The 54,850-nt window shown below is 67.4% G+C and carries 58 protein-coding genes and 3 tRNA genes (1 of these 61 running past the window's edge); 24 read left to right on the top strand and 37 right to left on the bottom strand.

All coding sequences use genetic code 11. The features are described 5' to 3' along the window. Positions 1-206 carry the final stretch of an acetyl-CoA acetyltransferase gene (locus ASF72_RS14455; RefSeq protein ID WP_056600027.1) on the top strand. Its footprint begins 988 nt before the window's first position, so the window shows 206 of its 1,194 coding nt (coding positions 989-1,194); the start codon falls outside the window, past its left edge; its stop codon occupies positions 204-206. Positions 207-331: 125 nt separating this feature from the next. Here ASF72_RS14455 and ASF72_RS14450 read toward each other — a convergent pair whose 3' ends face one another. Further along, positions 332-1,072 carry an ankyrin repeat domain-containing protein gene (locus tag ASF72_RS14450; protein ID WP_056600024.1) on the bottom strand — a complete coding sequence of 247 codons (741 nt, stop codon included), beginning with the start codon at positions 1,070-1,072 and terminating at the stop codon, positions 332-334. A 10-nt stretch (positions 1,073-1,082) separates the two neighbouring features. Then, a complete protein-coding gene (locus ASF72_RS14445) occupies positions 1,083-1,685 on the bottom strand; it encodes a GlcG/HbpS family heme-binding protein (RefSeq protein WP_056600021.1) in 603 nt (200 codons plus the stop codon). 197 nt (positions 1,686-1,882) lie between these two features. Here ASF72_RS14445 and ASF72_RS14440 point away from each other — a divergent pair, with 197 nt between their 5' ends. The 5 genes from ASF72_RS14440 (at position 1,883) to ASF72_RS14420 (ending at position 5,357) form a co-directional block, all read left to right on the top strand. After that, complete coding sequence (locus tag ASF72_RS14440; RefSeq protein WP_056600015.1) at positions 1,883-3,082, top strand: sensor histidine kinase; 1,200 nt, start codon at positions 1,883-1,885, stop codon at positions 3,080-3,082. Further along, positions 3,079-3,705 carry a response regulator gene (locus tag ASF72_RS14435; RefSeq protein ID WP_056600012.1) on the top strand — a complete coding sequence of 209 codons (627 nt, stop codon included), beginning with the start codon at positions 3,079-3,081 and terminating at the stop codon, positions 3,703-3,705. The genes ASF72_RS14440 and ASF72_RS14435 overlap by 4 nt, the downstream gene beginning before the upstream one ends. A 130-nt stretch (positions 3,706-3,835) precedes the next feature. Further along, entirely contained in the window at positions 3,836-4,039 is a 204-nt protein-coding gene (locus ASF72_RS14430) for a cold-shock protein (RefSeq protein ID WP_013599688.1), read from the top strand. 122 nt (positions 4,040-4,161) lie between these two features. Next, entirely contained in the window at positions 4,162-4,482 is a 321-nt protein-coding gene (locus ASF72_RS14425; protein ID WP_050684924.1) for a hypothetical protein, read from the top strand. 68 nt (positions 4,483-4,550) lie between these two features. Continuing rightward, the gene (locus tag ASF72_RS14420; protein ID WP_056600009.1) at positions 4,551-5,357 is read left to right on the top strand and encodes a MerR family transcriptional regulator; all 807 of its coding nucleotides are present in this window, start codon (positions 4,551-4,553) and stop codon (positions 5,355-5,357) included. 53 nt (positions 5,358-5,410) lie between these two features. Here the strand turns inward: ASF72_RS14420 and ASF72_RS14415 are convergent, their stop codons facing one another. Beyond that, a complete protein-coding gene (locus ASF72_RS14415) occupies positions 5,411-6,064 on the bottom strand; it encodes a DedA family protein (RefSeq protein WP_050684926.1) in 654 nt (217 codons plus the stop codon). Positions 6,065-6,125: 61 nt separating this feature from the next. Next, on the bottom strand, positions 6,126-6,731 hold the full coding sequence (locus tag ASF72_RS14410) for a helix-turn-helix domain-containing protein (RefSeq protein WP_050684927.1): 606 nt from the start codon (positions 6,729-6,731) through the stop codon (positions 6,126-6,128). 66 nt (positions 6,732-6,797) lie between these two features. Here ASF72_RS14410 and ASF72_RS14405 point away from each other — a divergent pair, with 66 nt between their 5' ends. After that, complete coding sequence (locus ASF72_RS14405) at positions 6,798-7,775, top strand: NAD(P)/FAD-dependent oxidoreductase (protein WP_056600006.1); 978 nt, start codon at positions 6,798-6,800, stop codon at positions 7,773-7,775. Here the strand turns inward: ASF72_RS14405 and ASF72_RS14400 are convergent. Genes ASF72_RS14400 through ASF72_RS14390 form a run of 3 tightly spaced genes read right to left on the bottom strand, consistent with a single transcriptional unit; the run spans position 7,762 to position 10,636 of the window. Further along, a complete protein-coding gene (locus ASF72_RS14400; RefSeq protein ID WP_056600002.1) occupies positions 7,762-8,538 on the bottom strand; it encodes an enoyl-CoA hydratase in 777 nt (258 codons plus the stop codon). The two genes, ASF72_RS14405 and ASF72_RS14400, sit on opposite strands and share 14 nt — an antisense overlap. Beyond that, on the bottom strand, positions 8,535-9,491 hold the full coding sequence (gene mmsB, locus ASF72_RS14395; protein ID WP_056599999.1) for a 3-hydroxyisobutyrate dehydrogenase: 957 nt from the start codon (positions 9,489-9,491) through the stop codon (positions 8,535-8,537). Before mmsB ends, ASF72_RS14400 begins: the two co-directional genes overlap by 4 nt. A gap of 2 nt (positions 9,492-9,493) precedes the next feature. After that, the gene (locus tag ASF72_RS14390) at positions 9,494-10,636 is read right to left on the bottom strand and encodes an enoyl-CoA hydratase/isomerase family protein (RefSeq protein WP_082484296.1); all 1,143 of its coding nucleotides are present in this window, start codon (positions 10,634-10,636) and stop codon (positions 9,494-9,496) included. Positions 10,637-10,861: 225 nt separating this feature from the next. On the opposite strand from ASF72_RS14390, the gene ASF72_RS14385 reads away from it, so the two are divergent. Both ASF72_RS14385 and ASF72_RS14380 read left to right on the top strand, forming a co-directional pair. Continuing rightward, the gene (locus tag ASF72_RS14385) at positions 10,862-11,668 is read left to right on the top strand and encodes an exodeoxyribonuclease III (protein WP_050684931.1); all 807 of its coding nucleotides are present in this window, start codon (positions 10,862-10,864) and stop codon (positions 11,666-11,668) included. Positions 11,669-11,702: 34 nt separating this feature from the next. Beyond that, entirely contained in the window at positions 11,703-12,605 is a 903-nt protein-coding gene (locus ASF72_RS14380; protein ID WP_050684932.1) for a hypothetical protein, read from the top strand. Between the two features lie 39 nt (positions 12,606-12,644). Here ASF72_RS14380 and ASF72_RS14375 read toward each other — a convergent pair whose 3' ends face one another. From ASF72_RS14375 to ASF72_RS14315, 13 genes are all read right to left on the bottom strand, one after another. Next, positions 12,645-13,697, bottom strand: a complete 1,053-nt coding sequence (locus ASF72_RS14375) for a LacI family DNA-binding transcriptional regulator (RefSeq protein WP_050684933.1) — start codon at positions 13,695-13,697, stop codon at positions 12,645-12,647. Positions 13,698-13,820: 123 nt separating this feature from the next. Further along, positions 13,821-14,801: a carbohydrate ABC transporter permease gene (locus ASF72_RS14370; protein ID WP_056599996.1), complete on the bottom strand. Its 981-nt coding sequence runs from the start codon at positions 14,799-14,801 to the stop codon at positions 13,821-13,823. Continuing rightward, on the bottom strand, positions 14,798-15,763 hold the full coding sequence (locus ASF72_RS14365) for a carbohydrate ABC transporter permease (protein ID WP_050684935.1): 966 nt from the start codon (positions 15,761-15,763) through the stop codon (positions 14,798-14,800). The genes ASF72_RS14370 and ASF72_RS14365 overlap by 4 nt, the downstream gene beginning before the upstream one ends. A gap of 98 nt (positions 15,764-15,861) precedes the next feature. Beyond that, entirely contained in the window at positions 15,862-17,199 is a 1,338-nt protein-coding gene (locus tag ASF72_RS14360; RefSeq protein WP_050684936.1) for an ABC transporter substrate-binding protein, read from the bottom strand. A 143-nt stretch (positions 17,200-17,342) separates the two neighbouring features. Further along, positions 17,343-17,954, bottom strand: a complete 612-nt coding sequence (locus tag ASF72_RS14355; protein ID WP_056599993.1) for a hypothetical protein — start codon at positions 17,952-17,954, stop codon at positions 17,343-17,345. Beyond that, on the bottom strand, positions 17,951-18,604 hold the full coding sequence (locus tag ASF72_RS14350) for a hypothetical protein (RefSeq protein ID WP_050684938.1): 654 nt from the start codon (positions 18,602-18,604) through the stop codon (positions 17,951-17,953). The genes ASF72_RS14355 and ASF72_RS14350 overlap by 4 nt, the downstream gene beginning before the upstream one ends. Beyond that, on the bottom strand, positions 18,601-18,981 hold the full coding sequence (locus ASF72_RS14345) for a hypothetical protein (RefSeq protein WP_050684939.1): 381 nt from the start codon (positions 18,979-18,981) through the stop codon (positions 18,601-18,603). The genes ASF72_RS14350 and ASF72_RS14345 overlap by 4 nt, the downstream gene beginning before the upstream one ends. Next, positions 18,978-19,169, bottom strand: a complete 192-nt coding sequence (locus ASF72_RS14340; RefSeq protein WP_050684940.1) for a hypothetical protein — start codon at positions 19,167-19,169, stop codon at positions 18,978-18,980. Before ASF72_RS14340 ends, ASF72_RS14345 begins: the two co-directional genes overlap by 4 nt. After that, positions 19,166-19,627 carry an Asp23/Gls24 family envelope stress response protein gene (locus ASF72_RS14335; protein ID WP_050684941.1) on the bottom strand — a complete coding sequence of 154 codons (462 nt, stop codon included), beginning with the start codon at positions 19,625-19,627 and terminating at the stop codon, positions 19,166-19,168. Before ASF72_RS14335 ends, ASF72_RS14340 begins: the two co-directional genes overlap by 4 nt. Positions 19,628-19,735: 108 nt before the next feature. Next, entirely contained in the window at positions 19,736-21,580 is a 1,845-nt protein-coding gene (locus tag ASF72_RS14330; protein WP_082178233.1) for a BCCT family transporter, read from the bottom strand. Between the two features lie 217 nt (positions 21,581-21,797). Then, positions 21,798-21,873: transfer RNA gene (locus tag ASF72_RS14325), tRNA-Phe, on the bottom strand. 48 nt (positions 21,874-21,921) lie between these two features. Then, positions 21,922-21,995, bottom strand: a tRNA-Asp gene (locus ASF72_RS14320). Between the two features lie 91 nt (positions 21,996-22,086). Next, positions 22,087-22,159 (bottom strand) — tRNA-Glu (locus ASF72_RS14315). Between the two features lie 165 nt (positions 22,160-22,324). On the opposite strand from ASF72_RS14315, the gene ASF72_RS14310 reads away from it, so the two are divergent. From ASF72_RS14310 to ASF72_RS14295, 4 genes are all read left to right on the top strand, one after another. Further along, complete coding sequence (locus tag ASF72_RS14310) at positions 22,325-23,368, top strand: PHP domain-containing protein (RefSeq protein WP_056599990.1); 1,044 nt, start codon at positions 22,325-22,327, stop codon at positions 23,366-23,368. Positions 23,369-23,429: 61 nt separating this feature from the next. Then, a complete protein-coding gene (locus tag ASF72_RS14305; protein WP_056599987.1) occupies positions 23,430-24,404 on the top strand; it encodes a DMT family transporter in 975 nt (324 codons plus the stop codon). 9 nt (positions 24,405-24,413) lie between these two features. Then, positions 24,414-24,842 (top strand): metallopeptidase family protein, encoded by a 429-nt coding sequence (locus ASF72_RS14300; RefSeq protein WP_056599984.1) that lies wholly within the window; start codon positions 24,414-24,416, stop codon positions 24,840-24,842. 10 nt (positions 24,843-24,852) lie between these two features. Continuing rightward, the gene (locus tag ASF72_RS14295) at positions 24,853-25,773 is read left to right on the top strand and encodes a cation diffusion facilitator family transporter (protein WP_050684945.1); all 921 of its coding nucleotides are present in this window, start codon (positions 24,853-24,855) and stop codon (positions 25,771-25,773) included. A gap of 17 nt (positions 25,774-25,790) precedes the next feature. On the opposite strand, the gene ASF72_RS14290 is transcribed toward ASF72_RS14295, so the two are convergent. The 4 genes from ASF72_RS14290 to ASF72_RS14275 all read right to left on the bottom strand — a co-directional run bounded on the left by ASF72_RS14290 (position 25,791) and on the right by ASF72_RS14275 (position 29,933). After that, positions 25,791-26,642 (bottom strand): ABC transporter permease, encoded by an 852-nt coding sequence (locus ASF72_RS14290; RefSeq protein WP_056599981.1) that lies wholly within the window; start codon positions 26,640-26,642, stop codon positions 25,791-25,793. Further along, entirely contained in the window at positions 26,629-27,636 is a 1,008-nt protein-coding gene (locus tag ASF72_RS14285) for an ABC transporter ATP-binding protein (protein WP_056599978.1), read from the bottom strand. The genes ASF72_RS14290 and ASF72_RS14285 overlap by 14 nt, the downstream gene beginning before the upstream one ends. Further along, positions 27,633-28,712: a LolA family protein gene (locus ASF72_RS14280; protein WP_327019594.1), complete on the bottom strand. Its 1,080-nt coding sequence runs from the start codon at positions 28,710-28,712 to the stop codon at positions 27,633-27,635. The genes ASF72_RS14285 and ASF72_RS14280 overlap by 4 nt, the downstream gene beginning before the upstream one ends. A gap of 183 nt (positions 28,713-28,895) precedes the next feature. Further along, entirely contained in the window at positions 28,896-29,933 is a 1,038-nt protein-coding gene (locus ASF72_RS14275) for a universal stress protein (RefSeq protein ID WP_056599971.1), read from the bottom strand. A 428-nt stretch (positions 29,934-30,361) separates the two neighbouring features. On the opposite strand from ASF72_RS14275, the gene ASF72_RS14270 reads away from it, so the two are divergent. Continuing rightward, positions 30,362-30,997, top strand: a complete 636-nt coding sequence (locus ASF72_RS14270) for an NAD(P)-binding protein (protein WP_082178236.1) — start codon at positions 30,362-30,364, stop codon at positions 30,995-30,997. Between the two features lie 66 nt (positions 30,998-31,063). On the opposite strand, the gene ASF72_RS14265 is transcribed toward ASF72_RS14270, so the two are convergent. Further along, complete coding sequence (locus tag ASF72_RS14265) at positions 31,064-31,702, bottom strand: copper resistance CopC family protein (RefSeq protein WP_056599968.1); 639 nt, start codon at positions 31,700-31,702, stop codon at positions 31,064-31,066. Between the two features lie 111 nt (positions 31,703-31,813). Between ASF72_RS14265 and ASF72_RS14260 the strand changes: the two genes are divergently transcribed. Continuing rightward, positions 31,814-33,253 (top strand): NCS2 family permease, encoded by a 1,440-nt coding sequence (locus ASF72_RS14260; RefSeq protein ID WP_050684952.1) that lies wholly within the window; start codon positions 31,814-31,816, stop codon positions 33,251-33,253. A 19-nt stretch (positions 33,254-33,272) separates the two neighbouring features. On the opposite strand, the gene ASF72_RS14255 is transcribed toward ASF72_RS14260, so the two are convergent. Continuing rightward, positions 33,273-34,577, bottom strand: coding sequence for a cation:proton antiporter (locus ASF72_RS14255; protein WP_056599967.1), 1,305 nt, complete (start codon positions 34,575-34,577; stop codon positions 33,273-33,275). A 175-nt stretch (positions 34,578-34,752) separates the two neighbouring features. Here ASF72_RS14255 and hutG point away from each other — a divergent pair, with 175 nt between their 5' ends. Further along, positions 34,753-35,802: a formimidoylglutamase gene (gene hutG, locus ASF72_RS14250; protein ID WP_056599964.1), complete on the top strand. Its 1,050-nt coding sequence runs from the start codon at positions 34,753-34,755 to the stop codon at positions 35,800-35,802. Between the two features lie 7 nt (positions 35,803-35,809). Here hutG and ASF72_RS14245 read toward each other — a convergent pair whose 3' ends face one another. Together ASF72_RS14245 and ASF72_RS14240 are read right to left on the bottom strand one after the other, a co-directional pair. Further along, complete coding sequence (locus ASF72_RS14245; protein ID WP_050684955.1) at positions 35,810-36,478, bottom strand: response regulator; 669 nt, start codon at positions 36,476-36,478, stop codon at positions 35,810-35,812. Next, entirely contained in the window at positions 36,475-38,049 is a 1,575-nt protein-coding gene (locus ASF72_RS14240; protein WP_056599961.1) for a sensor histidine kinase, read from the bottom strand. Before ASF72_RS14240 ends, ASF72_RS14245 begins: the two co-directional genes overlap by 4 nt. A 273-nt stretch (positions 38,050-38,322) precedes the next feature. Between ASF72_RS14240 and ASF72_RS14235 the strand changes: the two genes are divergently transcribed. The 5 genes from ASF72_RS14235 (at position 38,323) to ASF72_RS14215 (ending at position 42,406) form a co-directional block, all read left to right on the top strand. Beyond that, positions 38,323-39,333: a Bug family tripartite tricarboxylate transporter substrate binding protein gene (locus ASF72_RS14235; RefSeq protein WP_050684957.1), complete on the top strand. Its 1,011-nt coding sequence runs from the start codon at positions 38,323-38,325 to the stop codon at positions 39,331-39,333. Then, positions 39,330-39,833, top strand: coding sequence for a tripartite tricarboxylate transporter TctB family protein (locus ASF72_RS14230; protein ID WP_050684958.1), 504 nt, complete (start codon positions 39,330-39,332; stop codon positions 39,831-39,833). Before ASF72_RS14235 ends, ASF72_RS14230 begins: the two co-directional genes overlap by 4 nt. Next, positions 39,833-41,371 carry a tripartite tricarboxylate transporter permease gene (locus ASF72_RS14225; RefSeq protein ID WP_050684959.1) on the top strand — a complete coding sequence of 513 codons (1,539 nt, stop codon included), beginning with the start codon at positions 39,833-39,835 and terminating at the stop codon, positions 41,369-41,371. Before ASF72_RS14230 ends, ASF72_RS14225 begins: the two co-directional genes overlap by 1 nt. 55 nt (positions 41,372-41,426) lie before the next feature. Then, a complete protein-coding gene (locus ASF72_RS14220; RefSeq protein ID WP_050684960.1) occupies positions 41,427-41,819 on the top strand; it encodes a universal stress protein in 393 nt (130 codons plus the stop codon). A gap of 206 nt (positions 41,820-42,025) precedes the next feature. Further along, a complete protein-coding gene (locus ASF72_RS14215; protein WP_056599959.1) occupies positions 42,026-42,406 on the top strand; it encodes a hypothetical protein in 381 nt (126 codons plus the stop codon). Positions 42,407-42,466: 60 nt separating this feature from the next. Here ASF72_RS14215 and ASF72_RS14210 read toward each other — a convergent pair whose 3' ends face one another. Beyond that, positions 42,467-43,336 (bottom strand): fumarylacetoacetate hydrolase family protein, encoded by an 870-nt coding sequence (locus ASF72_RS14210; RefSeq protein WP_056599956.1) that lies wholly within the window; start codon positions 43,334-43,336, stop codon positions 42,467-42,469. A gap of 232 nt (positions 43,337-43,568) precedes the next feature. Between ASF72_RS14210 and ASF72_RS14205 the strand changes: the two genes are divergently transcribed. Continuing rightward, positions 43,569-43,829, top strand: a complete 261-nt coding sequence (locus ASF72_RS14205) for a hypothetical protein (protein ID WP_200933661.1) — start codon at positions 43,569-43,571, stop codon at positions 43,827-43,829. A 110-nt stretch (positions 43,830-43,939) separates the two neighbouring features. Here ASF72_RS14205 and ASF72_RS21050 read toward each other — a convergent pair whose 3' ends face one another. The 6 genes from ASF72_RS21050 to ASF72_RS14175 all read right to left on the bottom strand — a co-directional run bounded on the left by ASF72_RS21050 (position 43,940) and on the right by ASF72_RS14175 (position 51,021). Continuing rightward, positions 43,940-44,176, bottom strand: a complete 237-nt coding sequence (locus ASF72_RS21050; RefSeq protein ID WP_056599954.1) for a hypothetical protein — start codon at positions 44,174-44,176, stop codon at positions 43,940-43,942. Between the two features lie 162 nt (positions 44,177-44,338). After that, positions 44,339-45,931, bottom strand: coding sequence for a histidine ammonia-lyase (hutH, locus tag ASF72_RS14195; RefSeq protein ID WP_056599952.1), 1,593 nt, complete (start codon positions 45,929-45,931; stop codon positions 44,339-44,341). A 110-nt stretch (positions 45,932-46,041) separates the two neighbouring features. Then, on the bottom strand, positions 46,042-47,739 hold the full coding sequence (locus ASF72_RS14190; protein WP_056599949.1) for a urocanate hydratase: 1,698 nt from the start codon (positions 47,737-47,739) through the stop codon (positions 46,042-46,044). A gap of 229 nt (positions 47,740-47,968) precedes the next feature. After that, on the bottom strand, positions 47,969-48,793 hold the full coding sequence (locus tag ASF72_RS14185) for an IclR family transcriptional regulator (RefSeq protein ID WP_050684970.1): 825 nt from the start codon (positions 48,791-48,793) through the stop codon (positions 47,969-47,971). 158 nt (positions 48,794-48,951) lie between these two features. Next, positions 48,952-49,959: a thioredoxin-disulfide reductase gene (trxB, locus tag ASF72_RS14180; RefSeq protein WP_056599946.1), complete on the bottom strand. Its 1,008-nt coding sequence runs from the start codon at positions 49,957-49,959 to the stop codon at positions 48,952-48,954. Positions 49,960-50,157: 198 nt separating this feature from the next. Then, positions 50,158-51,021, bottom strand: a complete 864-nt coding sequence (locus ASF72_RS14175) for an SDR family oxidoreductase (protein ID WP_056599943.1) — start codon at positions 51,019-51,021, stop codon at positions 50,158-50,160. Positions 51,022-51,142: 121 nt separating this feature from the next. Here ASF72_RS14175 and ASF72_RS14170 point away from each other — a divergent pair, with 121 nt between their 5' ends. Then, the gene (locus tag ASF72_RS14170) at positions 51,143-51,565 is read left to right on the top strand and encodes a winged helix-turn-helix transcriptional regulator (RefSeq protein ID WP_056599941.1); all 423 of its coding nucleotides are present in this window, start codon (positions 51,143-51,145) and stop codon (positions 51,563-51,565) included. Positions 51,566-51,590: 25 nt separating this feature from the next. Here ASF72_RS14170 and ASF72_RS14165 read toward each other — a convergent pair whose 3' ends face one another. Beyond that, positions 51,591-52,340, bottom strand: coding sequence for a 3-hydroxybutyrate dehydrogenase (locus tag ASF72_RS14165; protein ID WP_050684997.1), 750 nt, complete (start codon positions 52,338-52,340; stop codon positions 51,591-51,593). Positions 52,341-52,398: 58 nt separating this feature from the next. Next, the gene (locus ASF72_RS14160) at positions 52,399-53,781 is read right to left on the bottom strand and encodes an MFS transporter (RefSeq protein WP_056600055.1); all 1,383 of its coding nucleotides are present in this window, start codon (positions 53,779-53,781) and stop codon (positions 52,399-52,401) included. A gap of 129 nt (positions 53,782-53,910) precedes the next feature. Between ASF72_RS14160 and ASF72_RS14155 the strand changes: the two genes are divergently transcribed. Then, positions 53,911-54,804, top strand: a complete 894-nt coding sequence (locus ASF72_RS14155) for a LysR family transcriptional regulator (RefSeq protein ID WP_056599938.1) — start codon at positions 53,911-53,913, stop codon at positions 54,802-54,804. The last annotated feature ends 46 nt before the right edge of the window (positions 54,805-54,850 follow it).

Raw genomic sequence — 54,850 nt, 5'->3', positions numbered from 1 at the left:
GCAAACTGCCCATCAACGTCTCCGGCGGGCTGAAGGCGAAGGGCCATCCGGTGGGCGCCACCGGCGTGTCCCAGCACGTCATCGCCGCCATGCAGCTCACCGGGACGGCCGGCGGCATGCAGCTGACGACCCCTCGCCGGGCTGCCGTGCAGAACATGGGCGGGGTTGGCATCGCCAACTACGTCAGCGTCCTCGAAGCCACCTGAGCGTCCGCCCCTGCCACTGGACTTCCCCACCTTGGGAGCACGACGGCGGCGCGCCGCCTTCAAAAGGCGGCGCACCGCCGTCGTGGGCCGGCAAAGATGGGTAACGTCAGCGGGGCGGGCGGCTGCTAGGAAGCCGGCCGGAGCAGGGCTGCAATCTGCCCAAAGCCCAGCCGCTCGGCGTTCTGCAGGGCGGTGCGGCCTTCCGGATCCCGGATGTTGGGGTCGGCGCCTGCCGCGAGGAGCAGCCGCACCACTTCCTGCTGGTTGGGGCCGCCGGAGTTGAGCAGGATCGCTTCCTGCATGGCGGTCCAGCCCAGGTTGTTCACATGGTTGACGGGGACCCCGGCGGCGAGCAGAAGTTGCACCGTCTCCACATGGCCGTGCTCGCTGGCCGGGATCAGGGCTGTGCCGCCGTACCTGTTGGTGCTGGCCACATCGGCCCCTGCCGCAAGGGTCAGCTGGAGCACCTCGTTGAACCCCTCGGCGCCGGCGTAGAGGAACGCCGAATCCGAGATGTCATCCTTGGCATTGACGTTTCCTCCTCGGCCGATGAGTTCCTGCACCAGGGGCGCGTTGTTGGCCTTGGCCGCTGTAATCAGGTCCCGGTCCAGCTGCGCCTGGGCGTCGGGCGAGCGCACCGGCGCAGTGGTGACGGGTGCAGCCGCAGTGCCGGAATCAGCCGCTGAGGGGGCCGGCACTGCTGGAACCGGGCGGGTGGCTGTGGGCTCAGCCGTGGCGGCACCGGGCGACGGGGTACCGGGCGAGGAGGAACCCGCCTCGCAGCCGGACAGGCACAAAACCAGCCCGGCGGCGGCCACCAGCGGGGCGAAGGCCAGGGGCCGGGTCCAGGTCAGGTAGTGCCGCATGCCGCCCAGCCTACTTGCCGGTTCCGGCCAGCACCGCTGCCCCGGCGGATGCGCAGGCCTCATCCAGCGCACCGTCCGGAGCGCCGCCCACGCCGATGCCGGCAACAGAAACCCCGTTGACCTTCAGGGGCACGCCGCCGGCCAGGAAGAGCGTGCCGGGCAGGTCCGCAATGGACGGGCCGGGGCCGTTGATGCGCCGGGCCAGTTCACTGGTGGGGGCACCGAACGCGGCGGCGGTGTAGGCCTTCTGCTTGGCGGCCTCGATGGTGTGCGCCGCGGCGTTATCGCCCCGTAGCACCGCCTGGACGGTCCCGAACCGGTCCACCAGCGCCACCGTCACAAACGGGAGCTTGTCCGCCTGGCACTTGGCCAGGGCAGCGCCCACCGCCGCAGCTGAGACACCGGCCGTGATCCGGTCCTGCTGCACCGCGTTGGCGGGGACCGGCTGGACGTCAGCCGCCGGGAGGGCCGCGGGAACAGTTGCAGCGCCGGCAACGGCCCCGGCTGCAGCGGGCCCCGCGGTGGCACCGGCGTTGGCGGCGGCCGTGGCGCCGGCGGTGGCCAGCAGCAGTGCCGTGGCTGCGACCGCAAACGTTTTTGTGGACTTTTTCATGGTGTTTCCCTTGGTCGGAGGAGGAGGAGCGGGTGCTGGCTTCAATCCTTCCGGCGCATCGGACGCCTGCCATCGGGCGTTGGTCTGTGGCAGGCTGCCACTTATGGCGCCTGGAATCAGCCAAATGGCTGAGAGACCCGGGCGGACCCGGCGCCCTAGCATGGAGGGGACGTCCCGCAACAGCATCGGAAAACCTCATGGCTCCCTTCCCCAGCACCGGCTCCGCCGGCACTCCCGGCACCCGCTGGGGCAGCATCGGCGCGGCCGTGCATCTTGGTTTCGCTGTGCTGCTGGTGGCCTCCGCGGTGCGGTATCTTATGCGGCACAGCGCCACGGACAACGTCCTGGTCCTGGGACTGGCGGCCGCTGCGTGCCTGCTCTACGCGGCCGTCGCCGTCCTGGCCGAACGCGGCCGGCCCGGTATGGCGTGGATGTTCGCACTCGTGGCCGTCTGGTCCGGCCTGGTTATCGCGGCGCCCAGCTTCGCCTGGTGCTCCTTTGCGCTCTTTTTCCTGGCCCGCCGGGCTTTGACCGGCACCGCTGCGTACGTCGCGGCCGGCGCCACGGCGTTTGCCACGGCCGCGGGGCTCTTCCGGCTCAGCGACGGCACGGATCCGGCAATGGTTTTGGGCCCGCTGGCCGTGGGCCTGATGCTCACGCTTGTCCACGACAGGATCGCGCATGATGCCAACGAACAGGTTCGCCTGCACGCGGAAATTTCTCAGGCGCAGGCGGGCCTGGCGGCCAGCGAGCGCCGTGCCGGCACCATCGCCGAACGGGAGCGCGTCTCCCGGGAGATCCACGACACCGTGACGCAGGGCCTGGCCAGCAGCCTGCTGCTGCTTGAAGCCGCGGACCGGGCCTGGCCCGCCCCTGCGGCGAAAGCGGGCCTGCACCAGGCCACCGGCCTGCTGCGAAGCAACCTCTCCGAGACCCGCAGCCTGATCCATGAACTGGCGTCCCCCGGCCTGGACACTTCGCCCCTGCCCGAGGCCCTGCTGATCGCGGCCCGCCAGTACATGCCCGCGGCCCGGCTACTGGTCACCGGAGACCCGCGGGAGGTCCCGGCAGAGGTCCGCCACGCCCTCCTGCGCGTGGTGCAGAGCGCAGCTGCCAACACCCGCCTGCACGCGGGCGCCACGGCAGCAACCGTGACCCTCGGTTACCTGCCCGGGGCCGTCACCCTGGACATTTACGACGACGGAGCGGGCTTCGATCCGCTGGCGGCAGCACCGCCGTCGGACGCGGGCGGGTACGGCCTGCGCGCCATGCGGCAACGGGTGGAGCAGCTGGGCGGCGTTTTCGCAGTGGAAAGCGGCCCCGGGGAAGGCACAATCGTCGCAGCCCAGCTGCCGGCCGCCCCGCTGACGGAGCAAAACCGGGGCGGTGCCTTGTGACGGCCATCCGGGTGCTGCTGGTGGATGACCACCTTGTGGTGCGCCGCGGACTGCGGGCGTTGCTGGGAACCCAGCCCGGCATCGAGGTGGTGGGTGAAGCGGCGTCCGGGGAGGAAGCCCTGGCCCTGGTGCCGGAACTCCAGCCTGCGGTGGTGGTGATGGACCTGGCAATGGGCGCGGGCATGGACGGCATCGAGGCCATCCGGCAGCTCCGTGCGTTCAACCCCCGGCAGGCCATCCTGGTTTTCACCACATATGACTCGGATGCGGATATTGTCCGGGCGGTGGACGCCGGCGCCATGGGCTACCTGCTCAAGGACGCGGCACCGGGTGAAATTTTTGCAGCCGTCCGCGGCGCCGTCGAGGGTAAAAGCGTGATGAGTCCCCCGGTGGCGTCGCGGCTGTTCCAGCAGCTGCGCAACCCCGGGGAGATCCTGACGCCGCGGGAGGCCGAGCTGCTCAGCCTGCTCACCGAAGGCCTGAGCAACCGGGAGCTGGGCAAGCGGCTTTTTATCTCGGAAGCCACCGTCAAAACGCACCTGGCGCACATCTACGGCAAGCTCGGAGTGGACACCCGGGCCGCTGCGATTGCCACCGCAATCCGCCGCGAAGGCATGCGTTGACGACGCCAAACACGTCAAACCCTTGCACGCAGGCCTTCCGCCCCGTACGTTGGGATGGCGGGGGACGTTCTCCGCACACTTCGGGTTGATACCCGGAGAGAGAATCAGAGTCACATGAAGGAATGCAGCCATGGCAACAGGCACAGTTAAATGGTTCAACGCCGAAAAGGGTTTTGGCTTCATTGCCCCCGATGACGGGTCCGCTGACGTTTTCGCACACTACTCGGCAATCGCCAGCAGCGGTTACCGCTCACTGGACGAAAACCAGAAGGTCGAATTCGATGTGACCCAGGGCCCCAAGGGCCCGCAGGCAGAGAACATCCGCCCGCTCTAAGACTTAGGTACTCCCGGCTCCGGCCGGGGCACGCCCGTCAGGCGGCTCCGTCAACATCACGTTGGCGGGGCCGCTTTTTTGTGCCCGGCACACCACCAGCCCCGGTTTGCAATAATCGGAGCATGACCGGACAGGACCCGGAAAGGGACCCGTGGGAGGAGTTCGACAGGCTGGGGCCTGCCGTTCCCGACCGTGTGCCCGGCCAGCCCGGCGGCGAACCCCACGGCTTCGGTTTCCGGACGGGCGTCCGCAGCGGCAGGGTGGCGCTGGGCTTCGCCATTTACACGCTGGCGCTGGGTACCGCGCTGGTGCTTACGGGCTTCATCTTCTTCGTCGCCATGGGCCAGTGGCTGCCGGCCGGGCTGATGGTCCTGATTGAGGCAGTTTTCGTTTTTTCCTTCACCCGGCTGGCCCGCCAGGCACGCCGCAGGCACCGGCGCTGAGCGCCTGCGGGAACTTCCGGAAAAAGAGTTCTTGACGTTGACGCAGCGTCAACCCGTACGCTCAGAGCATGGAAGCACTCCGGCGGGACTGGCCCATCCAGGACATCGCAAAACTGGCCGGCACCACCAGCCGCACCCTTCGCCACTACGACGATGTGGGGCTGCTGAAACCCAGCAGGGTGGGCAGCAACGGGTACCGCTATTACGACGGCGACGCTCTCCTTGCGCTGCAGCGGATCCTTCTGCTGCGCGAACTGGGGCTGGGGTTGCCTGCCATCGCGGAGGTCTTCCGGAACCAGACGGACACCGTGACGGCCTTGGGCCGGCACCTGGAGTGGCTGGGCCAGGAGCAGGAGCGGTTGGCCCGGCAGATGGCATCCGTCAGTAAAACGATCAGGACAGTATCAACAGGAGGCGACCCGGTGGCGGAAGAAATGTTCGACGGCTTTGACCATACGCAGTACAAGGACGAGGTGGAGGAGCGCTGGGGCAAGGACACCTATGCCCGCAGTGACGCCTGGTGGCGGGGCATGGGCCCGGCTGAACAGCAGGTCTGGAAAGCCAGGGTCGCCGGCCTCGGCAGGGATTGGATTGCCGCGGCAACCGGCGGAGTGGACCCGGGCAGCGCCGGTGCGCAGGACCTGGCCCGGCGGCACGTGGCCTGGCTGACGTCGATCCCGGGCACACCGGCGTCGGACGACGGCGGCGATACCCGCGGCTACGTGCTGGGACTGGCGGACATGTACGTGGCGGATCCGCGCTTTGCTGCGAACTACGGCGGCACTGCAGGCGCCGCCTTCGTCCGGGATGCGCTGCGGATCTACGCCGGGGCGCACCTGCCCGGGGCAGGGTCCGGTCAGGGAAAGGCCGAGTAGCCGGTCACGGCCCGGCCCGGCCCACCAGGAGAGAGTTGATCTCGCGGCGCCTGTCAGCTTTTCGCCCGGGCGCGCCTGACCCGCCGAATGATCAGCAGTGCCAGCGCCACGGCGATGGCGGCGTAGACAGCGTAGTTGAGGAACTTCGAGTATTGCTCAATGAGGTGGTACTGGGTTCCCAACAGGTAGCCCAGTCCGATCAGGGCCCCGTTCCACAGGCCGCTGCCGGCCAGGGTGAACAGGCTGAAGGTGCCCAGCGGCATCGCGGCGGCTCCTGCCGGCAGCGAGATGAGGCTCCGCACGCCGGGGAGGAGCCTGCCAAAAAAGATGGAGGACCGGCCGTGGCGGCGGAACCAGCCGGCGGCGTGTTCGAAGTCTTCGCGGTCCACCAGCGGCAGCCGGGACAGCCCCCGGATTGACCGTTCCAGCCCCAGCTTGGCGCCCAGCCAGTACAGCAGGAGCGCCCCGAGGTAGGCGCCCAGGGTGCTGGTGAGGAAAACCAGCAGCAGGTTCAGCGAACCCTGCTTGGCGAGGAAGCCGGCCAGGGGAAGGATCACTTCGCTGGGGATGGGTGGAACCACCGTCTCGGCGAGGGTGAACGCGCCAACACCCCATTCCCCGAGGCTCTCGATGGCCCGGGCAGCGACGCCCACAATCCCGGTGAGGCCGTCAGTGGCGCTGGATCCTACGGCTGCTGCTGCCCACATTCTAAAAGAGCTCCCCCTGGGTCTGCGGCTGGGGCGCGATGCGCGCCTGCTCCTTTCTACCTCACGTGGCTGGCTGTTTGCTGGCAGGCTTGGCCCGGATGTGGATGCGTTCCCCCTGGGTACCGAAGAGGCTCAGGAATTCCACCGCGCGGCCGTCCGCCCGGCCGAACCAGTGCGGCACCCGGGTGTCGAACTCCACGGCTTCGCCCGGCCCCAGCACCAGGTCGCGTGCACCCAGCACCATCCGGAGCCTGCCGTTGAGGACGTACAGCCACTCGTAGCCCTCGTGGACCTGCGGGGTGGGCGCCAGCATCGGGCCTGCGGGAAGAATGTGTTTGTAGGCCTGGATGCCGCCGGGCTTCCGGGTCAGCGGAATGATGGTCATGCCGTACGCCTCGATGGGCCGCAGGTGCACGCGCGGGTCGCCCGTCGCCGGGGCGCCCACCAGTTCGTCCAGTGGAACCTGGTGCGCCTTGGCCAGCGGCAGCAACAGCTCAAGGTTGGGCCGGCGCTGGCCGGATTCCAGCCGGGAAAGGGTGCTGACGGAGATCCCCGTAATGTCGGCGAGCGCGGCCAGCGTGACGTCGCGGCTGAGCCGCAGGGCCTTGAGCCGGGGGCCCACCGCGGCCAGGACATCATCGAGGCTCTCTTCCGTGTTCTCTCCCATGGGCCTATTTTGCCATACCAGCAACGAAGCTTGCCATAACGGCCCGGGCGACGGGAGCCTTGGAACATGACGAATCAAGAGAACCCAATGTATGACGTTGTGATTGTGGGCGGGGGCGCCGCCGGCCTGAGCGCCGCGCAGATGCTGGGCCGCACCCGGCGGTCCGTGGCGGTGGTGGACAGCGGGGAGCCGCGCAACGCTCCGGCTGCGGGAGTGCACGGCTTCCTGGCCCGCGACGGCGTCAGCCCCGCGGAGCTGCTGGCCGCCGGACGGGCGGAAGCCGAAAACTATGGCGCCCGGATTGTCCGCGGCGCGGTGGTGTCCGCAGCCGGTGGGCTGGAGCAGGGCTTCGACGTGGAGCTCGACGGCGGCGAGCGGCTCCGCGGCCGTCGGCTCCTGATTGCCACAGGGCTGGTGGACGAACTGCCGGAGCTCCAAGGGCTCCGCGAACGCTGGGGCAAGGATGTGCTGCACTGCCCGTTCTGCCACGGCTGGGAAGTCCGGGACCGGGTCATCGGAGTGCTGGGCGCCGGGCCCTGGTCCGTGCACCAAAGCCTGCTGTTCCGGCAGTGGAGCAGCAACGTCACACTGTTCCTCAACGACACCGTCACCCCTACGGACGCGGAGCTGGAGCAGCTGGCCGCCCGTGGCGTCAAGCTGGTGGCCGGTCCGGTGGAGTCGCTGCGGGTGGCGGACGATGCGCTCAAGGGGGTTGTCCTGGCCGGCGGGCCGGAGGTGGCGGTGGACGCCCTGGTGGTGGGCGCCAGGGTCCACGCCCGCCTTGACGGGTTTGCGGGGCTGGGCCTGGTGGCGGAGCCGCATCCGATGGGGATCGGCGATTACCTCCCGGCCGATGCTGAGGGCGCCACAGCCGTCCCCGGAGTCTGGGCGGCCGGGAACGTGACGGACATCAAGGCGCAGGTGATGGCGTCAGCCGCGGCGGCTGCGTGGACCGCCGTCGTGATCAACAACTCCCTGATGGCCGACGAAATGGACGGCGACCTCCGCGCGTACCGGGAGGCTTTGGCCCTTACCGGTGCCTGAACTCCGGCTGCCGCTTCTCCGTGAATGCCGCCATGCCCTCCTTCTGGTCCTCCGTGGCGAACAGGGAGTGGAAGAGCCGGCGCTCGAACAGGACACCCTGGGCGAGGCCTGTTTCGAAGGCGGCATTCACGGCCTCCTTGGCGGCCATGGCGACGGGTTTGGACTTGGCCGCTATCAGGTCGGCCGTCTTGAGGGCTTCAGCCAGCACGTCGCCTGCCGGGACCACGCGGGACACCAGGCCGCAGCGGTCAGCCTCCGCGGCGTCGATGAACCTTCCAGTCAGGATCAGGTCCATGGCTTTGGCCTTCCCCACGGCCCGGGTGAGCCGCTGGGACCCGCCCATGCCGGGCAGCACGCCCAGGTTGATTTCCGGCTGGCCGAACTTCGCGTTGTCGCCGGCAATGATCAGGTCGCACATCATGGCAAGCTCACAGCCGCCGCCCAGGGCGAAGCCTGACACCGCGGCGATGGTGGGAATCCGCAACCGGGTGAAGTCCTCCCAGCCCCGGAACCAGTCAGCCGCGTACATGTCCATGTAGCCCTGGGACGCCATTTCCTTGATATCGGCGCCGGCGGCGAAGGCCTTGCCGGAGCCGGTGATCACCACGGCACCGGTACCGGGGTCCGCATCCATGGCTGACACCGCCGCCACCAGTTCATCCATGGTGGCCTTGTCCAGGGCGTTCAACGCCTCCGGCCGGTTGAGGGTGACCAAGCCAACCCGGCCCCGCTGTTCCACCAGGATGTTGTTGTATTCGCTCATTCAGGGCTCCCGTCGTGGTGTGCCGGTGCGGCGCCACGCTCCTGCTCCGAGCGGGCACGGATGTCCGTGATGATCGCGGAGAAGTCCCGGGAGGCACCGCCTTCTGCGGTAAACGTATCGTAGATTTCCGCCGCCAGTGGTCCCAGCCGGCCGGCCACCCCGGTGCTGCGGAGCGCGTTGACGGCCAGGTTGAGGTCCTTGGCCATGAGGGATCCGGCGAACCCGGGCAGGTAGTCCCGGTTGGCTGGGCTGCCGGGGACAGGCCCCGGGACGGGACAGTTGGTGGTCAGGGCCCAGCACTGCCCGGAGGCTGCGGATGCCACATCGAACAAGGCCTGGTGGCTCAGGCCCAGCTCCTCCCCCAGCACAAACGCTTCACTGACGGCGATCATGGACACCCCCAGGATGAGGTTGTTGCAGATCTTGGCGGCCTGCCCGGCGCCGTGGTCCCCGCAGTGGACCACACGCTTGCCCATGACCTCCAGCAGCGGCAGGATGTCCGCGAAGCCGGCAGCCGGGGCCCCCACCATGAAGGTCAGGGTTCCGGCTCCGGCACCCACCACGCCCCCGGACACCGGCGCGTCCACAAAGGTGTGGCCCGCCGCGCCGGTCAGCGCTGCAGCTTCCCGGGCCTCCGCGACGTTGATGGTGGAGCAGTCCAGGAAGACCGTGCCCGGCGCTGCGGCGGCCAGCAGCCCCGGCTCCCCGTCGATGCCCTGGTAGGCGGCCAGCACGTGCTCTCCGCTGGGGAACATGGTCAGCACCACGTCCGCACCGGCTACGGCTTCGCGGGGGCTGCCGCTGACGGGGATCCCGGCCGCGCGGGCCGCGTCGCGGGCGGCCGGCACCACATCGAACCCGGCCACCCGGTGGCCGGCCTTAACCAGGTTGGCGGCCATGGGCGTGCCCATGTGGCCCAGGCCCAGGAAGGCGATGCTGCGGTATTCCGGCATGATCAGGCTCTCCTGCGGTCTGACGGGACCGGCTGCAGGTCCAGTTCCGCCCCCGGCAGGGGCGCGAAGAACCGGTCCACCCGGTCCGGGTGGACCTCTGCCAGGGTGGACGGCTTCCATTGCGCGTTCCGGTCCTTGTCCACCACCTGGGCCCGGATGCCCTCGCGGAAGTCAGGTGCCGTCAGGAAACGCAGGCCTACCCGGTATTCCTGGGCCAGGGTTTCCGCCAGGTCCAGGCCGCGGGCCCGCCGCAGGGCGGCCAGGGTGACGGCGACCGCGGTGGGCGACTTGGACTCGATGGCATCCGCCGCGGCAGCCGCGTCCCCGTCCCCGTCCTTGGCGTAAGTGCGCAGGCTGCGGACAATCTCCACCGCATCCGTTCCGGCATAGCAGGTATCGATCCAGCCGCGCTGCCCGGCCAGCACCGAGGGCGGCGCCTCCGTCGTGAAGCGTCCGACGGCGGCTGCCGCGGGTTCGTGTTCCAGCGCCGCCACGAGCCCGGGCAGGCTGGTTGAGGGGACAAAGTGGTCGGCCAGGCCCAGGAACAGGGCGTCGGCCGCGTCCAGGTGGGCGCCGGTCAGGCCTGCGTGGGTTCCTGTTTCGCCGGGGGCACGGGCCAGGAGCAGGGTACCGCCCACGTCCGGGACAAAACCGATGGTGGTTTCCGGCATGCCCATGCGCGTCCGCTCGGTGACCACGCGGACGGACCCGTGGGCGGAGATCCCCACGCCGCCGCCCAGGACCAGCCCGTCCATCAGCGCCACGTAGGGTTTGGGATACGCTGCGATCAGGGCGTTGAGCCGGTACTCCGTTTGCCAGAAGTCCGCTGTCCGGTTGCCGCCGTGCAGCATGTCCTCGTAGATCGCAACGATGTCCCCGCCGGCGCAGAGCCCGCGCCCACCGGCGCCCTGGATCAGGACCGTGGCTACGGCGTCGTCCGTTGCCCATCCGGCGAGGGTTTCCAGGAGCTCCGCCACCATGCCGGCCGTGAGGGCGTTGACGGCCCGCGGCCGGTTGAGCGTTGCCACCGCGAGGGAGCCCCGGCGTTCGAAGAGCACCTCTGCGGCCGCTTCGGGCTGCGCCGCGGCTGCCGCGGCACCCGCCGGAACTGCGCCTTGGTCCGTCCTGCTGGGGCTGTCCGTCATCTGTTTCCTTCCAACGTGGCGGCGCTGCACCGCCGGACTGGCCCGGCTCCGGTGCCTTCCGGGGCCGGGGAACCATGGCCGCCGAGGCGCAGCAGGTGATCCAGGTCATGTCTGGTTGCGAATATACCCGCCGCCGGCGCCGCGCAACCATCCGCCGCGGCAGGCCGGCGCGGACGGGACGGCGGGTCAATACCGGCCTCCGCACCGCCAAGGTAAGTTAGGGGTGTGAAGATCGCTACCTGGAATGTAAATTCGCTCCGTGCCCGTGCCGACCGTGTTGAAGCCTGGCTCCAGCGCAGCGACTGCGATGTCCTGGCCATCCAGGAGACCAAGTGCAAGGACGAAAACTTTCCCTGGGAGCTGTTTGAGCGGATGGGCTACGAGGTGGCCCACTTCGGGCTCAGCCAGTGGAACGGCGTGGCCATTGCTTCCCGGGTGGGCCTGGCCGACGTGGAGCGGACCTTCCTGGACCAGCCCGCGTTCGGCAAAGCCGGCAAGGACCCCGTCCAGGAGGCCCGCGCCATCGCCGCCACCTGCGGCGGCGTCAGGATCTGGAGCCTCTACGTCCCCAACGGCCGGTCCCTGGACGACGAGCACATGCCGTACAAACTCAAGTGGCTCGAAAGCCTCAAAACCCACGCCCAGGACCTCGTTGACCAGGATCCGCAGGCCCAGGTGGCGCTGATGGGCGACTGGAACATCGCCCCGTTCGACGACGATGTCTGGGACATCGACCTGTTCGTCAACAACAACTTCACGCATGTCAGCCCCCCGGAGCGGGAAGCCTTCCACGCCTTTGAAACCGCCGGCTTCACGGACGTGGTGCGGCCCTATACCCCGGGCCCTGGCGTGTACACGTACTGGGATTACACCCAGCTCCGCTTCCCCAAGAAGGAAGGCATGCGCATCGACTTTGTCCTCGCCTCCCCCGCCTTGGCCTCCCGCGTCACCGGAGCGGCGATCGACCGCGAGGAGCGCAAGGGCAAGGGCGCTTCGGACCACGCGCCCGTCCTGGTGGACCTGGCGGACTGATGAGCCAGCCCCGGAGCCGCCGCAGGAGGCCACTGTGACCGGAAATCTCTACCGGGGCCAAGCCGGGCTGCCCTTTTCCTCCACCCTGCGGGTCTACGAGCCCCTGTCCGCGTTCCCGCCGGAACAACGCCCGGCCATCCAGTCGGCCGGGGCGCGCACCGCCTCGCGAGCCGCCGTCGAAAACGCCGAACTGCTGGCTTCCCTGGGCCGCATCACGCGGACCGGCGGGGATCCTTTCCCTACGGGCAGGACTGACACCGTCCGGGTGACGACGGCGCCCGCCGCGCCCCGGACCGGTGAACCGTCGGGTGCGGCCGCCGCTCCGGAAGACGCCGCCGGCCCGGCGCTGCTGTACTGCCCCAGCCAGCTGGTCCTGCGGGCGGGCCTTGCGGCCAACGCATTGATGGAAGGCATCCATGGGCCGCTCGCCGAACTGCTGATTCCCGAGCAGCAGCGCGACCGGCACCAGGAGCGCATCGACCAGGTGAAGGCCAGGGACGGGTCCATCCGGGTCCATACCCGGGCGTCCACGTGGGGCATCCCGTTCAGCTGGTTTTCGCTGTTTTCGGAGTCTGACCACAAGGATGTGGTGGAATCTGCCGGGCGGATCCTGACGGTGCGGGTCTGGGCGCCCATTACGGAGGCGCTGGAACGCGCCCGGTACGCGGTGGCCAACCTGACGCTGGCGGCCCCGGACCTGGACATGCTGGATGACCTGGCGCAGCTGACCGAATGGCTGGAGCTGTTCCACGTGGGGTCCATGGTGGAACTGGACTACGGAGCCGTAGCGGACAAGGTGTACCCGGACGATTCGCCCATGGATATCCGGCTTGGCATCGAATGCCTGGCGGAAGGCGACATGACCGGCGCCGCAGCCGCCTACCGGCGGTTGGCATCCCGCTGGATCCCCATCCGCCAGTTGGCCCGGGCTTCCTGAGCTGCTCCCCGGCCGCCGGTACGGCTGGCCGCCTCGACCTTAGGCCCGCGGGGGAGCTGTGGTTGCCCTGAGGATCAGTTCATGGCGTGCGACGGCGGATTTCACGGCACCCACGTGGCCGTCAAGTTCATCGAGAAGCATTTTGGTGGCCAGCTCCGCCTGCTCGTCAGGCCGTTGGGCAACCGTCGTCAAGCCCATGGCTTCAGAGAAGTCGTGGTCATCTATCCCTATCACCGACAGCTCGCCGGGTACGTTCACGCCGGCGCGGGCGGCCTCGAATATCACCCCCATGGCCATCTCATCCGATGCACAAAAGATGGCGGTGGGCTTCCGGCCGGGCAGGTTCCAGATTCTTCGGAACGCGTCCTGGCCGCTCAGCAGGGTGAAGTCGCCCCACTGTTCCCACCCGGGCTGCGGGTCCAGGCCGGCCTTGCGCATCACATCGTGGTAGGCAAGGATCCTGACCCGCGGGACATCGAAGTTCAGGTCCGTCTGGTTGTCACCGTGGACCAGGGCGATGTCCCTGTGGCCAAGGTCCACCAGGTGCTGCACGGCAACGGATGCCGCGGCGTAGTCATCGATTCCGATGTAGGAACATTCCTCGACGTGTCCGCCCACCACAATCAGGGGGATCTCGATTTTATGCAGATGTTCCAGTTCCTCGTGGCTCAGCGCCATGCAGAGAACCAAGAGCGCATCGATCTGTTTGTAGACCATCGTCTTGTCGAAGAGCCTTACCCTGTTCCCGCCGTGCCCACCCAGGTTGTAAAGGGACAGGTTGTAGTTCCGGGCGTAAAGCTCGCGGTCGGCGCCTTCGATGGCTTTGGAGAAAAACCAGCGGCTCACAAACGGCGCCAGGATGCCAATGGTCCTGGTGCGGCCGGTGGCCAGGCCGGAAGCCGATGACGACGCCACGTAGCCCAGGCTGGCTGCGACCTCAAGGATCTTTTGCCTGGTAACCGGAGAGACTTTGGGAAGTCCACGGACGGCCCTGGACACCGTTGCGGTTGATACCCCGGCTGCGGCGGCCACATCCTCGATGCTGATGCCCGTATGGCCGCCTCGCTGCGACCTCTCAGAACTGCCTGCCACTGTATATCCTCTTCGGTCCCTAACGATTACCAGGCCCCCGCCACCCGCCACGTTATAGCAGGGCCGCCCGGCGGAGGCGCACTGTTACGTGCGCACCCGCCGGATGGCAGCACTACCTTCTTGTCAGCCCTTGAGCCCGCCGGCCATCAGACCGCGGACGAAGTAGCGCTGGAGGCCGAAGAACACGGCCAGCGGCACAATGATGGACACGAATGCGGCGGCCGGGTTCAGGTAGTCCCGGTTTCCGCGGGTACCCGAGATCTCAGCCAACCGCTGGGTGATCGGTGCAACGTCCGCTGTGCCGCCGGAGAACACCAACGCAACCAGCAGGTCGTTCCAGACCCAGAGGAACTGGAAGATGGCCAGTGACGCCAAAGCGGGGACGGACAGCGGCAGGATGATCCGCCAGAAAATGGTGGTGTGTCCGGCGCCATCGACCTTGGCTGCCTCGATGACCTCGCCCGGAATTTCCGAGATGAAGTTATGCAGCAGGAAGATACCGAGCGGCAGCCCAAAGATGGTGTGCGCGATCCACAGCTGGGTGTAGGAGCCCGGCGGAATCTGCAGCACCTGGGTGAACAACTGGAGCAGCGGGATCAACGCCATCTGGAGCGGGATGATCTGGAGCGCGAAGACGAAGATGAATCCTGCTTCCCGGCCCCGGAAGTTGCCCCACGCGAAGATGTAGGCCGCCATGGAGGCCAGCACCAGGACAAACACGGTGACGGGCACAACGATTGCCAGCGAGTTGACGAAGTACTGCGAGAGGTTGGCGGACTGCGAACCAGCTGCAGCAGTGACGTCCACGTAGTTCTTGAAGGTGAAGTCCCAGTCGGAGAAGAAGTTCCACCAGCCGTCTGAGCGTGGACCCACCTGCTTCGCCGCGGGCCGGACCGATGACACCAGCAAACCGAAGGTGGGAATGGTCCAGATAACGGCGATGATCACCGCCGCGGCGGTGGCCCAGCGGGACGTCAGCCTGTTCTTGACCCGCCGCATGATGGGGCCGGTATCTTCCGGATCCACGGGCCGGCCACCACTCTTGGCTTTGGTCGCGGTGCGGGTGTTTTTCGCCGCCTCATCCGGCGCTGGCATGACGGTCATCGGATTTCCTTCTGCTGGCGGAGGACGCGGGCGTTGTAGATCACGATAGGCAGAACCAGGATAAAGAGGATCAGCGCGAGGGCCGCACCCCTGCCAGGTTCACCGGCGCGGAACGCCTGCGTATACATTTCATTGGCAACAACCGAGGTGTCGTAGTTGCCGGCTGTCATGGTCCGCACAATATCGAAGACCTTGAGCGTGGCGATGGTGATGGTGGTTAGGACCACAACAAGGGAGCCACGGATGCCGGGGATGGTGACGTTCCGGAACTGCTGCCACGGGTTGGCACCGTCCAGGCGGGCGGCTTCGACGATTTCAGCGGGGACGCCCTTGATGGCGGCCGAAAGGATCACCATGGCGAACCCGGTTTGGATCCAGACCATAACGATGATGAGGAAGATCGTGTTTCCCGGCGCGTCGAGCAGGAACTGCTTGGGGTCCAGGCCCAACGCAACGCGGAGTGCGTTCAGCACACCGGTCTGTTCAATGCCAGGGCCGCGGTAGTCGTACACCAGTTTCCAGATGATGCCGGCACCGACAAACGAAATGGCCATAGGCATAAAGACCAGGGCCTTCAGGACCTTTTCGCCGCGGGCCTTGTCAATGAAGACGGCGTAGGCAAGGCCAAAAACGGTGGAAAGCAACGGGACCAGGATGGTCCAGATGACGGTATTGCGAAGCGTGGCGAGGGCCTCCGGTTGGGTAAACATCCAGACGAAGTTATCGACGCCGTTCAGCTTTCCCCCGGAATCCGTGAACGCCAGGAATGATGTCTGGGCTGCCGGGTAAACCAGGCCAACCAGCAGCAGGATCGCGGCCGGTGCGAGGAACCCGATCACCGTGACCTTGTCTTTGGCGGACTTGGGGGCCCTGTCCACCAACAACATGAGTAGTCCAATGATCGCGGCAAAAATGGCCAGCGCGATCACGACTTGAAGGAGCTTTCCTCCGATGAATTCCAAGGCTCAACCTCCGGGGTGTGCGTGGATCAGAATGAAGAGTGGGGAGCACTGCGCCCCAGCACCTACCGGTGGCTGGGGCGCAGCGTACAGCTGGGAGGTCAGCTCTTGGGCCAGCTGCCTTCGATGCTGTCGGCAACCTGCTTGGCGGGGGTGCCGTTGATCCACGAAACGATGCCCTTCCAGAAGGAGTTGGATCCTACTGCGCCCGGCATGAGGTCCGAACCGTCGAAGCGGAAGACGGTGTTCTCGTCCTGCAGGAGCTGGATGGAGAGCTTATCCAGCTCGGTCTGCGCGTTGGCCGGGTCGAGGCCCTTGTTCGCGCTGATGACGCCGCCGAGCTTCACGCGGTCGTTGGCGAATTCAGAGCTCGCCAGGTAGGCCTGGAAAGCCTGGACTTCGGGGGCGTCGCTGTAGGCGCCGACCATTTCGCCGCCGCCGGTGATGGCCTGGCCCTTGGACTCGTCGATCGGTGGCGTCATAAACGCCCAGACGTCGCCGTCGGGTGCAACGGAGGTGCCTTCGGGCCAGTTGGAGGCCTGGAAGTTGGCCTGGTGGTGCATTGCGCACTGGCCGTCAAGTACCGGCTGGCCGGCCTGGGCGAATCCGGTGGTCAGGATGGAACGGACGTCGCCGAAGCCGCCGTTGACCATCTTGTCATCGAGCAGGATGTCGCCTGCCTTATCAAAGGCGTCAACGATTTTGGGGTCGTTGAAGGGAATTCCGTGGCTGACCCACTGGTCGTAAACCTCCGGTCCCTGTGCGCGGAGGACAACGTCCTCGATCCAGTCCGTGCCGGGCCAGCCCGTGGCTTCACCTGACTCGAAACCGGCACACCAAGGCTTCATGGCGCCTTCATCGGCGATCTTCTTGGACAGGTCCATCATTTCGTCCCACGTTTTGGGGACGGTCCAGCCTTTATCCTCGAACGTTTTCGGTGCGTACCAGACGTAGCCCTTGACGTTGGCGAGCATGGGAGCGGTGTAGAAGACACCGTCCACGGTGCCGTATTTCTTCCAGTCCGCTGACCAGTTCTTGTCCACGGCGTCCGAGACGGCCTGCGGTGCTTTCTTGAGGTTGCCGGCGCGGGCCTGGTCCGCCATCAGGCCGGGCTGCGGGAAGATGGCAATGTTGGGGGCGTTTCCGGCTTTCGCGCGGACACCGATCTGGGTCTCGAATTCCTTGCTGCCCTCATACTTGATGGTTGCACCCGTGCACTGCTCGAAAGCGGCCCAGGTCTTTTCAAGGTTGGTGGCTTCAAGGTCAACGATCGTGGAATAGACGGAAACGGTCTTTCCGTCATGCTTGCCGTAGCTTTCATACTTTGCACAATCGACGGAAGCGTCTCCGGATCCACTGTCCGAGCTACTGCATCCTGTGAGTGCCAGGGCCACAATTCCGGTGGCTGCAATCGGCAGCAGGTATTTGCGGTTCTTCATTACTGGTGACTCCTCGCTGAGTTACGGACCTTACGCCTGGTGCGATTGACGTGGTGACCATCACAGTAGTGGACTCCCGGCAAGAAATGCAAGCGTTTACACCAGCTGTGTCCAATTGGTGATCAAACGCCGGACCGGCCCCCTCAGCGGACCCGTTCCGCCCGTCCAAACCGGGTCCGGGCGCCTGCGCCGATGTGGATCAGCACGGGTGTTTCGCGGCCCACCACGGCGTCCAGCGCGCCGAGGAGGTCAGAGATTTCGGCAGCCAGCAGGTGCGGGGCAACACCCTGGCGCGGCAGGAGCTTGACCTTCAGGGCGGGCATGCCCTTGACGTTGTAGGTCGCCACCGTGGCTCCCGCCAGGTCCGGCCGCCCTGCGAGGGCCTGCCTAAGGGCCTGCTCCGCCACTCCCCCGCCGATGCGGATATCTCCCGCGACCTCGCCTGGATCGTATTCGGAGGCGAGGAGGTTGGACCTGCCTTTGCCCTGCTGCGCGATCCACGCCACCATCAGGCCGATCAGGACCAGCAATGCCAGGGCCACCAGGAGCCACAGCCAGCTTTCCGCGCGGCCCGGGAAACGCGTGGCGTTGAAGGCGGTGTTGACGGAGCTCCAGGTTCCGTCCGCCCAGGGATGCCACCAGGACGCCACGGCAGGCACTGCGGCCAGGAGCACCAGCAGCAGGCCCAAAGCCAGCATCGCGAGGCCCAGGAGGGTGATGAGGATCCGGTTTAATGTTCCGGGGGTGCTGTTCATGCGCCGATCACTCCGGACGGGGTCAGGTTGATGCGGACCTCAGGGGCCGGTTGCAGGTCCATCTGCTCAAGCTCGTCCGCCACGGCCGCCAGGATGGCGTCCTGTTCCACCGGCACGCCGGAGGTGGGGCGGACGTTGACCAGGACCTGCCGGTGCGAGACCACCACCATCACCTGTCCCGGGGTGACATTGGCGGCCAGCCGGGCGCGCCGGGCCAACGATGAGGCGATGACCTCGTCATCCACCACCACGGCATGGTGGCCCGCATGGCGGCCTGGCAGGGCCAGCGGATGCCGGGCCCGGCGCCCGGGCAGGACACCGTTAAGGAAGAAGATCAGGCCGGCCATGGCGATCACCGCGCCGATGGCGCCCAGGAGCAGCGGAGTGATCCCCGCCGGCAGGTCGACCAGCCGTTCGGCTGCCACCTGGGGCTCGATCAGCCAGGCGGGCTGTCCGATGGCGTGCACGGCTGCTTCAAGCAGGCCGTACGCGGCCAGGCCGGCCACCAGCACGGCAGCAAAGATGGCAATGCCCGCCCGGTTTGAGTGGGTTTCGCGGTGCACAATCCTGCGCAGGACGGGGTCCGGTTCCGCGGCACCGTGCCGTTTGGCTTTGCGGGTCCCCTCAGGACCGGTGTCGACGGTGGTCACTTGACCCGTCCTCCTTCGCTGATCCTGGCTCCGCTGATCCTGATGTCAACCCGGCTCAGCTGGGCACCGCTGAGTTCGGTGACCGTGGCAAGGATCCGGGCTTTCGCCGTGACGGTTCGTTCCCAGATGGAGCCGCCGAAGGCCTGAAGCCTGGCCGGATCAGCCGCGGCCGCGCGCAGCGGCGGGATGCTGATGGGCGCCACGAGCGATAGCGCCAGCAGGCCGCCGTCGTCCGCCCAGTCGGCCCGCACGTCCTGGGCATCGCATCCCAGGGCCTGCGCCGCTGCGGCTTTCGCCAGGCTGGTCAGGGCCTGGGTGCTAATCCGGTTGTGGCCGCTGAGCACCTGCCCGGAAACGGCCGGCGCGCCCGGGTTCATGAGGATGAGCGCCGGCCGGTGATGGCGTCCAGCACACCGCGCAGATCAAGTTTGCCCTCCGCTGCCCGGCCCAGCACGGCGCCAATGGCCATAAACAGGAGCGAGATCAGGAAGCCCCACAGGCCGAACTGCAGGGACATAAACGCCACGAACGCGCCAAGTGCCGTTCCTGCGAGAGTGAGGTTCACAGCAGCGCCTCCCGTTCGGTGGTGCCGGATGCCGTTGGTTTGACGGGCGGCGGAACAAAGACGTCCGTGATTTCCACGTTCACCTCGATGACCTGCAGGCCCACGAGTTCCTCGATGGCCCCGTAAACAGCGGCACGCACCTGGTTGGCAAGCGAATGCAGGGGTGTGCCGTAGGAGGCGACGAGGTTGATGTCCACCGCCACCTGGGTTTCGCCCACCTCGGCATGGACGCCGGTGGCATGGTCCGTGCTGCCCACGGCATCACGGATCGCGCCGAGGGCCCTGGACGGGCCGGACCCCAGCGAATAGACGCCGGGGACGGCGCGGGCGGCAATACCGGCCACTTTCGCCACGGCGGTTTCGGAAATGACAGTCCTGCCCGACCCTGCCCCTGCGGCAGGAACCAACGGGGCAGGGCCCAGGCCGCCCTGGCCGGGCTGCGGGTTCTGGTACTCCATCGAAGAACTCCCCCTTCTGTTGTTCATTACCCTATCCCTAGCCCGCGCCGATGTGCTGGAACGGGCCTGCGTCGGGGACTTGAAGCGCCCCCGATGCAGGCGGCCGGGCTAGCGGGTTCCCTTCGCGCCAGAACCGGCCTTGTCGGCGTCGTGCGTGACATGTTCCGCGCCGGCCTCGTCACCGTGGGCCAGGTGTTCGGTGAATTGCGCCTGGACGGCCTCCGCCACCTGGTCCGATACCTGGTCCGCCAGGTGTTCCTGGTAGTGCTCCTGGACGGAATCGTTCACGGAGTCCTGCACCTTTTCCGTCACGTGGGCGGTCATCTGTTCGCGGGCCAGCTTCCGTTGGGCCCGCATCAGCGCCGCGTGTTCCTGGTGGAATGCCTTGGCCGTGGCCACGCACATCAACAGAATCACCACGCTGAAGGGCACCGCGGTGAGGATGGCGGCCGTTTGGATCGCCTGCAGCCCGTCGGCCAGCAGGAGCGCGATGGCTGCTGCCGCTGCGGCCAGCGCCCAGAAGATGCGGATCCAGTTCTTCGGCTCCACGTTCCCGCCGGTGGAAATCATGCCCATGACCAGCGCGCCGGAGTCTGCCGAGGTGACAAAGAAGATGGCGATCAGGACAATCGCCCCGATGGTGAGGACCATCCCGCCCGGAAGGCTGCCCAGCAGGGAGAACAGCGCCCCCTCGGTGTCCACTGTGCCGTCAGCGCTGACCAGCCCGCCGGCACCGAAGAGTTCGCGGTGGATGGCGGCGCCGCCCAGGACGGAGAACCACAGGAAGCCCATCATGGTGGGGACCAGCAGCACGCCGGCGACGAACTGGCGTACGGTGCGGCCCTTGGAGATGCGGGCGATGAAGATGCCCACAAACGGTGCCCACGAAATCCACCAGCCCCAGTAAAACGTGGTCCAGGCGGCCTGCCAGGCTTCGCCTTCGGCGCCGGAAAATGCCAGCGTGTTAAAGGTCAGCCCCACCACGTTCTGCAGGTAGTTGCCGATCGACTGGACGAACTCGCGGAGCAGGAACAGCGTGGGCCCGGTGAACAGCACCACGATCATCAGCGCCCCGGCGAGCAGCAGGTTCGTGTTGGAGAGCCATTTCATGCCCTTGCCCACGCCGGAGACCACCGAAAGGATCGTCAAGGTGATGATGCAGAGGATCAGGCCGATCTGGGTCATCGTGGTGGCCTGCGCTATGTTGGCGTGTTCCAGGCCCGCCGAAATCTGCAGGACGCCCAGGCCCAGGGAGGTGGCGACGCCGAAGAGGGTGCCCACCAGGGCGATCACGTCGATCAGGTTGCCCCAGCCGCCGGCAACGCGCTTGTGCCCCAGCAGCGGTTCAAGGGTCCAGCGGATGGAGATGGGCCGGTTTTTGCGGTGCACCGCGTAGGCGATGGAGACACCCACCACCACGTAGATGGCCCAGGCGTGCAGCCCCCAGTGCAGGTAGGTCTGGGTCAGCGCCTGCTGCGCCAGCGCCACCGGGGTTCCTTCAACACCGGGCCTCGGCGCGGCGAAGTGGTTCAGGGGTTCGGCCACGCCGAAGAAAACAAGCCCGATGCCCATGCCTGCGGCGAAGAGCAGGGAGAACCAGGACACGACCGAAAATTCGGGCTCATCGTCGTCCTTGCCGAGTTTGATGTCGCCGTAGCGACTCAGCCCGATCCACAGGGCAAACGCCACAAAAACGGCGATGGCTGCAACGTAGTACCAGCCGAACCATTTAATGACGTTGGTCTGGATGGCCCCGAAGGCCTCGGTGGCTGTGCCGGGGAAGAGCGTCGCGAACAGGACAAAAAGGAAAATGACGGCCGCGGCGGGCCAAAAGACCCAGGTGGCAATTTTCTGGCCACCACCTCCGGGCGGCTGGGAAGCCGCTTTCTCCGCTCCCGGCGGATTGCCCTTTTGTGGTTGGCTGGTGGTCCTTGCGCCTGGTGTGGCGGACATTCAGGTTGCTCCTTATGCGCTGTGCAATGCTCAGACTGCTCTTCGAGGTTCAACGTGCAGCCTGCAAGTTTACTGACCGTGGGCGCAGCGCGGCCGGGAAGGCAGGATCCGTTGGCACAACGATGCGGGATTGATACGTTCTTCGGCCATCCGGCGGCGCGGGGAACGGCTTGTTAAAGAAGAAAAGCATCAGTTCCGAAGAACTGATGCTTCCCAGTGGTGGCTCCGACCGGCGTCGATCCGGTGACCTTTCGATTTTCAGTCGAACGCTCTACCAACTGAGCTACAGAGCCTAGGTGACTAGTCACCTTGAGAGCCGGAATTACTTCCAACAATCAGAGCGACCCTGACGGGACTTGAACCCGCGACCTCCGCCGTGACAGGGCGGCGCGCTAACCAACTGCGCTACAGGGCCTTGCGTTTCTTGCTTTTACGGCATCGCTACCGTTTTTTTCAAGGCTTCAAGCTTACCAGACAATTTCTGCCTGCTTGACCAGTTCCTTGCGTACCCCCAACGGGATTCGAACCCGTGCCGCCGCCGTGAAAGGGCGGTGTCCTAGGCCGCTAGACGATGGGGGCCAGAACCCGTTCGGAACAAAAGAAAAGGCTTCGAGCCGAGGCTTTTAGTCTTTATCGTTTGCGTTGTCTCCGAACTGGACTCTAAAACTATAGGGCCTAGTTTCGATTTAACCAAAATCGGCACAAACCCCGCCTCCTGGCGCCTGGTTGGGCCAAGATGGAGTGATGGATGCCGTTGCAGCACTGTCCGAAATTGCCTTCTGGCTGGAACGGAGCCGGGCCGCCACGTTCAAGGTCCAGGCCTTCCGGAAGGCAGCCGCCGCCATCGGGCCGCTGGAGCCGGCCGAACTTGCGGCACGGGCCAGGACAGGCCGGCTCAAATCCATGAAGGGCATCGGCGACCGGACCCACCAGGTCATCCAGGAAGCACTGGCGGGCGGGGTGCCGGAGTATCTTGCGGACCTGCGGGACAAAGGGGCCCAGCCGCTGGTATCCGGCGGCCACGAGCTGCGGCAGGCGCTCCGCGGCGACCTGCACAGCCACAGTGACTGGTCCGACGGCGGATCCCCCATCGACCTGATGGTGGCCGCCGCCGGAATCCTGGGCCGCGAATACCTGGCATTGACGGACCATTCGCCGAACCTGACCATCGCCAACGGGCTCTCCGCCGAACGCCTTACCGAGCAGCTGGAGGTGGTGGCCGCCATCAACACCGGCGGCCCGGACGGGTCCGCTGGCAAGAAGGTGCCCCCGCGGCTCCTCGCCGGCATCGAGGTGGACATCCTCGAGGACGGCAGCCTGGACCAGGCGCCGGAACTGCTGGACCGCCTGGACATCGTGGTGGCCAGCGTCCACTCGAAGCTCCGGGCCGACGGTAAAACCATGACCCGGCGCATGCTGGGCGGCATCCGGGACCCGCACACCAATGTGCTGGGCCACTGCACCGGCCGGCTGGTGGAAGGCTCCCGCGGAACCCGGCCGCCGTCGGACTTCGACGCCAAGGAAGTCTTTGCTGCCTGCGCCGAATACGGTGTCGCCGTGGAAATCAACTCCCGGCCGGAACGGCAGGACCCGCCGGACGCCCTGATCCAGCTCGCATTGGACGCCGGTTGCCTGTTTTCGATCGACAGCGATGCCCACGCCCCCGGCCAGCTCGATTTCCTCCAGTACGGGGCCGAACGGGCCGCCAGCAACGGCGTCCCGGCAGAACGCATCATCACCACCTGGCCGTTGGCGGAACTGCTGGCCTGGGCTGCCCCCGACGGGTAGCCGCCGTGACGTGACCGTTTTCCGCGAGCCCCTGCCCCGCCGGCACGGCTAGATTTGCTGTATGCCAACCACAGGTCCCGCCAGCACACCCGCACCGCCCACCGCCCAGGCCCCACTCAAAGCGCTGGGCATCGCCGCCATGGTGGTGACGGTGGTGCTGTGGGCGTCGGCGTTTGTGGGGATCCGGGCCATCGGCCCGCACTTTTCACCCGGGCCGCTGACGCTGGGCCGGCTGGCGGTTGCCGCGGTCGTCCTGGGCCTGCTGGTGGTCCCGCAACTCATGAAGAGCAGGCTCCTCCCCCACGGCAGGGAATGGCTGCCCATCCTGGCGTACGGCGTGATGTGGTTCGGCGGCTACAACGTGGCGCTGAACGCGGCGGAACATGTCCTGGATGCCGGAACCAGTGCCCTCCTCATCAACGTCAACCCCATTTTGGTGGCCGTGATGGCCGGTATCTTCCTCAAGGAGGGCTTTCCGCGTTGGCTGCTGATCGGCAGCACTGTCGCGTTCGCCGGCGTGGCAGTGATTGCGCTCGGGTCCGGCCAAGGGTCCGGCGGCGGGAACCGGCCGACGGCGGACATGGCGGGTGTGGCGCTTTGCCTCCTTGCCGCCGTGCTCGCCGCCGTCAGCGTCATCATCCAGAAGCCGGTCCTGCGGAAGTTTCCGGCGGCCCAGGCCACCTGGTTCGGCATCCTGGTGGGGGCGCTCTGCTGCCTGCCGTTCACCGGCCAGCTGGTCGACGAACTGCAGGCCGCTCCGCCGGAGGCCACCTGGGGCCTTGCCTACCTCGGGGTGTTCCCCACTGCCATCGCGTTCACCACCTGGGCTTATGCCCTCTCGCTCATCGACGCCGGCAAGCTGGCGGCCACCACGTACCTGGTACCCGGGACCACCGTGCTGATCTCGTGGTTCCTGCTCGCCGAAATTCCCACGGTGTGGGGCCTGGTGGGCGGGCTGATCTGCCTGGTGGGGGTGGCATTGACCCGGCGCCGGACCCGGAACAAGCACGTTACGGCTGCCGCCGTTCAGCGCTAAGGTCGAAGGATGCACGCCAGCCTCCCGCCCGGCCTTCCCATCATTCCCGACGGCCCGCACGAGCCCTATGGCTTCAGCATGGCCGCCGACGAATTCGAGGCCGCTGTCCAGGACGCCCTGGACAGCATCCCGGCCAAGCTGGCAGAGGCCATGGACAACGTGGCCGTTTTCATCGAGGACGACTACGTGCCGGGTCCCGGGGAAGACCCGGATACGGTCCTGCTGGGACTCTACGAGGGTGTGCCGCTGACCGAACGGGATTCCTGGTGGGATGCCGGTTCGTTGCCGGACCGGATCACCATCTACCGCGGGCCCATCCTGGAGATCTGCTCCTCCCGGGAAGACGTCATCCACGAAGTCGCCGTGACAGTGGTCCACGAGGTGGCCCACCACTTCGGCATCTCCGATGACAGGCTGCACGAGCTCGGCTGGGGATAGCCTTAGGAGCATGGGACACGACCACAGCCACACACATGGCCTGACCGCAACGGGCCGGCACCGGAAACGCCTGGTGGCGGTCCTGGTGATCACCCTGTCCGTGGTGTTGATCCAACTGGTGGGCGCGTTCCTTTCCGGCTCGCTGTCGCTGCTGGCGGACGCCGGGCACATGCTTTCCGACGCCGCCGGGGTAACCATTGCGTTGCTGGCCGCGTGGATCGCAGGCCGCCCGGCCAGTGACCAGCGGACCTACGGCTACCAGCGCGCAGAAGTGCTGGCAGCACTGGCCAACGCCCTGATCCTGATCGTCATTTCCGTCATCATCTTCACCGAGGCCATCCGCCGGATCGGCACCGCCCCGGAAGTGCAGACGGACATCATGCTGTTCGCCGCCATCCTGGGCGCTGCGGCAAACCTGGTCTCGCTGCTGATCCTCCGCGGCGCGCAGGAGCACAGCCTCAACGTGCGCGGCGCCTACCTCGAAGTCCTGGGTGACCTCCTGGGCTCCTTCGCCGTGATCGTCGCGGCAGTGGTCATCATGGTCACCGGGTTCCAGGCCGCGGACACCATCGCCTCGGTGGTCATCGCCCTGATGATCCTGCCCAGGGCCTGGAGCCTGCTGCGGGACGTGGTGGATGTGCTGCTGGAAGCCACCCCCAAGGGCGTGGAGGTCCAGATGATCCGCGAGCACATCCTGTCCGTGCACGGCGTCACGGATGTCCACGACATCCACATCTGGACCATTACGTCCGGTGTTCCGGTCTTTTCAGCCCATGTGGTGGTGGAGGACGGTGTGCTTAATGCGCACGGCGCCGACCAGATCCTGGACCAGCTCACCACCTGCCTGGGCTCCCACTTCGACACCGAACACTGCACCTTCCAGCTCGAACCGGCCAGCCACTCCGAACACGAGGCTAACCAGCACGCCTAGCTGTACGCCCGGACGGCTCAGCTCAGGATGTCCTTGGTGGCGAACCGGCCGTAGGCCAGGGCTCCGAACACCGCCACGTACCCTGCCTGCAGCACCGCGTTCGAGGCGAAGGAATCCCACAGCACCGGCTGCCGCAGGATGTCACCGAACCCCAGCCAGTAGTGGCTGAACAGCCACGGATGCAGCCACTCGAGCTGGGGCAGCTGGCCCAGGATCTGGGACACCACCGAAACCACCACGGTGGCGGCCATGGCGCCCACGGGGACCACGGTCAAGGTGGACAGGAACAACCCGATCGCTGACAGCCCCGCCAGCGATACGGCCAGGTAGGCGGCGATCAGGAGGATCCGCAGGGCAGCCTCCGGCGGCTGGATCACGTCACCGGACAACAGCGTGACGGGCCCCACCGGGAACAGCGCAGCCCCGATGGCGCCGCCGGCCAGGGCCACGGCCAGCGGGGCCACAACGCAGAAAGCCAGCGCCCCCGCGTATTTGACCAGGAGCAGCCGGATCCGGCCCGCTGGCGCCACCAGGAGGTAGCGCAGCGTCCCGTGGCTTGCTTCACCCGCGATCGTGTCGCCGGCCACCACCCCCACCGTGAGCGGCAGGAACAGCGGAACGGAAACCAGCATGGCCGTGAAGGCCACAAAAAGGCCGTTCTGCGAGATCCGGTCAAGGAAGGCCGGTCCCCGCCCCGCGGGAACGGTGGAGGAAAGCCTGACGGCCACGGCAATGAGCACCGGAATGGCTGCCAGTGCCAGAAGCAGGGCCCACGTGCGCCGCCGGCCAAAGAGCACCTTGAGCTCGGAGCCCAGGAGGGACCACGCGGAGCCGCGCGGGGGCTTGGCAGTGGCGTCAACCGGCAACATCGAACCCCTCACCGGTGAGGGCCACAAAGCGGTCTTCCAGGCTTTCGCGTTCCACGCCGAACCCCCGGACCCTGACGCCCGCCGCCACGAGGTGCGCCACGATGTCTTCCGGCAGCAGGGCGGGGACTGCGGGGCCAGCTGACGCCGGCAATGCGGCCAGCACCTGAACGCCATCGCCGCCCGGTTCAAGGGTGTCCGCCGCGGGGACCAGCCCCAGGCGGACAAGCTCCTGCCGGCCCAGCGCGGCGTCAGGAGTCTCCAGCCGGATCCGGACAGTGCCTTCACGGCGCAGGTCGGCGAGTGGCCCCTGGGCCACCAGCCTGCCGCTGCTCATCACCGCCGCGTGGGTGCACATCTGCTCCACCTCGGCCAGGAGGTGGCTGGAGACGAAAACGGTGGTGCCGTCGTGGGACAGGGCCCGGATCAGGTTCCGCACCTCACGGGTACCTTGCGGGTCCAGCCCATTGGTGGGCTCGTCCAGGACCAGCAGGTCTCGGGCGGACAGCAACGCGCCGGCGATACCCAGCCGCTGTTTCATCCCCAGGGAATAAGCGTGGACCTTTTTCCCGGCGGAGTGGGCCAGCCCCACCCGTTCCAGGGCCTGGCCCACCCTCAGCTTCCGGGTGGCCGGGACGGTGTGGGGCCCGGCCGCGTCCATCCGGTGCAGGTTGGCGGCGCCGGACAGGAACGGGTAGAACCCCGGGCCTTCCACCAGCGCTCCCACCCGCGGCAACACTTTGTGCAGCTCCCCGGGCATGCTGGCGCCCAACAGCTTCACGGTCCCCGCTGATGCGGCGGCCAGGCCCAGGAGCATGCGGATGGTGGTGGTTTTACCGGAGCCGTTGGGCCCCAGGAACCCGAAGACGGTCCCGGCGGGAACGGCAAGGTCCACGCCGTCCACGGCCGCCTGCCGGCCGAAGTGCTTGGTCAGGCCGGAAGTCTCGATGGCCAGGCCGGAAGCGCCGGCCCGGGATCCCCCAACGCCCGCGCTCACTGCGCGGCGGCCGCTGCAGCCTGGAGCCGCTCCCCCGGGACCAGGCCGGCCAGGAGCCGGCCGTCGGCCATGACCAGGACAGTGAAGAGGGGGGTGGACAGCAGCTTTCCGCCGGGCACGTCCACGGCGGCCTGGGACAGCAGCGGGTCCGCCAGCAGCGCGTTGGCGCCGGCACCGGTACCGCCGGCTGCGGGCGCCGGCACGGCCAGCACGCTGGTCCACCCGCTGCCTGTCACAGCCGGCCGCGGACCGGAAGGCGGCGTCTCCGAATCACCGACGTCGTGGGACAAACCGGGGGCAGGCGGCACAATTTCGCGGACGCTGCTGCCGGCCGGCGGCACAAACGTGAACAGCGAATCGTCCGGCGCGCCCAAGGCCAGGGCGGTGAACCCGGACCGGAAGGCCGGTGTTGCGGCTCCGCGGGCCGTGACCTGCACGGACAGGGGCAACCCTGTTTCGCCGTCCACGGCAATGGCGATCCTGCCCACCAGGGTGTCGGCGGTCCTGGGTTCGAGGAGGAGGTTGTAGGCCGCCCTGCCGGCCACCTCAACCTCGGCCCCGACAGAAATTTCGGTGTCCGGATCCGCTGCGGCCAGGAACCGGCCGGCGATGTCCGCCGGGGTGGCGGTTGACGGGTCGCCGGAGCCGCGGTCCGGAGCCTGCAGAACCAGGTGGGCGGCGGAATTGTCCTTGGAGGCGTAGAACCAGACATCCGTTCCGCGGCGCACCATATTGCGTTCGGCGAAGCTGCCGTCCGCCACCTGGACCCGGAGCTTGGCCGGGCCGTCGGCATAGACCCGGGCTGTGTGGTCCGCGGCGAGCAGCCCGGCAATGGACGCCACACTTCCGGCGGGACCGTCCCCGGCCGCCGCAGGACCCGACGAAGGCCCTGCCGCGGGGAGGTCCGGCAGGCCAAAATCCGTCGCCTGTTCCAGGGTGCCGGTGAATGACACGGCCGTGCGGGTGCCCATCAGTTCGATGACCTGCGCGGGTGTCCTGGCCGGCAACGGGTCGGCGGCACCGGCGGGCAGCGTCCCCACCAGCACTCCGGCGGCAATCACGACCGGAACCGCCACCGAGGGCAGCCATCGGGTCCACACGCGGGAAACTCCCGGCGGTTTCCGCCGCGGGTGCAACTGACCGGATCCCGGAAGGGGGCTCATAACTTCAAGGGTACGCCTGTCCCCGACGGCGCGCAGGAGTCCGCGCACCTGGGGACGGGAGCTCCGGGCGCACAGGCGCGGTGGGTGCCGCCCTGGTCAGGCGGCGCCGAGGATCGGCCCGAAGCGGGCGCGGTCAGCCAAACGGGGATCCTCGCGGTCCGGCACCACCATCACGGGGCCCTTGGCGTGGTGCAGGACGCCGTCGGACGTTGATCCCAGCAGCATCCCCGTGAAACCGCCGCGGCCGCGGGTGCCCACGACGACCAGTTCGACGTGCCGGCCCTCGGCCACGAGGACCTCCACCGGTGACCCGTCGCGCAGTTGGGACTCGGCGGACAGGCCGGGATAGTGGCTCCGCAGCCAGGCCATCCCCGCGTCCAGGGTCACCTGGATGTCCGCGAACAGCGCCTTCCGGTCCAGCGGAGCGGGAACCCAGGCGAGGGAGCCGCTGTACTGCGGAACGGCGCAAACGACACGAAGGGAAGCACCGAGGCGAAGGGCCTGGTCCGCCGCCTCGAGGACGGCGATCCGTGCCTGCTCCGAGCCGTCCACGCCCACCACCACCACGTTTTCCACGGGCTGGTGTCCGGATTTTGCCTGTTCTGCCTTGACGCGCCGGTCCTCGGTGGTTTCCCCCAGCCGGTCGGAGCACACCAGGGGCACCGTGACGGTGGGGCACTTGGCGTGGGCGGGGAGGGCGCTGCTCACGGAGCCGAGCAGGCGGCCCACAAAGCCGCCGCGCCCGCGGGTGCCGAACACCAGAAGTTCAGCCGACTCGGAGAGGTCCAGGAGCACCCCGGACGCGTCGCCGTTCTCCACGGAGGAACTGACCTCAATGTCGTAGCCGGCGATTTTGTCCAGGGCCTGGCGCACAATGGCCTCGGCGCCTTCCCGGATCACTGAATCGTCAACGGTGGCGTAGCCTCCGTCCAGGCCGGATGCCGCGAAAATAGGGACGGAATACGCGGTCACAATATGAAGCGGCCGACGGCGGCGCACGGCTTCGCGGGCAGCCCACACCAGCGCGCACTGGCCATGCTCTGAGCCGTCCACGCCCACAACGATCCCCTGCGGAGCGGTTGTTTCGCCGCCGTCCTCACGCTCCGGGTCCGGATGCCACTCTTGTGCGCCCATGGGGCCGCCTCCTCGCGATACCGCTGTGATGTTCCGGCCATTCTGCCAGACAGCGGGGCGTTCCCCCGCCACCGTGCACTGCGGCCGGAGCCGCCGGCGAAATTCCGCCTGCAGTTCCCACTATTCTCTGTCCGGTATTGCATGGCAAGCCTGTTCAGGAGCGGTTTGGCCGGGTTATCCACAGGCGTGGGGCACCTCCTTGGAAAGCGCGTTCAGCCGCTGGAGAATGTTTACGCCACGGTCTATCCAGCGGCCCGTTTGTTCTGTAGTCTTCAGGACATTGTTGGTCCGGGACTATGCCGTACGTAATCCATCAGGCTGCCCGGCCCCGCACGGCGGCCGGACTGAGGGGGAAACGGGGCGCACGTCGGCCAGGAGGCCGGCACCGGCGTTGAAATCCTTCGAAGGAGTGATCTGTAGTGTCTAGCCTGCCCCTGACTGCCAGGACCGAACAGACCACCACCGTTATCATCGGCACCGGACTTTCCGGCCTGGCCGTAGCTGCGGAGCTGCGCCGCCGGGGCGTGGACTCCATCGTGGTGGACGGGCTGGATATCCTCGGCGCCGCTTCGCCGCCCAATACCTCGTCCCTGCAGCGCTGTGACGCCGCTGATTCCGCCAGCCTGCAGGAACGCAACGAAATCCTCCGGCACCTGCGCAACTATGCCGCAAGCCATCACGTGGATGTCCGCAACACCACCCGGGCCGTGCAGCTGACCATGGTGGACGGCGTGGCTCTGGATGGGATTGCGGCCACCCCTACCCATTGGGAAGTGCATACCCCTACGGGCATCCTGCTTGCCGACCACATCGTCCTCACCCGCTGCGCCCACAGCCAGCTGCGGCGCATGCTCAACGACTTCGGCATCGCAGTGGGCAGGAACCTTGCCGCTGCGATGCGGGCCATCGGGATCTACCTGGTGGGAGTGGGCGAGCTGATTACGCCCTCACCCAAGGAAGTCCTGCGGCAGGCCAAAACCGTGGGGCTGGCCATCTCCGCCAAGGTCAACCCCGATGCCGGAACGCTCCCGGCTACCGGAAGCCTCGCCGTCCTGCCCTGCTAGGAACGTGCGGAAAGCCGGGCCCGGCGAAGCGCACCCGGCGGGCAGCCGGGAAGCACCGCAACCGCGTCAGCTCTCCGTGTCCTCCCGGTCGTTGCCGGAAAGCCGGCGGCGGGCCAGGACGGCCAGCGCCACCAGCAGGCCCACAGCCACCACGGCGAAAATCACGATGCTCCACTGGAACGGCTCCCCCGAACCGGCCGGCTCGGCGGGTTCTGCGGTGGTACCGGGCTGGGCGCTGCCCATCCCGGGAACGGTGGAGGCCGCCGTCGGGCTTGCCGAAACTGCACCCGACGGGGTGCCTGACGCAGCACCACCGGGCGAAGCGGCAGTTGCCGTGAAGCTGAAGGTCCCCTCAATGGGATGCGAATCGGAGCTGACCACGCGCCAGGCCACGACGTATTCCCCGGCGGGGCCGCCTGCCCGCAGCTTCTGGGACACCACGTTGTCCACAATCTCCACGGCCCCGTCCGCCCACTCCGTCCCGGCCGCATCCTTGACCGAAATGGAGGGCCCGATGCCCAACGGGTTGTTGTTGAAGGTCACCGACACCTCAGCAGGCGGTGTGGCAACCGCCGCGCCCTGGGCCGGGCTGGTCGACTCGGCAGCGTCGTGGGCGGCTGCGGGCCCGGCCAGGCCCAGGACGGCGGCGGCGGAGACGAGGACACCGAGCACAAGGCTCAGGAACTGGCGGCGGATGGAACGCATGAGGGGACTGCTCCTTGTGTTGGCTTCCTTACAGACTAGGGGAATTTGAAGGCCGATCCCCCGGCACCACCATAAGATGCTGGTATCCCCACAGACTCCCCCGGAGGACTAATGCTCAAGCAAGGCTCTGCCCTGGACCGGTACTTCAAAGTCACCGAGCGCGGCTCCAACCTTTCCCGCGAAATCCGCGGCGGGTTCGCCACGTTCTTCGCCATGAGCTACATCGTGGTGCTGAACCCCCTGATCCTGTCCGGCCCGGACTCCAGCGGCAATACCCTGGGCTTCACCGCCGTCGCGGCCGTAACGGCCTTTGTGGCGGGCATCCTGACCATCCTGATGGGCGCCTGGGCCCGGCACCCGTTCGCGCTGGCCACGGGGCTGGGCGTCAACGCGTTTGTGGCGGTCACCGTGGCCACCAACCCGGGCCTGACGTGGCCGGACATGATGGGCCTGGTTGTCCTCTCCGGCGTCACCATGCTGATCCTGGTCCTCACCGGCTTCCGGACCGCTGTGTTCAAAGCCGTGCCGGACGGACTGAAGACGGCGATCGTGGTGGGTATTGGACTGTTCATCGCGCTGATCGGCCTGGTTAACGCCGGGTTTGTCCGGCGTATCCCGGACGTGGCAGGCACCACCGTGCCGGTGGGCCTGGGCTTTGACGGCAAGCTGCTGGGCTGGCCCACCGCCGTGTTTGTCTTCGGCTTGATCCTCACCATTGCCCTGGTGGTCCGCAAGGTCAAGGGCGCCATCCTGATCGGCATCATCACCTCCACCGTGATCTCCGTGATCCTGGAAATGACCCTGCACATCGGTCCCAGCTTCGACGGCGAAAAGTCCAACCCGCAGGGTTGGTCCCTGGTGGCGCCGGAGTTCTCCGGCTGGGCCGCACCGGACCTGTCGCTGATCGGCAAGGCCAACCCGTTCGGCGCCTTCGAGCACCTGGGCTTTGTGGCCGCCACGCTGCTGGCCTTCGTGATCCTGCTCAGCATCTTCTTCGACGCCATGGGCACCATGGTGGGCCTGGCCAACGAGGCCGGCACCATCGATGAGCACGGCAACATCCCCGACGTGGACCGTGTCCTCCAGGTGGACGCCCTCGGCGCCATCGTGGGCGGCGGCGCGTCCGTCTCCTCGAACCAGATCTACGTGGAGGCCGGCGCCGGCATCGGCGAAGGTGCCCGCACCGGCGTCGCGTCAATCGTCACCGGCCTGCTGTTCCTGGTGGCCATGTTCTTCACCCCGCTGATCAACCTGGTGCCCTTCGAGGCCGTGGCGCCGGCGCTGGTGGTGGTGGGCTTCATGATGGTGTCCCAGGTGGGCAAGATCGACTGGCAGGACTGGGGCATCGCCATCCCGGCGTTCCTGACCTTCACGCTGATGCCGTTCACGTATTCCATTGCCAACGGCCTCGGCGCCGGCTTCATCGCCTTTGTGCTGATCCGCACCGTCCAGGGCCGGATCAAGGAGATCCACCCGCTGATGTGGGCCGTGGCTGCCGCGTTCCTGCTGTTCTTCGCCGTGGGTCCCATCGAGGCCGCCCTGGGCATGTAACTCCCCCTTGCCGGTGGGGTTACACGGGGGTGTTGGGCGCCAGCCCTTCATCCCCGGTCACCGCCCGCGCCTTCCGTTCCCGCAGCCGGTCCAACCGGTTCATCAGGGGCGAGGTGGTGGCGCCGTGGATCACGATCGAGAGCGCCACCACCAGCCCCACGAAGGCCCACAGTTCCCGTGCCTGGCCGCCGAACTGGCCTTCGGCAAGGGCGTAGGCCAGGTAGTACAGCGAGCCGATGCCGCGGATCCCGAAGAAGGACAGCGCGATCCGTTCCCGCGGCCCGGTTTTGCCGCCCAGCAGTCCCAGCCAGCCCGCCACGGGACGCACCACCAGCAGGAACGCCAGGGCCACCAGCACCTCGGCAAGCCCGACGCCGGCAAGCAGGCCGCGGGCAATCGCACCCCCCAGCAGCACCAGGATCACCACGGTCAGCAGCCGTTCCAGCTGCTCCACGTAGGAGTGCAGCACCCGGTGGTAACCGTGGCTGTGTTCGGCGGCACGAATGGTGACCGCGCAGACAAAGACCGCGATGAAGCCGTAGCCCTCCGCCAGTTCTGTCAGGCCGTAGGCCAGGAACGTGGCTGCCAGGGCCACAAAACCTTCCGAGTGGTTGGACAGCCGCAGGCTGTCCGCCTTGGCCGAGAAAAAGAGCCGCGCCAGCAGCTTTCCGGTCAGGAACCCCGCCAGCAGGCCAACAGCCAGCCGCCACACCACGTCCACGCCGAACCATTCCGGAAACCACTCCGACGGCTGTGAGCCCACCACGCTGATGATGATCGCCAGATAGACAAAGGGAAATGCCAGCCCGTCGTTGAGGCCGGCCTCGGAGGTAAGCCCGAACCGGACCTCGTCCTCCTTGTCCGCCTCGTCGTCGTGGTCCGCAGGCTCGCCCACCTGGACCTCCGAGGCCAGGACCGGGTCCGTGGGCGCCAGGCTGGCCGCCACCAACAGGGCAGCGCCAAGGCCCAAACCGAGGAACCACAACCCCAGCAGGGTCAGCCCCACGATGCACAGCGGCATGGCGATGCCCAGCAGCCGCCAGGTGGTGGCCCACCGCTTCCGCCCCACGGGCCGGTCCAGCGCCAGCCCGGCGCCCATCAGCGACACAATCACGCAGATCTCGGCAAGGTGCAGGACAAATTCGTTGTGGGCGATCGGGTCCGGGCTGGGCAGCGTGGGGATCAGCGCGAAAGCGGCCATCCCGGCGCCGAGGAACACCATGGGCATCGAAAAAGGCATGTTGCGCAGGGCTTTGGGCAGGATAGCGGCCACAAAGACCGCCAGCCCGGCGGCCGCGAAAAGGATGTTGGGACCTTCAAACATGGGGTACTGCTCCGGCCTGGATCGTGGCGCCCGTGGGCGCAGGCAAAGGGTAACGGTCCCCGGGGGAAGGGATTGCTCCACCATAGCCCCCGGGCGGCCCAAAAGTTCTTGGATTCCAGACAGTCCACCGGCGGTGTTGCTGGCATTCGCGGCCTGCATGCGGTGAGCTTGGACCATGGATCTGCTGCCCGCCGCCGTCGACGTCCCGCCCCGGCCCTGGACGGGCAGGTTCGACGGCGACGCGGCCGAACACCGCCGCTGGTGGCAGGCGGTGGAAGCGGGCCGGGACGTTGATGAGGATGCCAACGACGGCGGGGACACCGTGGCGGATACCGCACCCTGGGTGCCGCACGGCGGTGCCGCTGCCGGATCCGCGCGGGCCCGTCCCGCAGGCCGGAACGGTAACCCCAGCCCGGCGGTGCTGCTGGGCTTTGCCAGCGACGAGGGGGTGCGCCGGAACAAGGGCCGCACCGGCGCCGCAACGGCACCGGCGGCCATCCGGCGCGCGCTGGGGCCGTTGGCATTCCACCTGGACCGTGAGGTGGCCGACGCCGGCGACGTGGTGGTCTCCGGCGGGGACCTGGAAGCCGGCCAGGCGCGTGCCGGCAAAGCGGTGACGGCCCTGATCGATGCCGGCAACCTGACGGTGCTGCTGGGCGGCGGCCATGAAACCGCCTACGCCAGCTACCTGGGCGTCAGCGCGTCAGCGGCCGTCACGGCAGGCCAGCGGCTGGGCGTGCTGAACCTCGATGCGCACTTCGACCTGCGGGACGAACCACTCCCCAGCTCCGGCACCCCGTTCCTCCAGATGGCCCGCGCCGAAGCGGCCGCGGGCCGCGAACTCCGTTACGCCGTCGTCGGGATTTCCGAAACAAACAACACCCGCGCGCTCTTTGATACTGCCCGGAAGCTGGATGTGGCGTACCTGCTGGACGAGGAATGCGACGCGGACCGGGTGCGGGGCTTTGTGGCCGGGTTCCTGGCCGGCATCGACGTGCTGTACCTGACCATCGACCTGGACGTCCTGCCGGCGGCTGTCGCTCCGGGCGTCAGCGCGCCCGCGGCCTTCGGCGTCCCGTTCCCCATCATCAGCGCCATCTGCCGGCAGGTGGCCTGGAGCGGGAAGCTCCTCCACCTGGACGTGGCGGAACTGAACCCGGCCTACGACCTTGACGGCCGGACCGCGAAGGTGGCGGCCCGGCTGGTGGACACCCTGCTGCGCTGAGCGGTGGCTACCGGCCCTTGAGGACGTAACGGCGTTCCGGCCGGCCCACGCCGTACTTGAGCCGGACGTCGAGGGTCCCTTCGTCGTGCAGGTATTCGAGGTAGCGGCGGGCACTGACGCGGGACGTGCCCAGCTGCTCGGCCAGCTCTGCTGCGGAGAGGTCTGACGAGGTTGCGTGCAGGGCGGTTTCCACCAGTTTCAGGGTCTCCACGCTGCAGCCCTTCGGTAGCGGCCGTTCTGTGCGGTCCAGGCCGAACACCCGGTTCACATCCGACTGGTCGGCGCCGTCCTTGGCCTGTTCGAGCCCCTGGTAAGCGTTGCGGTAGTGCTCCAGCCGCTCCTGCAGGTCCGTCTGCGAGAAGGGCTTGATCAGGTAGTGCACAATTCCGCCGCGGAGGGCCTTGCGGACGGTTTCCACTTCGCGGGCGGCGCTGATCACCAGCACATCCAGTTCCGGGGCGACCGCCCGCAGCCGGTGCATCAGGTCCAGCCCGTTGATGTCCGGCAGGTGGATGTCCAGCAGCACCAGGTCCGGTTGCAGCCGCTCGGTATCCGCTACCGCCTGCGCCCCGGTGTGGGCGGCACCCACCACCGTGAACCCTGCGGTGCGCTGGATAAAACCTGCGTGCACCTTGGCCACCATAAAGTCGTCGTCGACGATCAGGACCTTGATCATTTTCCTGCACCTCTTTGGAATCGTGCCGTGAAGACTGCACCGTTGTCGTTGGCCACCGTCAAGTCGCCGCCGGACCGGCGGCACACCACCCTGGAAAGCGCCAGGCCGAAACCGCGCCCGCCTTCCTGCCGGGGGTCCTTGGTGGTGAACCCCTGCTGGAAGATTTTCGCTGCAGTGCCCGGCGGCACACCCGGACCATTGTCCCGGACCGTGACGGTCACCTGGCCGGCCCGCTCCGCCACCAGCACCAGGACTTCGGCGGCCGGCACCCCTGCCAGCGCGTCGAAGGCGTTGTCCACCAGGTTCCCGGCCACGGTGGCAAGGTCCCGTGACAGCCCATCATCCACGGCCTCCAGCCGGGAATCAGGGGACAGTTTAAGCGCCACACCCCGTTCCGTCGCGAGGCTTGATTTGGCGATCAGCAGGGCGGCGAGCGCCGGATCGTGGATCCTGCCGGTCACTTCATCGTTGAGCCGGGTCCGGTCCACGGTGGCGCCGTTGACGAACTGCACCACCGAGTCGTACTCGCCGATCTGGATCAGGCCCGAGATCACGTGCAGCTGGTTGGCGAACTCGTGCGCCTGGGCGCGGAGCGTATCGGTGGCGGTCCGGGTGGCCCCAAGCTCCCGCTCCAACGACGAAAGCTCCGTCCTGTCACGCAGGGTGGTGACGGAGCCGATGGCCCGGCCCCGGGACCGGATGGGAACCCGGTTCAGCACCACCAGCCGCTCCCCCACCAGGACCAGCTGGTCCGTTTCGGTCTGGTCCCGGGTGAGGACCACTTTCAGGGCCGGATCCACGTGGAGGGAGCCAAGTTTCCGGCCCACGCAGTCCGCCGGCAGGCCCAACAGCTCCCGGGCACTGTCGTTGGCCACGGTGATGCGTTCGTTCGGGTCCAGCGCCACCACGCCTTCCTTGAGGCCGTGCAGCATCGCTTCCCGGTTTTCCACAAGGCCCGTGATCTCGCTGGGTTCCATGCCCAGGGTCTGCCGTTTGACGCGGCGGGACAGCAGCAGCGAACCGGCCACACCCAGGACGCTGGCCACGCCCAGGTAGGTCAGCAGGTTGGGTACGGCGTCGCCCAGGCGTTCCAGCACGGTGGGATAGTTCCTGCTGATGGAGGCGATCCCGATCATCTTGCCCGAGTCGTTGAGGACGGGGACGTGTGCTGACAGGACGGCGGGGCCGGTCCCGGCCACCACCCCGGTCCAGGCTCGGCCTTCCATGACCCGGCTTTCCCCCAGCTCCAACCGCCCGCCCAACAGCCCGGGGTCCGAGGTGGCCACCACCGTGAGGTCGATTTTCGCGAGCGCCACCTGGGCTGATCCGGAGACCGTGCGAACTGACTCGGCCACTGCCGTCAGTGCCGCACCGCCCCTTGGTTCCGCCTCGGGCAGGAGTTCCCGCACGGCCGGGCTGTTGCCCAGCGCCTCGGCCGCAGACAGAGCCCGGCGGCCCTCGATCCGTTCAAAGGTGGCGGCTGACTGGGCCAGGGAGATGGCCACCACGGCGACGAGCACGGCAAGGACAATCAGCAGCTGAAGCACCAGATACTGCCCCGCCAGGGACATTCCTCTTCGACGAGTCACTCTGGTTGGTCCTTATGGTGGGGTGCGGCAGCCGGCCGGTGCCGGGGTACCGGAACTATACCGCAGGCCCGCGGACCGGCGGGGCCGGGCCCCCGGCGGGACCCGACGCGTGGCCGGGACCATGAGGGGCCGGAAACGTGAACGCAATGAACTTAACTTTCTCTGCGTACATAAGAGTGACCCCGGTCACGGACGCCCCTAGCATCGAAACACCAGTCAGTCCTGCTGAACATATTTCTTGAGAAGAGGAACACCATGCGCCAAATCCGCGCATTGCGTATTGCCGCCGTCGCCGCCGGCATCGCCCTGATGGCTACCGGCTGCGGTGCCACAGGTAAGAGCTCCACCGGTTCGGAAAGCTCCGGCGCCGCTGCCGGCCCCATCACCGGACTGCAGATCATGGTCCCCAACACCCCCGGTGGCGGCTATGACACCACCGCCCGTGCCGCCGCGAAGGTTCTCGATGACGAGAAGATCTCCACCAACACCGAGGTCTTCAACCTCGCCGGCGCCGGCGGCACCGTGGGCCTGGCCCGCGTGGTCAACGAAAAGGGCAACGGCGACCTCACCATGCTCATGGGCCTTGGCGTGGTGGGCGCCAGCTACACCAACAAGTCCGAATCGAAGCTGACGGGCACCACCCCGCTGGCCCGCCTGATCGAAGAGCCTGGCGCCATCATGGTGAGCAAGGATTCGCCGTACAAAACCATCGATGACCTGGTGACGGCATGGAAGGCCGATCCGGGCTCCATCGCCGTGGGCGGCGGCTCCTCACCGGGCGGACCGGACCACCTGCTGCCCATGCAGCTGGCCGGCGCGGTGGGCATCGACGCCACCAAGGTCAACTTCGTCTCCTACGACGGCGGCGGCGACCTGCTCCCCGCGATCCTGGGCAACAAGCTCGGCTTCGCCGCTTCGGGTGCCGGCGAATACCTGCAGCAGATCCAGTCCGGTGAAATCCGGGTTCTCGCCACCAGCGGTGCCGAGCGGCTCGAAGGCGTGGATGCACCCACGCTGAAGGAATCCAAGATCGACCTGGTCTTCACCAACTGGCGCGGCATCGTGGCCCCTCCGGGCATCAACGACGCCGACAAGGCCGCACTGATCGCCGCACTCGAAAAGATGCACGCGAGTGCCAGCTGGAAGGAAGCCCTCAAGACCCACAGCTGGACCGACGCGTTCATCACGGGCGACGAGTTTGCGTCCTTCCTCACCGAACAGGACAAGCGGGTGGCTGACGTCCTGACGAAGCTCGGGTTGGCGTGAGTTCCTTGGCTACCAGCCTCAAAGGCCGCTCCGAGCTGGGGGTAGCCCTCCTGCTCGGGGCGGCCGGCGTTGTGGTTTTCCTCGACGCCAACGGATTGGTCACCCCGTATTCGAAGTCGGATCCGGTGGGTCCCAAGACCGTCCCGTTCATCGTGGCGGCCCTGCTGATCGTCTGCGCCGTGATGCTGGCCATCAACGTCCTCCGTGGCGGCAAGGGCGAGGCCGAAGGCGGCGAGGACGTTGACCTCAGCCACCCCGCCGACTGGAAGACCGTCCTGCCGCTGGCAGGGGCATTTGTCCTGAACATCCTGCTCATCGACTGGGCCGGCTGGGTCATCTCCGGAACTGTCCTGTTCTGGGGCAGCGTGCTGGCCCTGGGCAGCCGCCACTACATCCGTGACGGGATCATCTCGGTGGCACTGTCGCTGCTGACCTTCTACGGCTTCTACCTCGGCCTCGGCATCGCCCTGCCCGCCGGACTCCTGGAAGGAATCCTCTAATGGACGTCTGGTCCTCACTGATGGACGGTTTTGCCACCGCCCTCACCCCGCTGAACTTCATGTACGCCGTGATCGGCGTCATCCTGGGTACCGCCGTCGGCGTCCTCCCGGGCCTGGGCCCGGCCATGACGGTGGCACTGCTGCTTCCCGTCACGTACGCCCTGGAACCCACCAGCGCCTTCATCATGTTCGCCGGCATCTACTACGGCGGCATGTACGGCGGGTCCACCACCTCCATCCTGCTGAACACACCCGGCGAATCGTCGTCGGTGGTGACAGCCATCGAAGGCAACAAGATGGCCAAGGCCGGACGGGCGGCGCAGGCGCTGGCGACGGCGGCCATCGGCTCGTTCGTCGCCGGCACCATCGGCACCGCCCTCCTGGCCGTCTGCGCACCGATTGTGGTCAAGTTCGCCGTCAGCCTGGGCGCGCCCAGCTACTTCGCGATCATGATCCTCGCCCTGCTTGCCGTCACCGCCGTCCTGGGTTCGTCCCGGCTCCGCGGCTTCGCCTCGCTGGGCCTGGGCCTGGCCATCGGCCTGGTGGGCATCGACTCCGTCACCGGCCAGCGCCGCCTGACCTTCGGCCAGCCCCTGCTGGCCGACGGACTGGACATCGTGGTGGTGGCCGTGGCCATCTTCGCGGTGGGCGAGGCGCTCTGGGTCGCTGCGCACCTGCGCCGCACTCCCCTGCACGCCATTCCCGTGGGACAGCCCTGGATGGGCAAATCGGACTGGAAGCGGTCCTGGAAACCGTGGCTGCGGGGCACGGCGTTCGGGTTCCCGTTCGGTGCACTGCCGGCCGGCGGCGCCGAAATTCCCACCTTCCTGTCCTACGTGACGGAGAAGCGCCTCTCGAAGCACCCGGAGGAGTTCGGGAAGGGCGCCATCGAGGGCGTGGCAGGCCCGGAGGCCGCAAACAACGCGGCCGCCGCCGGAACCCTGACCCCCATGCTGGCCCTTGGCCTGCCCACCAACGCCACGGCAGCGGTGATGCTCGCGGCGTTCACCAGCTACGGCATCCAGCCCGGACCCCAGCTGTTCTCCAGCCAGGGGCCCCTGGTGTGGGCACTGATCGCCAGCCTGTTCATTGGCAACTTCCTGCTCCTGATCATCAACCTGCCGCTGGCACCCCTGTGGGCCAAGCTGCTGCAGCTCCCCCGCCCCTACCTGTACGCCGGCATCCTCTTCTTCGCCACACTGGGCGCCTATTCGGTGAACCTGCAGGCCTTCGACCTGATGATCCTGCTGGTCCTGGGCGCCCTGGGCTTTATGATGCGGCGCTTCGGGCTTCCGGTCCTGCCCCTGATCCTTGGCGTCATCCTGGGCCCGCGCATCGAAGGCCAGCTGCGGAAGACCCTGCAGCTGAGCGCAGGCGACCCGGCAGGGCTGTGGAGCGAGCCGATCGCCGTCGTGGTGTACATCATTGTGGCGATCATCCTGGCCTGGCCGTTCGCGCTGAAACTGATCAAGCGCAACCGCCCCGGGAAGAAGCCACTGCTGCCCGCCAATTCCGGAGCAGCCGACTACAGCGACTGAAAAGCCGCAGGCTTCCCAGCCATCCATCAACCGTGTGCAGACCCAAGGAGCAAACATGACGATCGTTGTGGGATACGTCCCCACCCCGGAAGGTGAAGCGGCCCTGACCCAGGCCATCGCCGAAGCCCGGAAAACCGACACCACCCTGCTGGTCATCAACTCGTCAAAAGGTGACGCGCTGGTGGACAACCGGTACGCGCAGGATTCCGAAATCCAGAGCATCGAAGACCGGCTGGCGACCCAGGGCATCAAACACGTGATCAAGCAGCCGGTCCGTGGCCACGATGCTGCAGCTGAAGTCCTGGACGCCGCCGAGGAGCACAACGCGGAGCTGATTGTGATCGGCCTGCGCCGCCGCACCCCGGTGGGCAAGCTGATTATGGGCAGCGTCTCGCAGCGGATACTGCTCGAGGCCGACTGCCCGGTCCTCGCCGTCAAAGCCGGCTAAGGAAAACCTGAACCCTAAGAGCCCCGGCCTGCCCTCCCTCGCGGACCGGCAGCCGGGGCTCTTTGGTCTAACAGCGGGCTGATCCGATTTCATCCAGACTCTTGATTAACCTTGGCGAGCAATGTAACTATTTGACAGAGCGGCTGACAAAACTGTCACATCGCACGCCGTTCGCACAGTGATCCGCCAAGGGAAGGACTTATGACATGCGTAAATCCAAGCTGGGAATCGCGTCGGCCGCCGTCGCGGGTGCCGTGGGCATAACGATGCTTGCGACCCCCTCGATGGCTTTCGCCAGCGGCGGGGCATCGGTGGGTGGATCGTCGGCCTACTGGAATTCGGCCACAAATACGGTCTCAAGCACCGACACCCGGAAGGACGGCATTTCCTCCGTGGCACAGCTTCAATACACCCTCAATGGGCGCACCTACACGGCGACCCTCACCAACAGCAATGGCACCGGAACGACCTCTGCTGCCCAGAACAGCGGCATCGGCGGAACGGTCTACCTGCGCGCCTGCCTCAACAACCGCAGTGCCAATACGGGAATCTACGGATGCTCCGGCTGGGTAGCCCTGGCCGCCTGATACTTTCGGCAGGAGCCGCGTCGGAGGTGCACCAGCACGGCGCACCCCCGGCGCGTTTTGCTACGGCGCGGCGCGGAACAGTTCCTGGCGTTGACGTCCCAGGCCTTCCACTTCGACTTCAACCACGTCGCCCGGCCGAAGGTAGGGAAAGCGGCCGCTGAGCGCGACGCCTTCCGGGGTTCCGGTGAGGATGACGTCCCCGGGTTCCAGCCGCATGTACTGGCTGCAGTGGTGCACCAGCGTTGCGGCGTCAAAGATCAGTTCCGCCGTTGACGAGCCCTGGCGGGGTTCTCCGTTCACCCAGCTGCGCAGCTGCAGGGTGCCGCCGTCCGTATCAGCCGCCGGGACCAGCCAGGGGCCCAGGGGTGTGCTGCCGGGGAGCGACTTGCCCTTGGTCCACTGGCCGGCCTCGCCTGGCAGCTGGTACTCACGCTCCGACAGGTCATTGGCGGTGACGTAACCGGCGATGCAGGCGGCAGCTTCCGCCGTGCCGGCCAGGTAGCTGGCCTCCCTGCCGATCACAATGCCCAGCTCCACTTCCCAGTCGAACTTTCCGGAGCGGGGCGGGACCGGCGTCGGGTCAAACGGGCCGGCCACAGTATTGCTGGGCTTCAGGAAAACCACCGGGATTTCCGGCGGTGCGGACCCTGACTCGGCCGCGTGGGCGGCATAGTTCATCCCGATTCCCACCACCGACCCGGGCCGGGCCACGGGGGAGCCAACGCGCATCGCCTCCGCGCCGTCAAGAATAGGCAGGGCACCGGCCGCGAGGGCATCCCGGACCTGGTCCATCCCGCCGCCGGCCAGGAAATCCCCATCAATTTCCGCCGTGAGCGGCAACAGGCTGAAGTACTGCGGCGAGCCGTCCCCATCCGTCACCAGCACGGCTGGCTGTTCGCTGCCGATCTTGCCCAGGCGCATGATTTTCATCGGGAATCTCCTTCGGTCCGGTGGCTCAGCGGGATGCTTCCATGGTTGCTTATGGCACCATCCGGCCGCCAACGAAGCAGATTGTGACCAGCCCCTCATCACCGGCTGACCTGCGGCGGCAAGGCTTTCCGGCGGGAAATTCACCTGTCTGGTAGGCAGTCATCTGACATATTTGCTGTCCGGACGGTAGAATGGGAGCTGCCCTGAGGCACGAAACACAGAAAGTTCACTCATGACTGCAGCCACCCTCGAACGACTTCCCGCCACCACCGGCCCCGCCGGAACGGAGCCGGTCACGTCCATCGACCTGGAATTCTCCCGCGCCCTCGACGTCCACGCCGGACTGGAAGAGGCCGTCGCCGGGCTGATCGAAGGGCCAGCCCAGGAGGCCGGCTGCGGCATCCTGGTGACCCGCCTGCACCCGGGCCGCTACACCGTGGCACTGGACGAGTCGGTGCCCTTCGGCGAAACCTACGAGGCCATCGCCGCGTAAGCTGCCAGCGGCCGCTTGACTGCCGTCGCTTCCGCGCCACAAAAAATCCCCGCCCTGCCGATGCAGTGCGGGGATTTCCGGTTCCCGGAAGAACAGGCTGGGGATGGTTGTCAGGTCCGCCGGACCTGGACACCGTCCGATTTCAGGAAGAGTGGCTTCTCAGCCGGGCCCGCCGCGACGAGCCAGAGGACGTTTCCGCTTTGGGAAACCTCTTCCACCTCCCCGGCAGCCACCAGTTGAGCATGTTTGATGATTTCTACGTGATCCCCAACCCGGAGGTTCTTCCAGTTGGAAATTTCGGCGGAATGGGCGCCGCGCCTTGATAGGACTGCCCCGCGTGCTTTCATGTGAACTTCTACCCCTTTGTATACGTTCTGCGCCACAGCTTCGTTGATGTGACTTTCACTACACCTTCAGTTCTACTACACTCGGCGCCGCCACCGCGCCACGACGGGCGGATATTCCGCCTGGCGGACGCTTCGGCCGGGAACACGAAAGATTCTTCGGCGCTACGCCAGCGCGCCGACGGCGGATTCGGCAGCCCGCAGCACTTCGCTACTGGCCACCAGACGGTCCGCCGCTTCCAGTTCCGGCGAGAGGAAACGGTCCGATCCCGGCCCCTCCACAACGGCACGCAGCACGGCCAGCACCGCTGTCCCGGCGGGCCCCGGGGTCAGGACACCGCCGGAGAGCTGGGTACGGATGTCCAGTGCCCGGGCGGAGGTCACCAGTTCGATGGCGAGGACCCGCCGCAGGTTCTCCACCGCTTTGCGGAGCTTGCGGGCCGCGTGCCAGCCCATGGACACGTGGTCTTCCTGCATCGCAGAGCTGGGGATGGAATCCACGGACGCCGGGACGGCCAGCCGCTTGTTCTCGGACACCAGCCCGGCCTGCGTGTACTGGGCAATCATCAGGCCGGAGTCCACGCCGGGATCGGCAGCCAGAAACGCGGGAAGCCCGTGGGACCGGGCCGGATCCAGCATCCTGTCCGTGCGCCGCTCAGCCATGGAGCCCAGGTCCGCGACGGCGATGGCCAGGTAATCCAGGACGTACGCCACCGGAGCGCCGTGGAAGTTTCCGTTGGAGCTGACCTCGCCGTCCGGCAGGACCACGGGGTTGTCGATCGCGGCGGCCAGCTCACGGGACGCCACCAGTTCGGCGTGCGTCACAGTGTCCCGGACGGCCCCTGCCACCTGCGGCGCGCAACGCAGCGAGTAGGCGTCCTGGACCCGGGTGTCCCCCACGCGGTGGGAGGCGACGATCGGCGAACCGGACAGGACCCGCAGCATGTTTCCCGCACTGTCGGCCTGCCCCGGATGCGGACGCAACGCGCCGTGCAGTTCGGGACGGAACACCTGGTCGGTTCCCAGCAGCGCCTCGACGCTGAGCGCGGCGGTGATGTCCGCCGTCGTCAGCAGGTGCCGGATGTCCGCGATGGCCATCAGCAGCATGCCCAGCATTCCCTCGGTGCCGTTGACCAGCGCCAGCCCCTCCTTTTCGGCGAGGACCACCGGCTCGATGCCGTGGGCTGCCAACAGCGCCGCAACCGGTTCCTCGCCGCGCCCGCCGTAACGGACGCCGTCGGGCCCTTCCGCTTCGCCTTCACCCATCAGCACCAGGGCGCAGTGCGACAGCGGGGCGAGGTCGCCCGAGCAGCCCAGCGAGCCGAATTCGCGGACCACCGGCGTGATACCGGCGTTCAGGACCGCCACCATTGCCTGCAGCACCAGGGGCCTGACGCCGGTGCGGCCTGAGGCGAGCGTCTTGGCGCGGAGGAACATGATGCCCCGGACCACTTCGCGCTCGACGGCGGGGCCCATCCCGGCGGCGTGCGAGCGGATGAGGCTTTTCTGCAGCTGCGTGCGCAGTTCGTTCGGGATGTGCCGATTGGCCAGGGCCCCGAAACCGGTGGAAATGCCGTACGCGGGGACGTCGCTGGCTGCCAGGCGGTCGATGTGCGCGCGGACCCGGGCAACCTCGTCCAGGGCGTCCTGGGCGATGGTCACTTGGGCGCCGTGGCGCGCGACGGCGACAACCTCCTCGGGCGTGACGCCGCTGGAGCCGAGGGTAACGGTGCGGGGTGTGTGGGTGGTGACGGTCATGGTTCCTACTTCGGTGGTTCCTCCCAACTGACTCGCAGTTGTTGTCGTTTTGGGGGCTCAAAACGACAACAACTGCGAGCCAGTTGGGGTGGGGCGGGCGTTGGGGTGGCTTAGCGGGTTTCGTTCATGGGGATGCGGACGCCGCGTTCCCCGGCGACTTCCAATGCCCGGTCGTAGCCGGCGTCTGCGTGGCGGATCACGCCCATCCCGGGGTCATTGGTCAGGAGCCGCTCAAGTTTTTGCGCCGCGAGGTCCGTGCCGTCCGCGACGGACACCTGGCCGGCATGGATGGACCTGCCGATGCCCACTCCCCCGCCGTGGTGCAGCGAAACCCAGGTGGCGCCGGAGGCGGTGTTGAGCAGGGCGTTGAGCATGGGCCAGTCGGCGATCGCGTCTGAGCCGTCTGCCATGGCTTCGGTCTCGCGGTAGGGGGAAGCCACCGAACCGGAGTCCAGGTGGTCGCGGCCGATCACGATGGGCGCCTTGACCTTTCCATCCCTGACCAACTGGTTGAACAGCAGCCCGGCCTTGGCGCGGTCGCCGTAACCCAGCCAGCAAATACGGGCGGGCAGGCCTTCGAATTCGACGCGCTCCTGCGCGGCATCGAGCCAGCGGTGCAAATGCTTGTTGTCCGGGAAGAGTTCCTTGATGGCCCGGTCCGTGACGGCAATATCCTCCGGATCGCCGGAAAGGGCCACCCAGCGGAACGGGCCGAGGCCCTCGCAGAACAGCGGCCGGATGTAAGCGGGCACAAATCCGGGGAACTCGAAGGCGCGGGTGCAGCCGCCCTTGCGGGCTTCGTCGCGGATGGAGTTTCCGTAGTCGAAGACTTCGGCGCCGGCATCCTGGAAGTCCACCATGGCCTGGACGTGGCGGGCCATGGACGCCTGGGACTTCTTGGTGAACCCGTCCGGATCCGCCTCGGCTTCGCGGTGCCACTCTTCGACGGAAACGCCTTCGGGCAGGTAGCTCAGCGGATCATGGGCGGAGGTCTGGTCGGTGACGATGTCCACTGTCAGTTCGCCGGCGTTGTGGCGGCGCAGGATCTCCGGGAAAACTTCGGCGGCGTTGCCCACGTAGCCCACAGACCAGCCGCGGCGCTCCGCTTTCGCTTTCTGCACCTTGGCGATGGCGGCGTCGAGATCCGTTTCCACCTCGTCCAGGTAGCGCTTCCCGGCGCGTCGGCGGAGGCGGGATTCGTCGACGTCGACAATCAGGCAGGCGCCGTCGTTCAGGGTGACGGCGAGCGGCTGGGCGCCGCCCATGCCGCCGCAGCCGCCGGTCAGGGTCAGGGTGCCGGCGAGCGTGCCGTTCTCGTCACCGGTGAGCTTGCGGGCGATCGCCGCGAAGGTTTCGAAGGTGCCCTGCAGGATGCCCTGGGTGCCTATGTAGATCCAGGACCCGGCCGTCATCTGGCCGTACATCATCAGGCCCTCGGCCTCAAGCCGGCGGAACTCGGGCCAGTTGGCCCAGTCGCCCACCAGATTGGAGTTGGCCAGCAGCACACGTGGTGCCCATTCGTTGGTGCGGAAGACACCCACGGGCTTGCCGGACTGGACCAGCAGGGTTTCATCCGCTTCCATGGTTTCCAGGGTGCGGGTGATCGCGTCGAACGCGGCCCAGGAGCGGACTGCCCGGCCGGTCCCGCCGTACACCACCAAGTCATCGGGGCGCTCGGCAACCTCGGGGTCCAGGTTGTTCATCAGCATGCGCAGCGGCGCTTCGGTCTGCCAGGATTTGGCAGTGAGCGTGGTGCCCCGGGCGGCTTTGACCGGGCGGGCACCGGTGGTGAAATCGGCGGGTGCCATGGTGGCTCCTTTTTGTCTGCATAGCGGATTGTCCTGTATCCACTAAAGCCCCTGGCTCGGCCCGGCGACAGGACTTTTGCAGGGGTCCTGTCCGGCATTCCAGACAACCCCGCCCCGCCCCCAAACCAGGTAGCAGTTGTTGTCGTTTAGAGCCCCCAAAACGACAACAACTGCGAGTCAGTTGGGAAGGGGGGCACGCAGGCGGCCGCTCACCGCAGGCAGGGCGGGGTCAGGCCGCCGGCCGGCCGTGGATGCGGACCGAGAGGTCGTCCGCGGCCTTCTGCACCCGCGCAGCGAGAACGGGCCAGTCAGCCGACGGCAGCTTGTCCTCGAGGAAAGTGACCGCAACCGCGGCGGTGGGCCAGCCCAGGTGGTCCGTGACGGCGGCGGCGATGGACCCGAACCCAGGCGTTACTTCGCCGTGTTCGGTGGCGTAGCCGCGCTGCCTGACCTGGTCCAGGTGCGAGGACAACGCCGAGTACTTCATGATGGCGCCGGGCACCTCATGCCGGGCAGAGAAGGCAGCAGCATTCGGGTACAGGGCCCTGACCTGGGATTTCGGCAGCGCAGCCAGGATGGCCCGGCCGCTGGCGGTGAGGTGGCTGGGGAGCCTGACACCCACGTCGGTCACCAGCGACGGCCGGTTTTTGGCACGCTCCTCCACGATATACAGCACGTCCCGGCCGTGCAGCACGGCCAGGTGCGCACTCTCGCCCAGCACATCCACCAGCGCGGCCAGCAGGGGCCTGCCCAGCCGGGACAACGGCTCCTGCCGCGAGTACGCGGAGCTCAGTTCGAAGGCGCTGATGCCCAGCCCGTACCGCTGTTCCTCGTGCAGGTGGAGCACAAAGCCGTTCGCCTCCATCACGCCCAGCAGATGGTAGACACTGGAGCGCGGCAACCCCAGCGAGGACGCGATCTGCGACGCCGCCATGGGCCCGCGCCGGGACGCCAGCAGCTTCAGGATCCGCAACGTGTTTTCGGCGGCGGGCACTTTGGACGGAACCCTGCCATCCGCCGCGGGGGCAGGGCTGGTGCTGGGTGCTGCAGTCATGGGCGAAATCGATCCTTTGGTTGCGCGTGTCCGGTATCCCGTACCCAAGCATGGCCCCGTACCGGCCGCTGCGGCACGCCGCCGGGACAAGCCGGTGTCTGGAATACCGGATGAATCGGCGAACGACGGCGGCACGGAAGTACCGCCGTCGGGTCACCCTAGCCGTGGACCGGTTCCTCCACCAGGGCGGTGGCGATGCTGGCGGCGTCATCGAGGGCAGCAAGGAACCGCTCGGCATCGAGCGCGGCGGCGCAGCCGGTGCCGGCGGCGGTGATCGCCTGCCGGTACCGGTGGTCCACGGCGTCGCCGCAGGCGAACACGCCGGAAAGGTTGGTGACGGTGGTGGGGGCGTCCACCCGGATGTAGCCGTCTTCGTCGAGGTCCACCTGGCCGGCCACAAGCTCGGTGCGCGGCAGGTGACCGATGGCCACAAAAATGCCGGTGGCGGACTGTTCCCTGGTTTCGCCGGTCCGGGTGTCCTGCAGCGTCACGCCGGTGACCTTACCGTCGCCGTGGATGGCGGTGATGGCCGAGTGCCAGGCGAAGCTGATCTTGGGGTTGTCCTTGGCCCGCTGCGCCATGATGCGGGAGGCCCGCAGCTCACCCTTGCGGACCACCACCGTCACGGTCCTGGCGAACCGGGTCAGGAACGTGGCTTCTTCCATGGCCGAGTCGCCGCCACCCACCACCACGATGTCCTGTTCCCGGAAGAAGAACCCGTCGCAGGTGGCACACCAGGAGACGCCGTGTCCGCTGAGCTTCTTCTCCTCGGGCAGGCCCAGCTCCTTGTATGCGGAGCCGGTGGCCAGGATAACAGCGGGCGCCTGGTGGGTTTCCCCGGCGCCGGTGACCACTGTCTTCAGCCGGCCGGTCAGGCTGACTTCCGTGACGTCGTCGAACACTACCGTTGCGCCGAACTTCTCCGCCTGTTCCTGCAGTCCATCCATCAGTTCCGGGCCCTGGATGCCACCCGGGAAGCCAGGGAAGTTTTCCACCTCAGTGGTGTTCATGAGGGCGCCGCCCGCGGTGACGGAACCGGCCAGCACCAGCGGCGCGAGGCCGGCGCGGGCCGCGTAAATCGCCGCCGTGTAGCCGGCCGGGCCGGAGCCGATGATGATGAGCTGCCGGGGCTGGCGGTCTTGGCTGCTGGGGGTATCCACGCTCATGTTCGGTTCCTTCGGATTGACGGTGGGCGGCGGAGCGCAGGATGCCGTGGGCGGGCTGCGCGCGGGGCAGGCTGCACCGCTTGATGCCTACCAGTGCACCAAGACCGGCCCCAGGGATCAAGTCCCGGACGCCCGGCAACGGAAAATGCCCGGCGCCCCAAGGGGAACCGGGCATCCTCCGCACTGCGGCAGAAGCGGTCAGTTGCTGGCAGCGGCCGTCCGGAGTGCCTCCGAAAGGGAGGTGGTGGGGCGGCCGATGAGGCGGGCAAGATCGCCGGAGCTGACCAGGAGGTCTCCCCTGGCGATGCCCAGGTCCGAGTCCGCCAGGATGTCGGCGAAGGGGGCGGGGACACCGACGCCCACCAGGATTCCTGCGTAGTCCTCGGCGGGAAGATCGGTGTAGGTGATCTCCTGGCCGGTGGCTGCGGTGATTTCCGCGGCCAGGTCAGCCATGGAGAAGGCGTGGTCGCCGCCCAGTTCGTAGACCTTGCCTGCCTGGTCGCCGGCCACCAGGACGGCCGCCGCTGCGTGGGCGTAATCCGCCCGCGCGGCTCCGCTGACCTTGCCGTCACCCGCACTGCCGGCCAGGGCGCCCTGTGCCAGGGTGCCGGGGAGCTGTTCGGTGTAGTTTTCCAGGTACCAGCCGTTGCGCAGCAGGACAAACGGGACGCCGGATTCGCGGAGCAGGGTTTCGGTGGCCTGGTGCTCGCCGGCCAGTTTCATGCCCGTGGTGTCCGCGTTGGCAATGCTGGTGTAGGCCAACAGTTCCACGCCCGCTGCCTTGGCGGCCTCAATGACGGTCCGGTGCTGTTCCACACGCTGGCCCACTTCGCTGCCGGAGATGAGCAGGACACGGCTGGCTCCTTCGAGGGCAGCAGCCACCGAGGCCGCATCCGTGTAATCCATGGCCCGGACCTGGACGCCCCGGGCGGCGAAATCGGCCAGCTTGCCGGTGTCCCGTCCGGTGGCTACGATCCCTGCAGCGGGGACCCCGCGCTCCAGCAATGCGGCAATGACGTGGCGGCCCAGCTGTCCGGTGGCTCCGGTAACAACAATGCTCATGATGAATCCTCTCGGGAATTATTACGGTGTCGCAGGGCATAACCTGCAGGGGACCGGATTACTTCCGGAAAGAGAGTACGCACTTTGAGGTAAGGTACTGACCTCAAAGTAAGCTGGGGTCATGGAAGCATCAACATTGCCGGCTCCGCTGCCCGCCAGCTTCACCTATGGCGTGTTCCCGGCCGCTTGTCCCAGCCGCACCCTGCTGGACCACGTGACCAGCAAATGGGGTGTCCTGATCCTGGTGTCGCTGTCCGAGGGAGAACAGCGGTGGAGTGAACTGCGCCGGCGGGCGGAGGGGATCAGCGAAAAAATGCTGGCCCAGACGCTCAAAACCCTGGAACGCGACGGACTGGTGCGGCGCACCGCCCAGCCCATCATTCCCCCGCGCGTGGACTACAGCCTCACGGACCGCGGCTATGAACTGAGCGGGCACCTGATCCCGCTGGTTGGCTGGGCGTTCACCAATGCCGAGGAAATCATCAACGGCGGCGCACCGGCGGGGGCGGATGCCGTTGCCGGCGCCGGGGCGCAGTCCAAGTAGTGCCGCCCCCAGCCCGGTCCGGTCCTCAGCGGGCGGACCAGCCGCCGTCCATGGTGTAGCTGGCCCCGGTGACCATGCCGGCGTGGTCGGAGGCCAGCCAGGCCGCCAGGGACGCCACTTCAGCAGGCTCCACCAGCCGCTTCACGGCGGACTCGGTGAGCATCACCTTGGCCAGCACCTCGGATTCGGGGATGCCGTGCAGGTGGGCCTGGTCCGCCAGTTGTTTCTCCACCAGGGGCGTGCGCACGTAACCGGGGTTGATGCAGTTGGACGTGACGCCCCGTTCGCCGCCCTCCAGTGCCGTCACCTTGCTCAGGCCTTCCAGCCCGTGCTTCGCGGAGACATAGGCGCTCTTGAACGGCGAGGCCCGCAGTCCGTGCACCGAGGACAGGTTGATGATGCGGCCGAAACCGTTGGCGTACATGTGCGGCAGCGCGGCCCGGATCAGCAGGAACGGCGCCTCCAGCATCAGCGCGAGAATCCGCCGGAACTCCAGCGGGTCAAACTCCTCGATGGGGCTGACCCGCTGGATTCCTGCATTGTTGACCAGGATGTCGCAGTCCAGGCTGAGGGTGGCGAGGGCGTCGACGTCGAGCAGGTCCACGGCCCAGGAGGTGCCGCCCACCTCATCGGCGAGCGCGGCGGCCCCGGCGGCGTCGACATCGGCCACCACCACCTTGGCGCCCCGGGCGGCGAGTTCCCGCACGCAGGCGGCGCCGATGCCGCTGGCACCGCCGGTGACCAGCGCCTTGCGTCCGTTCAAAGTGCTTTCCATACCCATCCCTGCTCCCAACCTGGCCTTGTCCTTCGGCTGTACCACCGGCTCCGGCACCTCAGCGGGTCCGGGCCGGAACGAGTCCTTCGCGGGCGGCGTCGGCCTGGTCCACGTCCTCCAGGGCGATGCCCTTGGTTTCCTTCAGGCTGAGCACTGCCACGGCGGTAATGGCGCAGGCCACCACCAGGTACAGGGCGGTGGGAAGCCAGGAACCGGTGTCCTTGAGCCACTGGGTGGCCAGCAGCGGGGCCAGCGAACCGGCGAAGATGGACGTGACCTGGGAGCCCAGCGAGACGCCGGAGTACCGCATCCGGGTGGGGAACAGCTCAGCCATGATGGCGGGCTGTCCGGCGTACATAAACGCGTGCAGGACCAGGCCGATGGTTACCGCGGCCACAATCACCACGGCGTTGCGGGTGTCGAACATGGGGAAGGCGAAGAACGGCCAGGTGGCGCCGGCGATGGCACCAAACAGGTAAACGGGCTTGCGGCCTACATTGTCCACCAGCCGGCCCACCTGGGGGATCACCAGGAAGTGGATCACGTGGGCGATCAGCAGGGCGAGCAGCAGCGAGGAGGTGTCGTACTTGTGCACAGTCTTGAGGTAGACGATCGCGAAGCTCACCACCAGGTAGTACATGATGTTTTCCGCGAACCGGAGGCCCATGGCCTGCAGGATGCCCTTGGGGTATTTGCGGACCACTTCGAAGACGCCGTAGCTGACGGCCTGCTCCTTCTCCACAAGCGCCTTGGCTTCGAGGAAGATCGGTGCCTCGGTCACGTGGGTGCGGATGTAATAGCCCACAAACACGATCACGGCGGAGAGCCAGAACGCCACCCGCCAGCCCCAGCCCAGGAAGGCCTCCGGACTGAGGGTGGAGGACATCACAAACAGCACCAGGGTGGCGAGCAGGTTGCCCACGGGGACGGCCGCCTGCGGCCAGCTGGACCAGAAACCGCGCGACTTGTTGGGGCTGTGTTCAGCCACCAGCAGGACGGCGCCGCCCCATTCGCCGCCGAGCGCGAAGCCCTGGATGAAGCGCAGGGCCACCAGCAGGGCGGGTGCCATGTAACCGATCTCGGCGAAGCCCGGCAGGCAGCCCATCAGGAATGTGGCCACGCCAACAATCACAATGGTCAGCTGCAGCGTGGGTTTGCGGCCCAGCTTGTCGCCGATCTGGCCAAACACAATGCCGCCCAGGGGCCGGGCAACGAAGCCCACCGCATAGGTGATGAACGCCTGGATGATCCCGTCCAGCTCGTTGCCGGTGGCGGGGAAGAAGTACTTCCCGAACACCAGGGTGGCGGCGGTGGCGTAGAGGAAGAACTCGTACCACTCCACCACCGTCCCCACCATCGAGGCGGCGACGATCTTCTTAAGTCCGGACCCCTTGCCTGCGGGTCCTGCGGCGTTGTCCGCCGGGCGTTGTCCTACGCTCATGGGTTTCTCCTTGGTGTCCACGGTGACACGTGCTGTGATGGCCAGCACAAATGGCTTCCTTGAGTATTGCTGCACAAACTTGCACGGACAATGCCCAATCCGGCACCTGCTGTGTGCACAATTGCAGATATGAAGGCGAACCCGGATGACCTGCTGGTGCTGCTTGCGGTGTCCCGCTCAGCGAAATTCACGACGGCGGCACAGGCGTTGGGGTTGAACCACACCACAGTCTCGCGCAGGATCGCCGCGCTGGAGAAGTCCCTGGGCGGCCGGGTCCTGGCCCGGGCATCGGGCGGCTGGGAGCTGACCGAGCTGGGCGCGAAGGCGGTCCGCGCGGCCGAGCAGGTGGAGGCTGTACTGGGCACGCTGGGAGCCGACGGCGCGGCACCGGACCCGGTTGCCGGCGTCGTCCGGATGACCGCGACGGATGGCTTCAGCGCCTACATCGCGGCGCCGGCGGTAGCGGGGCTGCGGCGGGATCATCCGGGGCTCAGCGTGGAGGTGGTGACCATGACCCGGCGGGCGCTGCAGCAGCGTTCCGGGCTGGACATCGAGGTGGTGGTGGGCGAGCCGCAGGTGCACCGGGCCGAGGCCATCCGGCTGGGCGACTACATGCTGGGGATGTATGCGTCCAGGACGTACCTGGCCGAGCATGGCACCCCGGACAGCGTGGCCGGGCTCAGCGGGCACCCGCTGGTGTACTTCGTGGATTCGATGCTGCAGGTGGACAGCCTGGACGCGCCCCGCCGGCTGGTGCCGGACATGCGCGACGGGCTGACGTCCACCAACGTGTTTGTCCACGTTGAAGCGACGCGCGCCGGGGCCGGGATCGGTTTCCTGCCGTGCTTTATGGGCGACCTGCACAATGACCTGGTCCGGCTGCTGCCCGATGAGATCGGAGAGCTGCTCCCCTACTGGATGGTGCTCCGGCCGGACTCCATGCGGCGCCCCGCCGTGGCCGCCGTAGTGCAGGCGCTGCGGGGCCGGATGGCGGAGCATCGGGACAAGCTGCTGGGCCGCTGAAAACACTAACTACGTGGGCCCACGCCCGCCGGGTTCCCTGGCCGAT

Source organism: Arthrobacter sp. Leaf141, assembly GCF_001424565.1.
GTDB lineage: Bacteria > Actinomycetota > Actinomycetes > Actinomycetales > Micrococcaceae > Arthrobacter.
Note: the sequence above shows the minus strand (reverse complement) of the source record. Positions and strands in the feature narration are given on the sequence as shown.

Coding starts and splice junctions, on each gene's coding strand:
- ASF72_RS14440 (WP_056600015.1), top strand. CDS start 1,883: ATGGCTCCCTTCCCCAGCACCGGCTCCGCCGGCACTCCCGGCACCCGC.
- mmsB (WP_056599999.1), bottom strand. CDS start 9,491: ATGCCGGAATACCGCAGCATCGCCTTCCTGGGCCTGGGCCACATGGGC.
- ASF72_RS14305 (WP_056599987.1), top strand. CDS start 23,430: ATGCCAACCACAGGTCCCGCCAGCACACCCGCACCGCCCACCGCCCAG.
- ASF72_RS14335 (WP_050684941.1), bottom strand. CDS start 19,627: ATGGAGTACCAGAACCCGCAGCCCGGCCAGGGCGGCCTGGGCCCTGCC.
- ASF72_RS14415 (WP_050684926.1), bottom strand. CDS start 6,064: ATGTGGGCAGCAGCAGCCGTAGGATCCAGCGCCACTGACGGCCTCACC.
- ASF72_RS14405 (WP_056600006.1), top strand. CDS start 6,798: ATGACGAATCAAGAGAACCCAATGTATGACGTTGTGATTGTGGGCGGG.
- ASF72_RS14355 (WP_056599993.1), bottom strand. CDS start 17,954: ATGAACAGCACCCCCGGAACATTAAACCGGATCCTCATCACCCTCCTG.
- ASF72_RS14345 (WP_050684939.1), bottom strand. CDS start 18,981: ATGAACCCGGGCGCGCCGGCCGTTTCCGGGCAGGTGCTCAGCGGCCAC.
- ASF72_RS14190 (WP_056599949.1), bottom strand. CDS start 47,739: ATGGCACCCGCCGATTTCACCACCGGTGCCCGCCCGGTCAAAGCCGCC.
- ASF72_RS14370 (WP_056599996.1), bottom strand. CDS start 14,801: ATGACCGTCATGCCAGCGCCGGATGAGGCGGCGAAAAACACCCGCACC.
- ASF72_RS14445 (WP_056600021.1), bottom strand. CDS start 1,685: ATGAAAAAGTCCACAAAAACGTTTGCGGTCGCAGCCACGGCACTGCTG.
- ASF72_RS14425 (WP_050684924.1), top strand. CDS start 4,162: ATGACCGGACAGGACCCGGAAAGGGACCCGTGGGAGGAGTTCGACAGG.
- ASF72_RS14275 (WP_056599971.1), bottom strand. CDS start 29,933: ATGGGCGCACAAGAGTGGCATCCGGACCCGGAGCGTGAGGACGGCGGC.
- ASF72_RS21050 (WP_056599954.1), bottom strand. CDS start 44,176: ATGAAAGCACGCGGGGCAGTCCTATCAAGGCGCGGCGCCCATTCCGCC.
- ASF72_RS14260 (WP_050684952.1), top strand. CDS start 31,814: ATGCTCAAGCAAGGCTCTGCCCTGGACCGGTACTTCAAAGTCACCGAG.
- ASF72_RS14165 (WP_050684997.1), bottom strand. CDS start 52,340: ATGGAAAGCACTTTGAACGGACGCAAGGCGCTGGTCACCGGCGGTGCC.
- ASF72_RS14175 (WP_056599943.1), bottom strand. CDS start 51,021: ATGAGCATTGTTGTTACCGGAGCCACCGGACAGCTGGGCCGCCACGTC.
- ASF72_RS14410 (WP_050684927.1), bottom strand. CDS start 6,731: ATGGGAGAGAACACGGAAGAGAGCCTCGATGATGTCCTGGCCGCGGTG.
- ASF72_RS14360 (WP_050684936.1), bottom strand. CDS start 17,199: ATGAAGAACCGCAAATACCTGCTGCCGATTGCAGCCACCGGAATTGTG.
- ASF72_RS14400 (WP_056600002.1), bottom strand. CDS start 8,538: ATGAGCGAATACAACAACATCCTGGTGGAACAGCGGGGCCGGGTTGGC.
- ASF72_RS14295 (WP_050684945.1), top strand. CDS start 24,853: ATGGGACACGACCACAGCCACACACATGGCCTGACCGCAACGGGCCGG.
- ASF72_RS14245 (WP_050684955.1), bottom strand. CDS start 36,478: ATGATCAAGGTCCTGATCGTCGACGACGACTTTATGGTGGCCAAGGTG.
- ASF72_RS14255 (WP_056599967.1), bottom strand. CDS start 34,577: ATGTTTGAAGGTCCCAACATCCTTTTCGCGGCCGCCGGGCTGGCGGTC.
- ASF72_RS14160 (WP_056600055.1), bottom strand. CDS start 53,781: ATGAGCGTAGGACAACGCCCGGCGGACAACGCCGCAGGACCCGCAGGC.
- ASF72_RS14430 (WP_013599688.1), top strand. CDS start 3,836: ATGGCAACAGGCACAGTTAAATGGTTCAACGCCGAAAAGGGTTTTGGC.
- ASF72_RS14290 (WP_056599981.1), bottom strand. CDS start 26,642: ATGTTGCCGGTTGACGCCACTGCCAAGCCCCCGCGCGGCTCCGCGTGG.
- ASF72_RS14185 (WP_050684970.1), bottom strand. CDS start 48,793: ATGACTGCAGCACCCAGCACCAGCCCTGCCCCCGCGGCGGATGGCAGG.
- ASF72_RS14300 (WP_056599984.1), top strand. CDS start 24,414: ATGCACGCCAGCCTCCCGCCCGGCCTTCCCATCATTCCCGACGGCCCG.
- ASF72_RS14225 (WP_050684959.1), top strand. CDS start 39,833: ATGGACGTCTGGTCCTCACTGATGGACGGTTTTGCCACCGCCCTCACC.
- ASF72_RS14170 (WP_056599941.1), top strand. CDS start 51,143: ATGGAAGCATCAACATTGCCGGCTCCGCTGCCCGCCAGCTTCACCTAT.
- ASF72_RS14210 (WP_056599956.1), bottom strand. CDS start 43,336: ATGAAAATCATGCGCCTGGGCAAGATCGGCAGCGAACAGCCAGCCGTG.
- ASF72_RS14155 (WP_056599938.1), top strand. CDS start 53,911: ATGAAGGCGAACCCGGATGACCTGCTGGTGCTGCTTGCGGTGTCCCGC.
- ASF72_RS14420 (WP_056600009.1), top strand. CDS start 4,551: ATGGAAGCACTCCGGCGGGACTGGCCCATCCAGGACATCGCAAAACTG.
- ASF72_RS14450 (WP_056600024.1), bottom strand. CDS start 1,072: ATGCGGCACTACCTGACCTGGACCCGGCCCCTGGCCTTCGCCCCGCTG.
- ASF72_RS14390 (WP_082484296.1), bottom strand. CDS start 10,636: ATGACGGACAGCCCCAGCAGGACGGACCAAGGCGCAGTTCCGGCGGGT.
- ASF72_RS14235 (WP_050684957.1), top strand. CDS start 38,323: ATGCGCCAAATCCGCGCATTGCGTATTGCCGCCGTCGCCGCCGGCATC.
- hutH (WP_056599952.1), bottom strand. CDS start 45,931: ATGACCGTCACCACCCACACACCCCGCACCGTTACCCTCGGCTCCAGC.
- ASF72_RS14215 (WP_056599959.1), top strand. CDS start 42,026: ATGCGTAAATCCAAGCTGGGAATCGCGTCGGCCGCCGTCGCGGGTGCC.
- hutG (WP_056599964.1), top strand. CDS start 34,753: ATGGATCTGCTGCCCGCCGCCGTCGACGTCCCGCCCCGGCCCTGGACG.
- trxB (WP_056599946.1), bottom strand. CDS start 49,959: ATGAGCGTGGATACCCCCAGCAGCCAAGACCGCCAGCCCCGGCAGCTC.
- ASF72_RS14205 (WP_200933661.1), top strand. CDS start 43,569: ATGACTGCAGCCACCCTCGAACGACTTCCCGCCACCACCGGCCCCGCC.
- ASF72_RS14240 (WP_056599961.1), bottom strand. CDS start 38,049: ATGTCCCTGGCGGGGCAGTATCTGGTGCTTCAGCTGCTGATTGTCCTT.
- ASF72_RS14330 (WP_082178233.1), bottom strand. CDS start 21,580: ATGTCCGCCACACCAGGCGCAAGGACCACCAGCCAACCACAAAAGGGC.
- ASF72_RS14265 (WP_056599968.1), bottom strand. CDS start 31,702: ATGCGTTCCATCCGCCGCCAGTTCCTGAGCCTTGTGCTCGGTGTCCTC.
- ASF72_RS14310 (WP_056599990.1), top strand. CDS start 22,325: ATGGATGCCGTTGCAGCACTGTCCGAAATTGCCTTCTGGCTGGAACGG.
- ASF72_RS14220 (WP_050684960.1), top strand. CDS start 41,427: ATGACGATCGTTGTGGGATACGTCCCCACCCCGGAAGGTGAAGCGGCC.